Origin of the sequence: Marinobacter sp. R17 (genome assembly GCF_003789045.1) — a bacterium.
GTDB lineage: Bacteria > Pseudomonadota > Gammaproteobacteria > Pseudomonadales > Oleiphilaceae > Marinobacter_A > Marinobacter_A mangrovi.
Genome location: NZ_RHGZ01000025.1, coordinates 1 through 56561, shown reverse-complemented (window position 1 = coordinate 56561; position 56561 = coordinate 1). Strand labels below are relative to the sequence as shown.

The window sequence follows — 56561 nt, the reverse complement described above, 5'->3', positions numbered from 1 at the left end:
GCTCGGGGTTGCTCAGGTCCTGTTGCACGTCCAGGTTGGAGAAGTTGAACTCGCCGGTCACCGGATGGAAGTTGTAGCCGCCTTCGGTCACCGTCAGCGACACGATGCGGATGGCGGGATCGGCCATGCGCTCGATCACCGCATCCGGGTCGTCCGGGGCGAACAGGTAATCCACCAGGCTGCCGATGACCCGCGCGTCGTAGTGGCCGTCCGCATGCTTGACCACCAGGGTGTACAGATAGTCCTGGCTGGCAAGGGCCTCCTGCATTCGCCGGTCGCCGGGCATAACGCCGACACCGACGATGCCCCAGTCCAGCGCCTTGCCATCATTCATGAGCTGGTCCAGGTACATGGCCTGGTGGGCGCGGTGAAAGCCACCCACACCGAAATGCACGATGCCCGCCGTAACGGATTGTCGGTCATACCCGGGTACGGCGACCTGGGTATCGAGACGGCTGAGCTGTTTGCGGGAGAGACGGGTCATCGTTACCTCCTGTCGGAGCAAGGGTTGGTTTTCCGTTACGTGGGTATTCGCTCGTGATCGGCGGCCCAGCGGATGTCGGGTTCAATGGACGCCTGTTTCACCAGGCGACTGTTCAGCATGTCTTTGTCGTAGGTCTTGGCCCGGGCGCCGGCTGCGTCCTGGCCCATGTCCTGCCAGCGGCGGAGCAGGCGCGCGGCCAGCAAGTCGTCCGGCACCTCCAGGAACAACTTGAGATCGAACAGGTCGTGCAGCGCCCGCCAGGGATCCCGGTCGAGCAGCAGGTAGTTGCCCTCGACGATGACGATGCGATGCGCCGGCGTAACGATCCGCCCTCCGGCGCGGGCCAGGTCGAGCGGCCGGTCGAACACCGGCACCGCGACGTTGCCCGAGTTGTTGCGAATTCGCTGCAGATCCCACAGCAGGCCCTCGGGATTGAACGTTTCCGGTGCGCCCTTGATCGGTACCTGTCCGCGCGGTTCCAGCACGGCGTTGTCGTAGTGGTAACCGTCCATCGGGACCACCACGGTGCTGCCGGGCACCTCGCGGTTCAGCAACTCGGCCAGGCGTTCCGACAGGGTCGACTTGCCGGCGGCCGGCGGCCCGGCGAGGGCAACGATCAGCCGCTGGCGCTGCCCGGCGGCGGCCAGGATGTGATCGGTGACGTCTTGAATACTGGGTGTCATGGTTCCTTCTCCGACAGCGTGATGGCGGCAGCCACTCGATGGCCGACCGCCCGCCGCCGTCAGCTCATCCAGTTGCCACCATCCACATTCAATGTTTGTGCAACCACATAGTCGGCGTCCTCGCTGGCCAGGAACACCGCCGCCCCGGCATGATCCTCCGGGCGGCCCATCCGGCCATAAGGCACCGCTTCGCCCACCAGGCGCTTCTTCTCGCCGAGCGGGCGGTTCTCGTACCGCGCGAACAGGGCGTCGACCTCCTCCCACATGGGGGTGTCGACCACACCGGGCGCGATACCATTCACGTTAATACCGTATTTGATCAGGTCCAGGCCACAGGATTGTGTGAGGCTGATAACGGCGGCCTTGGACGCGCAGTAGGTGCTGACCAGCGCTTCACCGCGCCGGCCGGCCTGACTCGACATGTTGATGATCTTGCCACCGCGCCCGCGATCCACCATCGATTGGGCCACCGCCTGCAGGGTGAAGAACATCCCCTTCACATTGACGTTGAACTGGCGGTCGTAGCTCTCTTCGGTGACGTCCAGGACCGGTGCCATATCAAAGACCGCGGCGTTGTTGACCAGGATGTCGATGCCGCCCCAGCGGTCGGTGACCGTTCGGATCAGGGCGTCGATGGAGGCTCGGTCGCACACGTTCAGCGAGTCACCCATGAGCCGGTCCGGGTCGGTCAGCGTACTGCGGATCTCGTCCACCGAAGTGTGGATGGCGGCCCGGTCGATGTCGGCCACGACCACCCGGGCGCCTTCGACCAGGTAGCGTTCGGCAATGGCCCGGCCAATACCTCGGGCGCCACCGGTGATCACGGCTACTTTATCCTGTAATTTCACAGTGGATCTCCTTTGCGTCAGCCTGCGCTGCGGTGTTGGCGCCATTCATCGATCAGGGTCTCCAGTCCGGTCATGTGGCGCAGGATGCGCCAGGCGCCGGCGTCTTTCAGGTGTTCGGCGTGGTCCGGCGGGATGTGACTGGCGCCGGTAAAGCCGATGACGGTCATGCCCGCGGCTTTGGCCGCAGTCACGCCTGAGACGCTGTCTTCCACCACCAGACAGTCCTTCGGGGAGCAGCCCAGCTCCCGCGTGGCCAGCAGGTAAACGCCGGGATCCGGTTTGGGCAGGGCGACCTGTTCAGCGGTGAACAGCGGAACCGTGCCCAGCTGGGCATCGAGGCCGGTCGTGGCCAGGGAGTTGCACACCCGGAAACGGCTGGAGTTGGAGACGATCGCCAGGGGCAGCTCAAGCCGGTCCAGTGTTTCGGCGACGCCGTCGATAGGCTGCAGTGCTTTCGCCAGCCGGGCCTCGATGGCCTCGTCGATGCGCGGCAGGGCGTCCGCCGGCAGCGTGTGGCTGCTGAGGGCTTCCAGGTGCAGCAGGATGTTCTCGGTGGTCATGCCCAGGGCATGGTGCAGTACCGTGTCTGTCTGCAGGTCCGGCAGCCAATCGCGCAACTGTTCCACCAGCGTGGCTTCGGCGATGACTTCGCTGTCCACCAGCACGCCGTCGCAATCGAAAATCAGCGTCTCCATGGGTGCCCTCACTGATCGTCGCCGGAATCCGCCGGGGCCCGGTTGGCCTGGCGGTTAATGGCGGTGAGCGGGTGGCGTTGCAGGCTCTCCAGGGCCAGGCCGTCCTCGCGGAACAGGTGGCCGCGGAAGGGCTCGAAGCCGAAGCGGATGGTGTCGCCCACCTTATGCTCGATGTCGCCGTCGGCGACCACGGTGATCATGCCGTGGTCCATTTGCACGTAGAGGGAGGTCGCGCCGCCCAGGCGTTCGATCACCTGGATCTTGCCGCTCATCGGGCCGTTGTCGTCCAGGTTCAGGTGCTCCGGGCGGATGCCCAGTTCCAGCGAGGCGCCCGCGGCCAGCTCTTCGCCGTTGACCGGGACCCGGCAACCCTGGCCGCCGGGCAGGGTGACCTGCACACCGTCGGCGTTGGCGTCCTGGAAGTCCACCGGCAGGAAGTTCATCGTGGGGGAACCGATGAACCCGGCCACGAACCGGTTGCGCGGATGGTGGTAGAGCTCCATGGGTGAGCCCACCTGTTCCACCTCGCCGCCCTGCAGCACCACGATCTTGTCGGCCATGGTCATGGCTTCGATCTGGTCGTGGGTCACGTAGATCATGGTGGCGTCGAGTTCTTCGTGCAGTCGGGCCAGTTCCACCCGCATCTGCACCCGCAGCGCGGCGTCGAGGTTCGACAGAGGCTCGTCGAACAGGAAGATGCTGGGGTTGCGCACGATGGCGCGGCCGATGGCCACCCGCTGGCGCTGCCCGCCGGACAGGGCCTTGGGCTTGCGGTCCAGCAGGTTTTCCAGCTGCAGGATGCGAGCGGCATCGAGCACCTTGTCCTTGCGCTCGGACTTGGACACACCCGCCAGGCGCAGGCTGAAGCCCATGTTGTCCTCGACTGTCATGTGGGGGTAGAGCGCGTAGCTCTGGAACACCATCGCCAGTCCCCGTTCGGCCGGGCCGATGTCGTTCATGCGTTTGCCATCAATGACGATATCGCCGTCGGTCGCGCTTTCCAGGCCGGCGATCATGCGCAGGAGCGTGGATTTACCGCAGCCCGATGGGCCAACGAAGACGACGAACTCCCGGTCCTTCACTTCCAGGTCCACGCCCTTGATCACGTGGGTGTCGCCGAATTCCTTGATGACGTTTTTCAGTTGAAGCGTTGCCATGTTGAAACCTTTCTATGTGAAGACGGCTACTTGACGGCGCCGAAGGTCAGGCCCCGGACCATCTGTTTCTGGGTGAGCCAGCCAAAGACCAGGATGGGCGCGATGGCCATCGTGGAAGCGGCGGACAGTTTCGCCCAGAACAGTCCCTCGGGACTGGAGAAAGAGGCGATGTACGCCGTCAGCGGCGCGGCCTGCGAGGTGGTCAGGTTGAGGCTCCAGAAGGCCTCGTTCCAGCTCAGGATGACCGACAACAGACCGGTGGAGGCGATCCCCGGCAGGGTCAGCGGCATCAGCAGGTAGAGCACCTCCTGCAAGGTGCTGGCGCCGTCCATACGGCCGGCTTCCAGAATGTCCTTGGGCAGGTCCTTGAAGAAGGTGTAGAGCATCCACACCACGATCGGCAGGTTCATCAGGGTGTAGACGATGACCAGCCCGGTGCAGGTATCCAGCAGCCCGGTGTCCCGGAACAGCAGGTAGATCGGCACCAGCACGCCCACCGGCGGCAGCATCTTGGTGGACAGCATCCACAGCAGCGTGCCCTTGGTGCGCTTGGTGGGCAGGAACGCCATGGAATAGGCCGACGGAATGGCGATGATCAGCGCCAGGAGGGTGGAACCGAACGAGACAATCACGCTGTTCCAGGCAAACTTGAAGTAGTCCGCCCGCTGCTGGACTTCGGCGTAGCTGTCCAGGGTCGGCGTGAAGATCAGGCTGGGGTCGGACACGGCCTCGACCTCGGTCTTGAAGCCGGTCAGCACCATCCAGAAGATCGGGAAGAAAATGATAAACGCGATCACCCAGGCCAGCAGGCCGATGGCAAAGCGCTTGAGCGTTGATGGATTCATGGGAGCCTCCGCCTCAGTCTTCCAGGTTCTTGGCCACGAGCCGCACCAGGAAGATCGCGACAATGTTGGCCAGGATGATGGCGACGACGCCGCCGGCGGATGCCATGCCCACATCGAAGTCGAGCAGGGCGCGGATGTAGATCAGGTAGGCCAGGTTGGTGGTGGCCAGGCCCGGTCCGCCCGAGGTGGTGACGAAGATCTCCGCGAACACGGTCAGCAGGAAGATCATCTCGATCATGATCACCACGCTGATCGCCCGCCGCAGGTGAGGCAGGGTGATGAAAAAGAAAATCGAAATGGGCCCGGCGCCGTCCATGCGGGCGGCCTCCACCTGGTCCTCATCCAGTGACTGGATGGCGGTGAGCAGGATCAGCAGCGCAAACGGCAGCCACTGCCAGGCGACGATCATGACGATGGAGGTCAGCGGCAGCGATGAGAACCAGTCCACCGGCTGGGCACCGAACAGTTCGGCGATCCAGGCGAAGATGCCGTTGGCCGGATGCATCATCAGGTTCTTCCAGACCAGCGCACTGACCGTCGGCATGACGAAGAACGGGGAGATCACCAGCACCCGGGCGATGCCGCGACCGAAGAACTCCTGCTGGAACAGCACGGCCAGCAGGGTGCCGCCGACGACGGTGATGACGAGCACCCAACCCACCAGCAACAGGGTGTTGAGCATCGACTTCCACAGGGCCGGGTCGGTAAACAGGTATTCGTAGTTCTCCAGACCGGCAAACCCGGTCATGGTGGGCATCAGCAGATTGTAGCGCTGCAGCGAGAACCAGACGGTCATCGCCAGCGGCACGATCATCCACAGGAACAACAGGGTGACAGCGGGGGCCTGCAGCGCCAGGGGACGAAGTCCGCCGACGGTGCGCCCGGCAGCTCGGGGTTTGTTCATGGTCGTATCCGGGGTTGGGTGGGGTGCCGGGACGGCCGCAGCCGTCCCGTCGAAGACCCGATTACTTGATGTAGCCCGCGCGCTCCATGGTGCGCTGGGTGGCGCGCTGGGCGCTGCTCAGGGCCTGGTCGACCGACATTTCACCGGTCAGGGCGGCGGCGATCATCTGACCCACCTGGGTACCGATGGCCTGGAACTCAGGAATGCCCACGATCTGGACCCCGGTGTAAGGCACCGGCTTGAGGGTCGCATCGGTGGGATCGGCCTCGCGAATCGCGTCGAGCACGAAGTCGGCGAAAGGCGCGGCTTCCTGGTACTTCTCGTTGGCGTAGGTGGACTCGCGGGTGCCCGGCGGCACGCTGGTCCAGCCTTCCTTCTCACCGACCATCTTGATGTAGTCCTGCGAGGTGGCCCAGGTGATGAACTCACGCGCCGCATCCTTGGCATCCGATGAAGACGGAATGGCCAGGGCCCAGGACCACAGCCAATGGGAACCTTTCGGCGTCGCCGCGACCGGTGCGGGGGCGAAGCCCAGCTTGTCAGCGACCTTGGACTCTTTCGGGTTGTAGAGCTTGCCGGCGGCGGAGGTGGCGTCGACCCACATCGCGCAGTTGCCGCGTGAGAACAGTGCCAGATTCTCGTTGAAGCCGTTGGAGCTGGCGCCGGCCGGGCCGTAGTTTTTCAGCAGGTCGACGTAGAAGTTGATGGCTTCATGCCACGCCTTGGAATCGATTTCCGGTTTCCAGTCCATGTCGAACCAGCGGCCGCCGTAGGTGTTCACCAGGGTGGTTACGAAGGCCATGTTCTCGCCCCAGCCCGGCTTGCCGCGCAGGCAGATACCGGCCACATCGTGGTCCGGGTCGTTGAGCTTGGCCGCCCAGTCGTGGACCTCGTCCCAGGTGGGCTGCTCGGTCATCTCGATGCCGGCTTTGTCGAACAGGTCCTTGCGGTAATACATCATCGAGCTTTCGGCATAGAAGGGCAGCGCGTAGGGCTTGTCCTCGTAGCTCAGGCCGTCGATGACCGGTTTGAGCAGGTCGTCCGGCTTGTAATCTGCCGGCAGGTCGGTGAGCGGTGTCAGCCAGCCGCGCTCAGCCCAGATGGGGGCTTCATAGGTGCCGATGGTCATGACGTCGAACTGGCCGCCATGGGTGGCAATGTCGGTCGTGAGGCGCTGGCGCAGTACGTTCTCCTCCAGGACGACCCATTCCAGATTGATGTCCGGATGGGATTTTTCGAAGGCGTCGGAGAGGCGCTGCATGATGACCATGTCGTTGTTGTTGACCGTGGCCACGGTGACGGTTTCGGCATGGGCCGCAAAACTGCTGACGGCCATCATGCCCGCGAGGGGCAGTGCATAAGAGAGCTTCATGGCTTGCTCCTGTTGTGGGAGGTCTTGGTGTTGTTTTATTAAGCCGGACTGCTTGGTTGTTTTGATCAATTGAATCTACGCCCGAACAATTGATCAGTCAAGGGCAAAAAATTTTGCGCCGGTCAGGGCGGTCCGGATCAGCGCCGGACCGCGTTGTCGAGCACGTAGCGGGCCGCCGCCTCGTCCGTAATCAGCCCCTTCAGCCAGCCACCGCGCAGGGCGGAGAGAATAGCCGGGCCCTTGTCGGTACCGCCGGCCAGCGCCACCAGGCGCTGGGGTGCCAGACTTTCCAGCGCCGGGCTGGTAACCCGCCGGGTGACGGAGCAGTCGATGATGCGGCCCTGAGCATCCAGCGGCCAGCCGAGAAGTTCACCCACCGCGCGGCAGTTCAGCAGTTCGTCGAGTTCCGATTCGTTGATGAAGTCGTCCTGGAACAGGGTGGCCTGGCGGTTGATCGGCCCCACGCCGATAAAGCCGACTTCCGCATCGGCGGCGACGCTGGCGATGGCCCGGAACAGGCGCTGGTTCAGCAGGGCCTCGCGTTCCTCGACGGAACCGGCCACCACCGGGGCGGGCAGCAGGAAGCGGCCGCTGGCGGTCTTGTCCGCCAGGGCGGTGACGCCGTCATAGCGGTTGGAAGAGCCGTCCCGGGCGACGTTGCCCACCAGGGACACGAAACGGTGTTGGGGCCGGTCCATGCGGCTGACCGCTTCCACCGTAGCGCGCACGGTCCGGCCGGAGCCGAGGGACAGGGTCAGCGGATCGGTGCGTTCCAGATAGCGGGTCAGGCGATCGCAGCCAGCCACGGCCACGTAATGGGCGCTGTTGTGTTCGGCGTCCGGGTCGACCGGCACCACGTCGCAGAACTCCAGGTCGAACTGGTCGCGCAGCGCCTGACCCAGCGTCATGCAGTTGGAAATGGGGTGATCGATGTGAACCTTGATCAGCCCTTCCTGACGGGCCAGGGCCAGCAGGCGCTGGACGCCGGGGCGGGAGACGCCCAGCTGCGCAGCGATTTCGTCCTGGGTGCGTCCACCCACATAGGAGAGCCAGGCGGCCCGGGCGGCCTGGTCGAGTTTGACTTCAAATTTATCCATGGTGCTGCGGACATCCTCGGCGGCAAAGTGCCCTGATCATCGCAAGCAGGCCGTCAATTCACAACAATTGTTGTGGTTGTGCGGTGTTCTGGAGGCCCGTGTCAGAGCGTGCCGCCGGTCTCGATCCGGTAACCCAGGTCGATCACGCGCTGGCTGACGTCGGCGCCCTGGAGTCGTTCCAGCAACACTTCCGCCGCCCGGCGACCGATGGCTTCCCGGGGCGTGACGACACTGGCCAGCCGGGGCGTCATCACCTGACCCACGTCATGGCCGTGGAAACCGACAATGGCCATTTTCTCCGGCACGGGAATGTCGCGGCGCTGGCACTCGAAGAAGGCCCCGATGGCCACGTCGTCGTTGGTGCAGAAGATGCCGTCGGCTTCCGGGTGCTCTTCCAGGATGCGGGCCATCAGCGTGGCGCCGACGGAATAGGACGACCGCTGTTCGAAGCGCAGGATGATCGGCTCCAGACCGTGTTCTTCCATGGCGCGCATGTAGCCGTCCTGACGCTGGATGGTCCGCGTATCCAGCCGCACGCCGAGATAGACCACGTGCTTGCGCCCACGACGAATCATCTCGCTGACCATGTCGTAGGAGGCCTGCACGTTGTCGAACCCGACCGCCTGCTCGAACGGCGGCAGGTGCGTGTCCATCAGTTCGATGGTGGGCACGCCGGCGGTTTCCAGCATGCGCCGGCTGCGCTGGGTGTGCTGGCTTTCCGACAGGATCAGGGCGTCGACGTTGTAGGACAGCAGGGCGGACAGGCTGCGTTCCTCCACCTCCGGGCTGTAGCCGTAGTGGGCCATCATCAGGTGGTAGCCGGCGGGTTCGGTGACGCTTTCGATGCCTTTCACTACGTCGGCGAAGACCTGGTTGGTCAATGACGGCAGCAGCACGCCGATGGCGCGGCTGGTGGCCTTGGACAGGATGTCCGGCGCCCGGTTGGGGATATAGCCGATCTCCTCCGCCACGGCGAAGATCCGCTCGCGCATTTTCTCCGACACGTTGTCGGCACCGCGCAGACAGCGGCTGACGGTCATCTTCGTGGCACCGACCCGGTCGGCGATGTCCTGCAATGTGGGGCGTCGTTTCTTGGCCATGGTTGTTGTTCGGTCCTCTCTAAAGCGGCGCCTATGATACGTCATGACTCGGGGGCTGAAAGCGGTCGGTTGATCCCGCCCGGGGCGCGCTGTACATACATCCCTGTACGCTCACCGGCAGCATCCCTGCTGCCGGAGTCCCCGGGCGGGATCAACCGCCCGCTTTCGAATCCCTCAGGTGCTGGCTTCCAGGCGGGTCAGACACTGTTGCAGGACCTGCTCCGGTGTCTGTGCAATATCGACGATGATCGCCTCCTCCGGCCCCGGTTCTTCCAGGGACTGGAACTGGCTCTCCAGCATCGACTGCCCATTGAAGTAGTGGTCCCTGCGCTGGGCGTGGCGCGACCAGATGGTGTCGAATGAGCCTTTCAGGTAGACGAACTGCAGCTCTGGATCGCCGGTGCGCAGCTGGTCCCGGTAGACCTGCTTCAGCGCGGAGCAGGCCAGCACCAGGCCGTCCTGCTGGCGAATCAGGTCCGCCAGGTCGGCCAGCCAGCCCTCCCGGTCGGCATCCGTCAGCGGGATGCCGTTAGCCATTTTCTCCACGTTGGCGCGACTGTGGTAATCGTCCGCATCGAAGAACGGCACCCCCAGTTGCTCGCCCAGCCGCTGACCAACCAGGCTCTTGCCACTGCCCGAGACGCCCATGACGACGATCTTGGGATGTTTCATATCACTGCCACCATAACGCCAGTTGCGGGAATGCGATCACCAGGCCCAGTGCCAGGATCTGCAGCACGATGAAGGGCACCAGGGAGCGGAAGATCTCGCCCAGGGAAATGTCCGGCGGAGTCACGGTCTTCAGGTAGAAGGCGGCCGGGCCGAACGGCGGTGACAGGAACGACACCTGCATGTTCATGCAGAACACCACGCCGAACCAGATCGGGCTGTAGCCCAGCTCGTTCACGATCGGCACGAAGATCGGCATGGTCAGCAGGGCCACACCCACCCAGTCCAGGAACATGCCCAGCACCAGCAGGATCAGCATCATGAACAGGATGGTCAGCAGGCCGTTGCCGCCGCTGACGGTGAAGACCATGTCGCGGACGAAGTCGATGCCGCCCATCAGGTTGTAGACCCCCACCAGCGCGGTGGCGCCAATGCCGATCCAGATGATCATGCCGCACACCCGCAGGGTGCTGATGGTGGACTTTCGGATCATGGCCAGGTTCAGCTCGCCACGGATGGCGGTGGAGATGGCGATGCCCAGCACACCCAGGGCCGACGCTTCGGTCACCGACGCCACGCCGCCGTAGATGCTGCCCAGCACCACGACCACAGACAGGATCGGGAAGAACAGCGCCTTGAAGAAGTTCGGCGCCGGGGTTTCCGGCTCATCCGTATCGGAAGGCAGGGGCGCGATTTCCGGCTTCAGCCAGACGCGGACCAGGACATAGGCCACATAGAACAGCGCCAGGATCAGGGCCGGCAGGAAGGCGCCCTTGAACAGTTCGCCGATGGAGACGTTGGCGGTCAGGCCGTAGATGATCAGGACGATGCTCGGCGGCAGCATGGTGCCCAGCGCTCCGCCGGCACAGGTGGTGCCGATGGCCAGGCGCCGGTCGTAACCCAGGCGCAGCATCTGCGGCAGGGCCAGGATGCCCAGCAGCACGGTTTCACCGCCGATGACGCCGGACATGGACGCCAGGATGATGGCCACGATCAGGGTCTGGATAGCGACACCGCCGCGCAGCTTGCGGCCGATGCGGGCCATGGCGTCGAACAGGTCCTTGGCGATCCCCGAGTGATCCAGTAACGAGGCCATCAACACGAACATGGGCACGGCCAGGAAGACGTAGCTGCCGATAAAGCTGTAGAGCCGGCTGCTCACGATGGGCAGCGCATCCACGCCGAACCAGCCGAGCGCGAAGAGCAGGGCGACCAGACCGGTCGCAAAGGCCAGCTGCATGCCGGTCAGCAGGAGCAGGACCAGCAGCACCAGCATCAGCAGGCTGCCGTAGCCGATCCCGAGGGAAGCGAGTTCAAACATCAGGCATCACCTCCTTTGAGGGCACGGCGCAGGTCGCGAATCAGGTGCAGGATGAACTGGAGCATCAGGACCGACATCGCGACGAGGATGATGACTTTCAGGAAGGCCGGGAACGGCGGGTTCCAGGCGGAGCCGGAGGTTTCCAGACGCCAGGCTCCCCAGGGCGCGCGGACGGCGTCCTTGGCCATGAACCAGCTGCCGTAAACCATCATGCTGCAGAAGGCGAGACCGAACAGCTGGTGCAGGACATCCAGCCAGCGGCGCACGCGCGGCGAAACCGCATCGTAGATCAGCACCACACGCACGTGACGGTTGGTGGCGAAGGCGTAGAGACCGCCGAGGACAAACAGCGTCGCACCGGCAAAGGTCACCGTTTCGTGTACCCACAGGGTGGGGGAGTCGAAGATGTAGCGACGGGCGATCTCGTAAGCGGAGACAATCACAATCAGGGCGAAGACCAGGCTCAGCTTCTTGCCCAGCCAGACGATGCCCCGGTCGAGCCGGGTGGCGCCGACGTCCTCGTCGTTGGTATCCGGCAGCAGGTCCGTCTGGCCGTCTTGGGGCGCGTGATCAGACATAGGGAGACTCCTGACCGGCGCATGGGTTTGGGCCCGATGCGCCGGTTGATGTCAGATTTCAGGAAGGTGGAAAGGGGTTCGGAGCGGGCTTAGAGCAGGCCCTGGGATTCCAGGTAGCTCGTCACCGACTTGTAGACTTTTTCCGCGTTGGGAGACTGCTCCGCGTACTTCTTCCACTGGTCGCGGGCGATGTTACGGAACTTGCGACGTTCTTCGGCAGACCAGTCGTGGATCGTGATGTTCGGATCCTTGCGGGCCTTCTGGACGGCCTTCTTGTCGGCCATCGCCAGCTGGGTGCTAATGTCATGCGCGAAGTCGCGGGCGGACACGGTCATGATCGCCTGGATGTCCTTCGGCAGTTCGTTCCACTCCTTCAGGTTCATGGCGATTTCCAGCAGCGGCAGAGAGTGGAAACCGGGGTAGACCGGGTTCGGGGCGATGTCGTTCAGGCCCGCTTCCTGGTTGGTGGAGAACACGGTGTAGTCGGCGGCGTCGATCACGCCCTTGCTCAGCGCGGTATAGACCTCCGAGCCTGGCAGGTTGACCGGCGCGGCGCCGGCGGCGGCGAAGACGGACTGCACAAGGCCTTCCGGCGCGCGCATCTTCAGGCCTTTCAGGTCATCCACGCCATCCAGCGGCTTCTTGGAAACGAACGATTCCAGACCGGTCGCGGCACCACCAACGAACTTCACGCCGTAGGGCTTGTAGAGCTCGTTCATCAGCTCGTAGCCGCCGCCGTAGTAGATGTAGTCGATCAGCTGATCCGGACTGGACCAGGCGCCCACGGTGTTGCCGATCAGACCGAACGCGGGGTCCTGGCCGGAGAAGTAACCGGTGACGGAAATGTGCCCGTCGAGCACGCCCATCTTCATGGCGCTCAGGGTTTCCGAGTGGCTGACGACGCTGCCGACCGGCAGCAGTTCGATGTGGACGCGGCCATCGGTCATGGTCTCGACACGGTCAGCCCATTCCTGCTGGATCTTGTAGTTCTTGACGCCGGTGGGGTCAGACGACTGGAACTTGAAGTTGAAGTCGGCGGCAAAGGTGTTCAGGGCGAAAGTGGCGGCGAAGACACCGGCCACGAGCTTGAGCGGGGACATAGTGTTTTACTCCTGGGCTTCTTGTTTTGTCGGTAAATGTTACCGGTAACATTTGCGAAGTCTATTGCATGATTTTTGGGCACGCAAGGGTGTTTTTTGATCTGGATGTTTTCCGGTGGTGCAGGATGTTGGCGCGGACGGGATTCAACTGATTGAAATCAGGGCGTGTATCCGGAGGCCTGGAAGCCTCCAGATACGAGTATTCAAGACGCCGTCGCCAGAGCCCGACGGTTGTAGTGAGTCACCAGCAACACATCCAGGATGAGGAAGGCGGCCAGGCTCACGCCCATCACCGGCAGGGCCCAACCGAGAGCGGCCGCAATGGCCACGATGGCCAGGCGGGCCGGAACGGGCGCCCGCAGCCAGTGGGTGGTGAGCCGGGTGGCGCCGGCGGCTGACGCGGCTCTTGGCAGTGGCCGGCGTACCCACCACATCCGGTAGCCCCAGGCGATCAGCGTACACAGGCCCAGCGCCAGGGCCAGCATAACCAGTTGGTTGGCGAGACCGAACAGCGTGCCCATATGGGCGTCGATGCCCCAGCGGGTCAGTTTGGCCGCCATGGGAAAGTCCGCGAAGTTCGCCTGGTCGGTCACCCGGAAGGTGTGCGGGTCTACTGCGACGGAATCCACCTGGGTGGGCCAGCTTCGGTCGATTTCCTGAACTTTCCAGGCACGATCGGGACCGCTTCCTGGACGAATTTCCAGCTTTCCGGCGTCGATGCCGGCTTCCCGGGCGGCCTCCAGGACCGGGTCAAACAGGGCATCGGGCACCGCAGGTAGGGCCTGGCTTCCCTCGGACAGCTGGGTGTTAACGCTGGGCGTGCCCCAATCCAATGCGGCCCGCAATTCGGCGATACGGCCACCAGCCCATTTCGACCAGGTCAGCCCGGTCACCGACAGGAACAGAAAGCCGATCAAAAGGATCAGGCCCAAAGTGGCGTGGTGATGGCGGCGTCGGCCGCTCTCGGTCTGGTCGGTGGCGCGCAGCGCCGCGGACTGCCGACGTTTGCGTCGTCCGATAGACCACAGCGTCAGCCCGCCGAGCCCGGCGATCCACAGCCAGGAGGCGGCCAGCTCACTGTAGATCCGTCCCGGCTCGCCCAGCAACAGATTGCGGTGCAGGTAATCGAGCTGTATCCGGAACGGCAGCGCACCGCTGGTGCCGTAGACCGTGAGATCGCCTTTGACGGCCAGCGAAACCGGATCGACGAAGATCGCGCGGTTTTCATACCGATTGAGGCTGGGATCATCGAACATCACCCGCGTTGTCTGACCGGGCGCCGGCGCGGGACGCACGGCTGCCAGGTGCAGGTCAGGGACGGCCTTTCGGGCGGCTTTGATCTGGTCGGCCAGGGAGTGGGGCGCTCCGCTCGCGTCTCCGGTGAGCGCGTTGGCGTAGACTATGTTCTCGATCTGCGGCGAAATCACGTAAAGCCCGCCGGAAAAGGCGGCGATAAAGATAAACGGTCCGACCAGCAGGCCGATATAGAAATGCAGCCGTCGCAGTAAGGGATAGAACCAGCTGGCGGTCTTGTGGCCGTCAGAGGGGGCCCGGGTTTCCGGGGCATGGGTTTGAGTCATGGGTCACCTGATAACGTGAATCAGCGAACAGCACCAGGCCACCACGCCGGTCACGGACACAGGAAGGCTGTGCCGCCGTCCGGCAGCGGTTGCATGGGCCTGTAAAAGGGGCGGGTTATCCGGTGAAGGTGGGTGGCGCGCGCACTTCGGCAAGGGCGTAACGGAGTTGCCGGGTGGCGACGGTGCGCACCGGCCAGCGATCGGCCGTCAGGGACCAGCGAACCGGTGCGGCAATGGTCAGCGGCGGGGGCGACATCGGCGTGACGTGCGCCAGCAGCACACAATAGCCGCACTCCGGGTGATCGAAGGTGATCGGCCCGTCCATGGCATGAGGTGCCATCGGCATGTCGGCCATGGCGTGATGGTCCGCGTGACCGGCCCTGTCCGGGCTCATGCCGTCGTGGTGCATCAGCGCCATGGATTTCGACCACAGCGGTGCGGCAAAAATCAGCACCATCGCCCATAAGGCCAAGCCGGCGCCCAGGCGCTGACGCCAGTCCTGGAAGCTCATGACCGAGGCGAATGATGCCGGTGGGTTCATGCTCAGCGGTTCGGCGCGGCCGAGGCCTGGGTATGGGCCTGCAGGGCCTCCGCTTCCACGAAGATCCGTTTGGCCTGGGGATAGGCTTCCTTGATGCGGTGGTCGAGGTCGGCGATGACGGCTTCCAGATCCGCAACGGATTGCTGGGGCCGGAACTTGACGCTCAGGTTAACCAGCACAAAGTCCGGGCCCATGTGCATGGTCAGCAGTTCGTTCACCTTGTCGATCTCCGGCATGTCGACGGCCAGCTTGCGGATGCCGGCGATCACCGTCTGGTTGGCGGATTCACCGATCAGCAGACCCTTGGTTTCATAGGCCAGCCAGATGGCCGTGCCGCCCAGGATCAGGCCGATGATCACCGAGGCGACGCCGTCCATCCACAGCAGGCCGGTGTTGTCCGCCAGGTAGATGCCGACTATGGCAACCACCAGGCCAACGATGGCCGCCGAGTCCTCGAACAGCACCACAAAGTTGGTCGGATCCTTGCCCCGCTGGACCGCCTCGATGTAACCCCATTTGCCTTTGGAGCGGGAGAATTCGGTCAGTGCAAAATACCAGGCGGCGCCTTCGAACAGGATGCCCAGGCCCAGCACGATGTAGTTGACGATGGGGTTTTCGATGGGAGAGGGATCGAGGATGCGATGAACGCCTTCGTAGATCGAAATGCCCGAACCCACCGCGAAGATCAGGATGGCGACCACGAAGCTCCAGAAGTACACCTCCTTGCCGTGACCAAACGGAAACTTCTCGTCGGCGGGCCGGGCGGAACGCTTGAGGCCGTAGAGCAACAGGATCTGGTTGCCGGTATCCACGAGCGAGTGGACGCCTTCGGAGAACATGGCCGAACTGCCGGTGACCACAGCGGCCACGAACTTGGTGATGGCGATGAGCAGGTTGCCCCCGAGGGCGGCGAAAATCACTTTCTTGCTGGAACCGGCCATGGTGCGAACGTCGTCCTGTCAAAAATGGGTGGGCGCAAGGTTAGCATAGCTGGCCATCAGGCCGATGATGCGTTTTCCGGTTCCCGGAATTGCAGTTCGGCCAGACGGGCGTACAGCGGGTCGCTGTGGATCAGTTCCTGGTGCGAGCCAACGCCATGCAGCCGGCCGTGATCCAGCACCGCAATGCGGTCGGCGTGCTTGACCGTGGCCAGACGGTGGGCAATCACCAGCGTCGTGCGGCCGGCCATCAGCTCCGGCAGGGCCTGCTGGATCAGGTGCTCGCTCTGGGCATCCAGGGCGCTGGTGGCTTCGTCCAGCAGCAGGATGGGCGCGTCCATGATCAGCGCCCGGGCGATGGCAATGCGCTGGCGCTGACCGCCGGACAGGCCCAGGCCGGCATCGCCCAGTCGAGTGTCGTAGCCGTCGGGCAGATCGGTGATGAACTCGTGGGCGTGGGCGATGCGGGCAGCGGCTTCGATGTCGGCCTGGGAGGCTTCGGGCCGACCGTAGCGGATGTTGTCGGCGATGCTGCCGAAGAAAAGCGCCGGCGTCTGGGAGACCAGGGCAAAGCAGCGGCGCAACTCCGCCGGGTCCAGTTCCCGGATGTCCACGCCGTCGATGCGGATGCCGCCGCTGCGGGGATCGAAGAAACGCAGGAGCAGATCGAACAACGTCGACTTGCCGGCGCCGGACGGGCCCACCAGGGCCAGTGTTTCACCGGCGGTGACGGTCAGGTCGATGCCGTCGATCACGTCCACGTTGGGGCGTCCGGGATAGGCAAAACGCAGGGCCTCGAATGCGATCTCACCCCGCACCGGGACGGGTAGCGAGCGGGGATGTTCCGGCGGCGTGATCTCACTGCCGGTCTGCAGCAGTTCCACGATCCGCGCGGCGGCACCGGCGGCCCGCTGCAATTCGCCGATGACTTCGCTCAGCGAACCCACGGATGAGCCCACGATCAGACTGTAGAACACGAACGCGGCCAGTTCGCCGCCGGTGATCTCGCCGGCAATCACGTCCTGCCCGCCGACCCAGAGCATGATGCCCACCGCGCCGAGAATCAGCAGGATCACGATGGCAATCAGCCACGCCCGCTGACGGATGCGCTGGCGGGCCACGGCGAAAGCGTTCTCCACCACCTCACTGAAGCGGTCCTGATCCTGGGGCTGGTGGTTGTAGGCCTGCACGATCTTGATCTGCCCCAGGATCTCACCCACGTAGCTGCCCACATCCGCCACCCGGTCCTGGCTCTGGCGAGACAGGCGCCGCACGCGCCGGCCGAAAATCAGGATCGGGGCCACCACGAGCGGCACCGCCAGCATCACGATGCTGGTCAGCTTCACGTTGGTGACGAACAACAGGATGATCCCGCCAATCATCATGAAGAAGTTGCGCAGGGCCATGGATATGGTGGAGCCGATGACCGATTGCAGTACGGTGGTGTCGGTGGTCAGGCGGGACTGAATCTCCAGGCCGCGATTGGTTTCGAAAAAGCCGGGGTGCAGATCGATCAGGTGGTTAAATACCTGCTTCCGGATATCCGCAACCACCCGCTCGCCGATCCAGGAGACCAGATAGAAACGCACGAACGTGCCGACCGCCAGACAGCCGATGAGTATGAAGAACAACAGGACGGAGCGGTTGAGCAGTTCCGGTGAGCCGGTGACGAATCCCTGGTCCACCAGCAGCCGGATGCCCTGGCCCAGCGACAGCGTGATGCCCGCGGTGAACACCAGTGCGGCAAAGGCACCGGCCAGCGCCTTGCGGTAGGGCATGATGAAGTCGGTGGCGAGTTTCAGGGCCTTGCGGCGATCCGAGGTCATGGGCGTCCCGTTCATTGATCTTGTCGGGGAAGTATAAGAGTTGTGGGCCGTTCCGGTTCACCTTTATGCGCCGGACCGGCGAATCAGTCCGCTGGTTTCGCTTTTTTGGGAGAACGGAATAGCAGCAACAGCGGGATGGACGCCAAAGCCACCCAGGCCATCAGGCGGAAGTCGTTGAGGTAGCCGATGGCGGCCGCCTGTTGGGTCGCCATGCTGTTGAGGTAGGCCAGGCCCGTGGTGCTGGACGGATCGATGCCACCGGGCAGGGTCATCGCCTGGAACGCCGGCCGGAACGGGTTGAGGTATTCCCCCAGGCTGGCGTGATTGATCTGGGTGTTTCGGGCCACCAGCGTCACCATCACCGAGATGCCGATGGAGCTGCCGATGTTGCGCATCAGGCTGAACATGGCGGTGGCTTCGGTGCGGTAGCGCGAGGCCAGGGTGGCAAAACTGATGGTGCTCAGCGGCACGAACACCATGCCCAGCCCCATGCCCTGGACCACACCCGTCAGCGCCACCCGCAAGGACGACACTTCGGTATTGAAATTGGCCATCTCGAAGAGGCTGGCGGTCATCAGGATCAGGCCGGTCAGGATCAGCAGGCGGATGTCCACTTTATTCACCAGCCGGCCCACCAGCATCATCGAGAACATGCTGCCCAGCCCGCGTGGGGCCAAGACCAACCCGGTGGTGATCACCGGATAGTCCATCAGGTTCTGCAGGAACGGTGGCAGCAAAGCCAGCGTGGCCAGCAGGATCACCCCGATCATGAAGATGAAGATCAGGCCGATGGCCAGGTTGCGGTCTTTGAAAAGCCCGGGTTCCACGAACGGTTCCCGATAAGTGAACATGTGGACGAGGAACATCATCAGGGCACAGGCGGCGACCGTGGCTTCCAGCATAACTTCGCCGGATGAGAACCAGTCGAGGCTCTGGCCGCGGTCCAGCATCAGCTGCAACGCGCCGATTGAAAGCCCGAGCAGGGCGAAGCCGAAAACATCGAAGCGGCGTTTGACCTGCTCCGTCTCCGGCACAAAGAACAGGATGCCCAGCAGCGAAAGAATCCCGAAAGGCAGGTTGATAAAGAAGACCCAGCGCCAGTTCAGCACTTCGGTCAGGTAACCGCCGAGGGTGGGGCCGAGAATCGGGCCAACCATAACGCCCACGCCCCACATGGCCATGGCGGAGCCGTGTTGCTCACGGGGATAGGTGTCCAGCAGAACCGCCTGGGACAACGGGACCAGCCCGGCGCCGAAGATGCCCTGCAGCAGCCGGAACAGCACCATCTCTTCCAGGTTGCCGGCAATGCCGCACAGCACGGAGGCGATGGTGAAACCGGTAACCGACAACAGGAACAGGCGCTTGCGACCCAGCCGGCCGGCCAGGAAACCGGTCAGCGGCGTGGCAATGGCGGCGGCGACGATGTAGGAGGTCAGCACCCAGGAAATCTGTTCCTCGGTGGCCGACATGCTGCCTTTCATGTTGGGCAGCGCCACGTTGGCGATGGTGGTGTCCAGCGCCTGCATGATGGTGGCCAGCATGATGGAGAGGGTGATCCATCCCCGCTTCAGGCCACCCTGTTCACCGGCCGTGGTGGTTGCGGCTGTCATTCAGCAGGGGTTTCTTCGGCATGGGCTTTCGAGACCAAACCGCGCAGCCAGCCGACGAGTGGCACATCCGCGTCCGGATACCCGGTGTCGATTTCGACAATGGTGCTCATGCCGGCGCGCAGGCCGATGTCCGCCGGCAGGTCGTCAAAGCGGATGCGCACCGGGATGCGCTGGACCACCTTCACCCAGTTGCCGGTGGCGTTCTGTGCCGGCAGCACAGAGAACTCGGCGCCGGTGGCCTGGGCGATGCTGGCCACGTGGCCGTGGAATTCCCGATCCGGGTAGGTGTCCACTTCGATCGAGACGGCCTGGCCGGGTTTGACGCGGGTCAGGTCGGTTTCCTTGAAGTTGGCGTCGATCCACAGGTTGCGGTTGCCGACCAGGCCCATCACGGAGGCGCTGGCCCGGGCGTAGGCGCCGGGATCGGGTGTCTTGGCGGCAATGCCGTCAAACGGTGCGCGAATATGGGTGTGCTCCAGGTCCAGTTCCGCCTGCTCCAGGTTGGCCTTGGCCACCTGGTAATCCGGATGCTGCTCTACCGGCAGGTCCACCTTGCCACCCAGGCTGGTGGCAATACGCTTCAGGTCGCGCTCGATCGCCGCCTGTTCGCGACGGGCGGTGGTGTAATCGTGGCGGTATTTCTCCAACTCCGATTCCGAGGTGAGCTGGCGTTTGGCCAGCGCCTGCTGGCGGGCCAGTTCGCGCTTGGCAAAGGCGACGTTCTCTTCCGCCAGGGACAGGTCTTCCTGCCGGGTGGCGTAGCTCGCCTCCAGCGTACGGATGTCATTGGCGGCCTTTGCCAGTTCCGCTTTGGCATGATCGACGGCAATGCGATACGGCGCCGGGTCGATCTGCAGCATCAGATCGCCCTTACGGACCGGCTGGTTCTCTTCCACCCGCACCTCGCTGATCTGGCCACTCACTTCCGGTGCGATATTGATCAGGGGCGCACCGACGTAGGCGTTCTCGGTGGACACGTAGCGGCCGCCAAAAATCGACATCAGACCCGCAACCACCACGACCACCAGCGGGATACCCACCAGCAGCGTACGGCGAATCAGTCGGGTCCGGCGCGGCAGCGGCGCCGGTTTGGTGTTCGGGTCGGATGTGCTCATTGTTGTTGCTCCGATAACGCCAGCCACGCTCCGGCGGAGCGGCAGGCCGTGTTGAATCTGTCAGATACGGCAGCTGTGGCGGGCGAGTGCCGACGCTCCGGCCGGGCCGGTGAACGGCGACAGCTGATGCCACGGATATCCCTGAATCGTTGACCTTGTCAGGGATACCCGGGAAATGGAATATGTGTAGTTTACTAATTAAAGCCTGCTAAGGAAACGGTGGAGCATAAGGGACATCCCCTATGCCGTCTCAGCTCTGGTTGTGACTTTCCAGGAAGGCGTGCAGTGCGGAGAAATCGTCGCGGCCGTGGCCAGCGGCGTCAGCACTGGCGTAGAGCGCCTTGGCGACGCTGCTCATGAACAGCGGCTGCCGGTGCTCGTAGGCGGTCTTTTCCAGAAGATGCAGATCCTTGAGCATCAGCTCCAGGGGAAATTGCGGCTCGAACTGGCCGTGACGAATCAGCTCCGCCTTGCCGGTCAGGAACGGCGCGCTGACCGGCAGGTTGGGCAGGGTATCCATCAGCATCTCGCGGGAGAATCCCAGCTTTTCACCGAGCAGCGTGGTCTCGGCGAATACGGCCATGGACTGGGCCAGTTGCGCGTTGATCAACATCTTGAAGGCACTGCCCTGGCCGTGGTTGCCGGTGTGCACGATTTTGCTGCCCATCTGCTCGAGCAGGGGGCGTGCCTGGTTCAGGTCGGCTTCGGCGCCGCCGACGAGAAAGGTCAGGGTGCCGTCTTCAGCGGGCTTGCGGGTACCGGCCACTGGTGCATCCAGGAAACGAATGCCTGAAGCCTTGGCCACTTGTGCCGCCTCGCGGGAGAACGACGGGTTCACGGTGGAGCAGTCCACCCACAGGCTGTCGTTGGGCATCGCCTGCAGAAATCCTTCTTCGCCGAACGCCTGGGCGGCCACCACCTCGGGTTTGGCCAGCATGGTAAAGACGACGTCCGCATCCGCAACGGCGTCAGTGAGAGAGGTTGCGGCGGTTGCGCCGTCCGCGGCCAGCGCTTCCACCGGCTGCGGTGAGCGGTTGAATACGGTGAGTGTGCAGTGCGGTAGCAGGTTGCGGGCCATGTTCTGGCCCATGATGCCGAGACCGATAAAAGTGACGTTCATGGTGTCCTCCTGTTTCGCGGGCGGGCGCGCTGGGACGCAGCCCGTGATTCCGGTGACTCTGGAACATCATGATACGCGTGACATTGGTGTCGGATCGATGCCTTGCCGACGGGAGTTGAGTTGGATCAACGACCGCCGAAGAAGCGATGCAGTTCGCCGATGATGCCACGCCGGAACACCAGTACACAGACCACGAAGATGGCCCCCAGGATCACCTGCACCCAGGAGCCAAACGCGCTGAGTTCGTGGCTGAGCGATCCCACCGTGATCGCGCCGATCACCGGCCCGAATACCGTGCCCAGGCCGCCCACCAGAGTCATCAGGATGACTTCGCCGGAGGTCTGCCAGTGGGCCGTGGTCAGCGCGGCGAACTGGAACACCACGGCTTTGGTGGCTCCGGCCAGACCCGCTAGTGTGGCGGAGATTACGAACGCCTGCAGCTTGAACTTGTCCACGTCATAGCCGAGGGACAGTGCCCGCGATTCATTCTCGCGAATGGCCTGCAACACCTCGCCGAAGGGCGAATTGATGGTGCGGTAGATGACGCAGAAACCGAACAGGAACACGGCGAACACGAAGTAGTACATGGCCAGCGGTTGGTTCAGATCGATGAAGCCCAACAGCTTGCCCCGGGGGATGCCCTGCAGACCGTTCTCCCCGCCGGTGAAGGGCAGCTGCAGGATCATGAAGTAGATGATCTGGGCCAGGGCCAGGGTAATCATCGCGAAGTAGATGCCCTGGCGCCGAATGGCCAGGAAGCCGAAAACCGCGCCCAATACCATGGCGAACAACGCCCCGGCGGCAATGCCCAGCAACGGCGGGAAGCCCCAGGCCTTGATCACGTAGCCGGTGATATAGGCGGCCCCGCCAAAGAAGGCCGCGTGACCGAAAGAGAGCAGTCCCACGTAGCCCAGCAGCAAATTGAACGCGCAGGCGAACAGGGCGAAACACAGCAGGTCCATCACGAAGACCGGATAGGCGTAGAAGGGCGCCGTCAGTCCGACGACCAGCATGATGACCCAAAGCACGCGATTAACCATGATGGATCACCTCTCCTTACCAAACAGACCGGCGGGGCGGAACAGCAGCACCAGCACCATGAGGAAGAAAATCACGGTACTGGCCGCCGGTGGATAGACCACTTTGGTGATCCCTTCCACCAGCCCCAGGGCGAGGCCGGTGAGGATGGCGCCCATGATCGACCCCATACCGCCGATCACCACCACCGCAAACACGACGATGATCAGGTCGGCCCCCATCAGTGGACTGACCGAATAGATCGGCGCGGCCAGCACCCCGGCCAGGCCCGCCAGGGCGCAGCCGAAGCCAAAGGTCAGGGTGATCATCAGCGGCACGTTGAGGCCGAAGGCCTGGGTCAGGGTGGGGTTTTCCACGCCGGCCCGCAGCCGTGAGCCCAGCCGGGTGTGTTCGATCACGAACCAGGTGGCGAAGCACACCACGATCGAGAAGACGATGGCGAACAGCCGGTAGGTCGGGAAATACATGAAGCCGAGGTTGACCACGCCGCTCAGGGATTCCGGCTGGCCCGGGTAAGGTGTGCCGGAAATGTTGAAATAGTTGGAGAACAGGCCCTGCAGGATCAGGGTAATGCCGAAGGTCAGCAGCAGGCCGTAAATGTGGTCCAGTTCGTAGAGCCGCTTGAGCATGGTGCGTTCTATGATCATGCCGAGGATGCCCACGAACAGTGGCGCAACGATCAGCGAGGCCCAGAAGCCGATCTGCAGGCTGATGCCGAACCAGTCGTCCAGCAGGCTGTAGCCGATCAGGGCAACAAAGGCGCCCAGCATATACATCGCCCCATGGGCGAAGTTGATGATGTTGAGCAGCCCGAATATGACCGCCAGACCAAGGCTCAACATGGCGTAGAACACGCCCACGTTCAGCCCCAGCAGCGCCTGGGCCAGGATCACCTGCATCGACACGTTGGCAACTCCTCAAAAGCCGGACCGGGCAGCAGCACGCCGCCCGGCCACAGCGATTACTTCAGCAGCGGACACTTGCTTTCGGACAGCGGGATGTAAGCCTGCTCAGCCGGGATCTTCGAGATGACCTTGAGCAGATCCCAGTCTTCCTTGGATTCGTCCGGCTTCTTGGCTTCCACCAGGTACATGTCATGCAGCATCAGGCCGTTGGGGAGGATCTTGCCGCCTTTCACGAACATGTCGTTGAGTTCCATCTCACCCAGCTGCTTGCGCACGGCATCGGGATCGTCGGAGCCCACGGCGTCGATCGCCTTGAGGTAGTTGGTCACAGCGGAGTAAACCCCGGCCTGCACCATGGTCGGCATTGCGCCCTGCTTTTCATAGTAGCGGCGGGACCATGTCTCGGCCTCGTCATCCTGGTTCCACACGAAGGCGGTGGTGAACTGGAGACCCTGGGCGATGTCCAGGCCCATGCTCTGGATGTCGGTGATGAACACCAACATGCCCGCCAGCTTCTGCCCACTCTGCACGATGCGGAACTGGTTGGCCTGCTTGATGGCGTTGACCGTATCCTGACCGGCGTTGGCCAGGCCGATCACATCCGCGCCGGAGGACTGGGCCTGCAGCAGGTAAGACGAGAAATCGGTGGTGCCCAGCGGGGCGTTCACGTTGCCGACCACTTCACCGCCCAGGCTCTTGACCACTGCAGAGGTGTTTTCCTGCAAGGAATGACCGAAGGCGTAATCGGCGGTAATGAAGAACCACTTCTTGCCGCCGTTCTTGACCATGGCCGTGGCGGTGCCCACTGGCAGGGCGTGGGTGTCATAGACGTAGTGGATGCCATAGGGCGTGCACTGGTCCTCGGTCAGGGCCGTGGTGCCGGCGCCGGTGTCCATGGTGATAATTTTCTTCTCGGAGGCCAGACCCTGAACGGCGAGGGCGACCGACGAGTTATCCAGCGCCGTGATCATGTCCACCTGTTTGGCGTCGATCCATTCCCGCGCGGTGCTGGCGCCGATGTCCGGCTTGTTCTGGTGATCGGCGGAGACAATTTCGATGGGCTTGTCCAGCACCTTGCCGCCGAAATCCTCCACCGCCATCTTGGCGGCGACAACGGCCCCGGGGCCTTCCAGCGATTTGTAGACGCCGGACATATCACTCAACACGCCGATCTTGACCTTGCCATCGGACAGGCCTTCGGCGGCGCTCAGCGGGCCGGCGGCGACCATCAGGCCCAGGCCGGCAACAATGCCATGTAGCAGTTTGCGTTGGTTGAACATAATCCTTGCCCTCACTTTCGCTCTTGTTGTTGGTTACCCCGGTGTGGCGGGGTCATTGCCGGGCCAGTCACGACGTCAACGTGGTGGCTACCAAGCGTCAGACACTCAGGTGTCGGTTCAACTGCTCCTGTTTTTCCTCCAGCTCGTCCGCGGCGATCTGCTCCACCACGTGGCCGTGTTCGATCACGTAATGGCGATCGGCCAGGGGCGCCGCGAAGCGGAAGTTCTGCTCCACCAGGACGATGGTAAAACCGCGCTCGCGCAGCTTGCGGATAACCTCATCGAGCGAGCGCAGAATGACCGGCGCCAACCCTTCAGTGATTTCATCGAGCAACAGCAGGGTAGCGCCGGTGCGCAGGATGCGGGCGATGGCCAGCATCTGCTGTTCCCCGCCGGAGAGCTTCGAGCCCTGGCTCTTGCGGCGCTCCTCCAGATTGGGAAACATGCGGTAGATCTCGTCGATGGACAGCCCGCCGTCCGCCAGTTTCGGCGGCAACGCCAGGTTTTCGTCCACGTTCAGACTGGCGTAGATGCCGCGCTCTTCCGGGCAGTAGCCCAGGCGGCCCACATGGGCGATGCGATGAGTGGGCAGGTGAATGGTTTCCTGCCCGTGCAGTTTGATCGAGCCGGTGCGCCGACCCACCAGCCCGAGAATCGACTTGAGCGTGGTGGTGCGCCCGGAGCCGTTACGCCCCAGCAGGGTAATCACCTCGCCCTCGTGGACGGTCAGGTTCATGCCGTGAAGGATGTGCGACTCACCGTACCAGGCGTGCAGGTCTTCGATGCGCAGCAGTTCGGCGTGACGGTCACTCGGCATCGCTGGCCCCCATGTAGGCTTCCATGACTTCGGGATTGCGGGAAACCTCGTCGTAGGGGCCTTCGGCCAGGATCTCGCCGCGGTTGAGTACCGTGATCCGGTCCGCCAGGGTCGAGACCACATTGAGGTTGTGCTCCACCATGATGATGGTGCGGCCCTTGACCACGCGGCCGATCAGGTCGGTGACCGCGCCCACGTCCTCGACACCCATGCCCTGCGTGGGCTCATCGAGCAGCATCAGGCGGGGTTCCAGGGCGATGGTGGTGGCAATTTCCAGTGCGCGTTTGCGGCCGTAGGGCATCTCCACGGCACGGGTTTCGGCGAAATCCTGCAGGCCCACCTGTTCCAGCAGGGCGACGGCTTGCTGGTTCAGCTGGTCGAGCGTGCGGATCGAGCGCCAGAAATGGTAAGACACGCCCAGCTTGCGCTGCAGCGCGATACGGACGTTATCCCGGGCCGTCAGGTGCGGAAACACGGCGGAAATCTGGAACGAGCGGATCACGCCCTGCTGGGCGATGGCGGCGGGCTTGCGACGGGTAATGTCGGCGCCGTCGAACACGATGCTGCCGGCGCTGGGCGTCAGGAATTTGGTCAGCAGATTGAAAAAGGTCGTCTTACCGGCGCCATTGGGGCCGATCAACGCATGAATGGTGCCTTCCCGCACCTTGAGGTTCACATCCTTGACGGCGGTAAAGCCCTTGAAGTCTTTGGTCAGACCTCGGGTTTCCAGAATACAACGACTGTCCTGGCCTGGCTCGCTCACTGGTTGTGGCCCCGCGTGGTATGCTCCGGATCAAGCCGATCAGGCTTTAATCCAGGCGTTTGTTATTATTGGAAAATCTGATGCTCCGGTGCGCCGGAGGATAACCGGTGCGCCTGCCGGAACATTGCAGCGATCGCGGCACGATTGAATTCGATCTGTTCGATTGAGTTAAGACGGTGGGAGGCTGAACTGTCAAGGCGGCCCCCTTAGACGTTGGCATCATGAAAAACGTCGCGCGCCGATGGCTCCGGCCTGACAGGCCGGGTATTGTCAAAGGTGGAGAGCGACCCGAATACCGAGGGAAAACCTATGACCACTGTGGTCGGAATATTCTTGTTTGATGACGTCGAGGTGCTGGATTTCGCCGGTCCCTACGAGGTGTTTACGACCGCTTCGCGGGTCTATCGCAAGGCGCATCCGGTGGGGCCGGAACCCTTTTCGGTGGTGACCATCGCCCAGCATGAGGATCTGGTCCACTCGCGGGCCGGCCTGAAGGTGTCCGCGGACTACACCATCGCCGATCATCCGTCGATTGACCTGCTGTTGGTGCCCGGTGGCGTGGTGACGGCGGAACTGGAGAAGGGCCCGGTGATTCGCTGGATCGAGAACACGGCCGAACAGGTACCGTTGACCGCTTCGGTGTGCACTGGCGCCTTCCTGCTGGCTGCCGCCGGCCTGCTCAACGGGCACACCGCCACCACACACTGGGAGGATATGGATGACCTGCGCCATGCGTTTCCTGCCGTGAAAGTGTTGCCGGGCCGTCGCTGGATCGATCAGGGTGATGTGGTGACTTCCGGTGGCATCTCCGCCGGTATCGACATGAGCCTGCACCTGGTGGAGCGGATTGCCGGTCGTGACCTGGCCCTCAAGACCGCACGTCAAATGGAATTCGACTGGACTGAAAATGGCTGACACCGACGCGCTGATTGCCGACACCCCCGAGCCGCCGTATTACGTGGTGATCTTCACGTCCCTGCGCACCGAAATCGACCAGGGCTACGACGCCATGGCCCGGAAGATGGTGGCGCTGGCCGCCGAGCAGCCCGGTTTCCTGGGCGTTGAATCCGCCCGGGAGGCGGTCGGCATTACCGTCTCCTATTGGCGCGACACCAACGCCATCCGAGACTGGAAAGCCCATGCCGAGCATCTGGTCGCACAGGAACTGGGGCGTGAGGCGTGGTACCAGCATTACGCGGTACGGGTGGCCCGGGTCGAACGGGCCTATTCATTCGGGGAGGCGTAACCATGGCTCACTGGCTGGTCAAGAGCGAACCGGACGAATGCGGCATCGATGATTTCGCCGCCAGGCCCGACGGCACGATTCCGTGGGACGGAGTCCGCAATTACCAGGCCCGTAACTTCCTGGCGAAGATGGCGCCGGGGGATGAGGTCTTCCTGTATCACAGCAGCTGCAAACGAATCGGTGTGGCCGGGATCATCCGCGTGATGCGGGCGGCCTATCCGGATCCCCTTCAGTTCGATCCCGAGTCTTCGTACTACGACCCCAAGAGCCCGCCGGATAAGCCCCGCTGGCAGGCGGTGGATATGCAGTTTGTCGAAAAGTTCGACGACGTCGTCCCGCTTCAAACCCTCAAGGCCCAGCCGGAGCTGTCGGATTTGCCCCTGGTTCGTCGAGGGGCCCGCCTGTCCGTCATGCCCGTGTCCGACGGGGAATGGCGCCACATCCTGTCACTGGTGAACGGCCGAAACATAGGCTGATCAAGCTATCCGGGGTTTGCAAACACTGACTCCGCCGTGTTAACTGTCGGACCTGATCAGCCAGGGAAGGGCTGTGTGTTGGCTTCAGAACGGCGCTGTCCAGGCATCCGCGAATCTCCGTACTTGGCGTCCGTAGTCATGCTGATAATGTGCATCCCCTAATAGATGCAGTCAGGGGCCGTTCCAGCCTCGTTGCCACCGACCCGCCGTTCTTCATTCAGAAGAGAGTCTCTGGCAAACCGTTTGACAGGCAATCCCTGTACCGGTGATGCCGTTTATGATGCGCCGTCTTGAGGTGTCGGGCGAGCGCACTTGACGACAACGATCCCTTCCGCTGTTTGCATGTTGCAGGGCCGCCTGGGTGACAATCACCCGGGGCCTCCGAAAAATCGGTGCAAACTTGACTGATGTCATTGTGTACACAAATGCGCCATGTTTCGATGGCATGGCAACATGGGGTTGTATGGACGTCCCAAAGATGAAAGAGAAAGACAATAAACTGGTCAACGCGCGCAAACCGACCCAGGAGCGCAGTCGTGAGCGGGTGGAACGCATGTTCCAGGCGGCTGAAAAACTGCTGCTCGAGCAGGGGCCGGAATCCCTGTCCATTCCCGAAGTCGCCAAGACGTCAGGCTTGCCGCGCTCGTCGGTCTATCAGTTTTTTCCCAGCAAATACGCCCTTCTGCTGGCCATTTCGGACCAGTACGAGCAGAAGCTGGTGGATCGGATAGCGGGCCTTGATGCGGTTCTGGGAAACCTGGCACTTGCCGACGTCATGGGCAGCCTGGCGCGGACTGCGGCGGATTTCTACAATGAACACCCGATTGCCTGCATCCTGATTCTGGGAGGACCCATGAGTCGGGATGGATTTCGCGCCGGGGAGGACAGCCGCATGGGGACCGTCAACAGCATCCGTTACCTGATCGAGAGACGGATGTCCGGTGTCGAGTTCCCGACAGAGCCGGATGTGATTGCGTTTGCCATCGAAATCGCCCGGGGGTGTTTCAAGTACGGCTATTTCCGGGAAAAGACCATCAGCGACCAGACGGTCGCTGAAACGCGCACAGCGACCTACGGCTATCTTAGTACACGCCTGCGCGTTTCAAAGCCAGCCACCATAGACTGAGCGTAGGCAGTCTACCAGCCAGGGCAGCAACGCCGAGGTGGCGAACGCCGACAGGGCCATCGCCAGTCCGGAGAATGCCCCCATCACCGGGCTGACGTGGAAGGCCCGGGCAGTCCCTATGCCGTGGGCGGCCACGCCCATGGCAATGCCTTTCACCCGGTCATCGCGAATGCGCAGCAGGGCGAACAGGCGGGTGCCCATCAGCGCGCCGAGAATCCCCGTGACCACCACCAGCACGGCCGTCAATGACGGAATCCCGCCAATTTGCTCGGAAATCCCCATCGCCACCGGAGCGGTCACGGATTTGGGCGCCAGCGACAGTTGGGTCTCGGGAGAGGCGCCAAACAGCCAGGCAATCGTGATCGAACTCACCGCCCCGACCACCACGCCGATCAGGAGCGCGACCACCACCGGTATCAACACCGCGCGCAACCGGGAGAACTGCTGATACAGCGGGACAGCCAGGGCCACGGTGGCCGGCCCCAGCAGGAAGTGGACGAACTGGCCGCCTGCAAAATAGTCCTCGTAGGAGGTGCCGGTCAGTTTGAGAAACGCGATCAGCATCAGGATGGCCGTAATCACCGGGTTGAGCAGTGGGTTCTGGTTGGCCAGCACGTAGAGTCGATGCGCGGCCAGATAGGCCACCAGGGTCACCGTCAGTCCCAGCAGAGGCGAGGCGGACAGGTAGACCCAGATTTTCGTGAGATCCGTCTCAACCATCGTGGCGTTGCCCTCGAGTCAGTAGCTTTTGGGTGGCCAGCATGGCGCCGGCGGTCACCATCATGGTGATGGCTGTGCCGAGTACCAGTGACAACGCAATGGGCAGCCATTCCTCAAGGATGCGACTGAAATACACCATCATGCCTACGCCGGCGGGCACGAACAGCAACGACAGGTGGCTGAGCAGGCCATTGGCGGCCGTATCCAGGGACTCACTGCTGCGTTTGCGGATGACCAGTGTCAGGAACAGCAGGAGCATACCCAGGACCGGGCCGGGAATGGGCAGACCGAACAGGCGCACGGTAACTTCGCCCACCAGTTGGTAAACCAGCAGGAGCGTTATGCCATTGAGGAATTGCATCGGGATCTCTTCCGGCAGACAGGCTGATATCGACCTATGAAACCATTGCTGCCGGGCGATGTCACCCCGCACTCTGGCGGGATGCCAGGGTGCGGGTCTTCAGGACGGATTAATCGTCGTCGTCCAGATGGTGCGGGGGAATATGGAATTCCTCCACTACGGTGCCGTCGTCGACACTTTCCAGGTGGACGTCGAAGCCCCACAAGCGGTGGACGTGACGGATCACTTCCACCGTGCTGTCGCCAAGCGGCACGCCATCGACCGGCACGTGGCGCAGGGTCAGCGAGCGGTCACCGCGCAGGTCCACGTTCCAGACCTGGATGTTGGGTTCCCGGTAACTGAGGTTGTATTGCCGGGCCAGCTTTTCCCGCAGGGCGCGGTAGCCCATTTCGTCGTGGATGGCGGTAATGCGGTAGACGTCTTCCTCTTCGTCGCTGGAGATCGCGAATAGCTTCAGGTCACGCATGACCTTGGGCGACAGGAACTGCTGGATGAAGCTCTCGTCCTTGAAGTTCTTCATCGCGAAATGCAGCGTTTCCACCCAGTCGGATCCGGCGATGTCCGGGAACCACTGGCGGTCTTCTTCGGTCGGCTCCTCGCAGATCCGCCGCAGGTCCGAGTAGATCGAGAAGCCCAGGGTGTAGGGGTTGATGCCGGAATACCAGGGGCTGTCGAACGGCGGTTGGTAAATGACGGCGGTGTGGCTTTGCAGGAATTCCAGCATGAAGCCGTCGGTGACCAGGCCTTTTTCATACATCCGGTGGAGCAGGGTGTAATGCCAGAAGCTGGCCCAGCCCTCGTTCATGACCTGGGTCTGGCGCTGGGGATAGAAGTACTGGCCGATCTTGCGCACGATGCGGATCAGCTCGCGCTGCCAGGTCTCCAGCAGCGGCGCATTCTTCTCGATGAAATAGAGCAGGTTTTCCTGGGGCTCCGACGGATAGCGCTTGCGCCGGCGTTCGTCGTCATCGCCGTCGCCGCCCATCCGGGGAATGGTCCGCCACAGGTCGTTGAGCTGGCGTTGCAGGTATTCCTCCCGCTCTTTCTGGCGACGCTGTTCCTCCGACGCCGAAATGGGGGCCGGGCGCTTGTAGCGATCGACGCCGTAGTTCATCAGCGCGTGGCAGGAGTCCAGAATCTGTTCCACCGCATCCACGCCGTGTCGTTCCTCGCACTCGGCCACGTAATTGCGGGCGAACACCAGGTAATCGATGATCGCGCTGGCGTCGGTCCACGTGCGGAACAGGTAGTTGCCCTTGAAGAAGGAGTTGTGGCCGTAGCAGGCGTGGGCGATCACCAGCGCCTGCATGGGCAGGGTGTTCTCCTCCATCAGGTAGGCGATGCAGGGATCGGAGTTGATCACGATCTCGTACGCCAGGCCCATCTGCCCCCGGGTATAGCCTTTCGACGTGTTCAGGAACTGCTTGCCGAACGACCAGTGATGGTAGCCCACCGGCATCCCCACGGAGCTGTAGGCATCCATCATCTGCTCGGCGCTGATCACTTCGATCTGGTTGGGGTAGGTGTCCAGACCGAACTCTTCGGCGCACTTGGCGATTTCCTCGTCGTATTGGCGAATGAGATCGAACGTCCACTCGGACGTGGTCGATATCGGCTTGTTACCAACGGGCGGCTTTTCAGCGGTACCGGTCATGCGGCTTTCCTCTCGAACAACTGGCGGAAGACCGGGTAAATGTCGCCCGGGTCCGCGATCTGCTGCATGGCAAAACTGTTCGGGTCCTGCTTCAGGATCTTCTCGTACTCGTACCACAGCATCTGGTGATCCTGCGGCGTGATCTCGACATAGGCGTAATACTGCACCAGCGGCAGGATCTGGTCGGCCAGGATCTTGCCGCAGATGGGGGAGTCGTCGTTCCAGTTGTCCCCATCCGACGCCTGGGCCGCGTAGATGTTCCACTCCGACGGTGAGTAACGCGCGTCCACGATCTGTTTCATCAGTTTCAGGGCGCTGGACACGATGGTCCCGCCGGTTTCCCGGGAGTAGAAGAACTCTTCCTCATCCACTTCCTTGGCACTGGTGTGATGGCGGATGAAGACCACTTCGATGCGCTTGTAGTTCTTCTTCAGGAACAGGTACAGCAGGATGAAGAAGCGCTTGGCGATGTCCTTGTGCACTTGCGTCATGGAGCCGGAGACGTCCATCAGGCAGAACATGACGGCGCTGGTGGCCGGCTTCGGCTTCTTGACGTGCTGGCGGTAGCGCAGGTCGATCTCGTCGATCCAGGGGATGCGGCGGAGGTTGCCTTTCAGGCGCTTGATTTCGGCTTCCAGCGCGTCGATCTGGTCCTGCGGGCTGAAGGCGGGATCCGGTTCCTCCGGATGGGCCTTGAGTTCGGCGAGTTGGGCTTCCAGTTCACGCAGCTTGCGCTTGCGGGCACCGCCCAGACCCAGCCGGCGAGCGTGCGCGCCGCGCAGGGAGCGAACCACATCCAGCTTCGCCGGGATGCCCTGGGAGGTAAAGCCGGCGCGTTCGTACTTGAATGCCTCGGTATCCTTCAGCTTCTTGCGGGCCAGATTCGGCAACTCGAGATCGTCGAACAGGAAGTCCAGGAACTCGTCCTGGGTGATCTGAAAGGCGAATTCGTCCATCCCCTCACCGTCGGGGCTGGCGCTGCCCTGACCCTGGCCGCCACCGCCGCCCTGGGGTTTCGGCACCGTGTCGCCGGCCACGAATTCCTTGTTACCCGGATGAACGACCTCACGATGGCCGCCCGGACCGTGGTGGAAAATCGGCTCGTCAATATCCTTGGTCGGGATGCTGACATGCTCACCCCGTTCGATATCGGTAATCGACCGACGTTGCACGGCATCCGCCACCGCTTTCTTGATGTGGTGGCGGTAACGGCGCAGGAAGCGTTCGCGGTTCACTGCGCTTTTGTTTTTGCCGTTCAGGCGGCGGTCGACGACATGAGTCATCCCCATAACCCATCTCCAGATGTTGGTGGAGGTCGTCCCTGAATGTGCGAATTGCCGCGTTACGCGGTGCTCACGCGCTCACCTACCGGGCAGGTATGCCTCGCGCGTTGCGCTCCGGGCGCCTTGCACTTCACACATTCATGAACGCCCCCAACCTCGAGTCTATTCACAAGGAGCTCCCATCGAGAGCTTCCCTGACGCCTACTCCTGTTCTGGTAAGAGGCCGCAGTCGCCTTCAGGCTGCCTGCGGCCACTCTGTTACTGGGACTTCCTGACCCGCAGGTACCATTCGGCGAGCAGGCGGACCTGCTTCTCGGTGTACCCGCGTTCGACCATCCTTTCGACGAACTGTTTGTGTTTCTTTTGATCTTCCTGCGAGGCCTTCGGGTTGAAGGAGATGACCGGAAGCAGGTCCTCCGTATTGGAGAACATTTTCTTCTCGATCACGGCGCGCAGCTTTTCGTAGCTGAGCCAGGATGGGTTCTGGCCCTGGTTGTTGGCGCGTGCCCGCAATACGAAGTTGACCACTTCGTTGCGGAAATCTTTGGGGTTGCTGATGCCGGCCGGCTTTTCGATTTTCTCCAGCTCGTCGTTGATGGCCGAGCGGTTGAGGATCTCGCCGGTTTCGGGATCCCGGTATTCCTGGTCCTGGATCCAGAAGTCAGCATAGGTCACATAGCGGTCGAACAGGTTCTGGCCGTACTCGCTGTAACTTTCCAGGTAGGCGGTCTGGATTTCCTTGCCGATGAACTCGACGTAGTGCGGCGCCAGGTATTCCTTGATGAAGCGCAGGTAGCGTTCCTGCACTTCGTTGGGGAACTGCTCCTGTTCGATCTGCTTCTCGAGCACATAAAGCAGGTGGACCGGGTTCGCCGCAATTTCGGTGGTGTCGAAGTTGAACACTTTGGACAAGATTTTGAAGGAGAAACGGGTCGACAGACCGTCCATGCCCTCGTTCACACCGGCGGAATCCCGGTACTCCTGGATCGACTTGGCCTTGGGATCCGTGTCCTTGATGTTCTGTCCATCGTAGACCCGCATCTTGGAGAAGATGCTGGAGTTCTCCGGCTCCTTCAGGCGGGACAGCACGGTGAACTGGGCCAGCATGTCCAGGGTGTCCGGCGCGCACGGGGCACCCTGCAGCGAGCTGTTACGCAACAGCTTGCGGTAGATGTCGATCTCTTCGGTGACCCGCACACAATAGGGCACCTTGACGATGTAGACCCGGTCGAGGAACGCCTCGTTGTGTTTGTTGTTACGGAAGGTCTGCCACTCGGACTCGTTGGAGTGGGCGAGGATGATGCCGTCGAACGGCACCGAACCCATGCCTTCGGTGGTGTTGTAGTTGCCTTCCTGGGTGGCGGTCAGCAGCGGGTGCAGTACCTTGATGGGCGCCTTGAACATCTCGACGAATTCCATCAGACCCTGGTTGGCCTTGCTCAGGCCGCCGGAGAAACTGTAGGCGTCCGGATCATCCTGGGAGAACTCTTCCAGCATGCGGATGTTGACCTTGCCCACCAGGGCAGAGATGTCCTGGTTGTTGTCGTCGCCAGGCTCGGTCTTGGAGATGCCGATCTGGTCCAGTACCGAGGGATAACGCTTGACCACTTTGAACTGACTGATGTCCCCGCCAAACTCATGCAGCCGCTTCACTGCCCAGGGCGACATGATGGGTTTGAGGTAGCGGGTGGGGATGCCGTATTCCTCTTCCAGGATGGCGCCATCTTCGTCCGGATCGAACAGTCCCAGCGGCGACTCGTTCACTGGGGAATCCTTGATGGCGTAGAACGGCACCTTCTGCATCAGCTGCTTGAGCTTTTCCGCCAGGGAGGATTTACCGCCGCCCACCGGGCCCAGCAGATAGAGGATCTGTTTCTTCTCTTCCAGGCCCTGGGCCGCGTGCTTGAAGAAGGAGACGATGTTCTCGACGGCATCTTCCATGCCGTAGAACTCGGAGAATTCCGGGTAGCTCTTGATGACCTTGTTGGAAAAAATGCGTGAAAGACGCGGATCACGGGAGGTGTCTATGTGTTCCGGTTTGCCGATTGCCATCAACATCCGCTCGGCTGCGGTGGCGTACGCCGACTTGTCGCGTTTGCAGATCTCCAGGTATTCCTCAAGAGTGAATTCCTCCTCCTGAGTTGATTCATACCGATCTTTGAAGTGCTGCAGAATGCTCATATAGGCCCCTCGCTCGCAATATGTTACGCACAACTACACGTGTCAGTTCCCCGATTCAGATCGTCAGGCTTGCCTTATTCCGGCGCCCGGTAGATGGATGGAAAGTTTGGAAATGGGAGTGTCGCAACCCGAATGCGCCGGTCGTCGGATTCCGGTTCGACTGCTTTCAGCTTAGTTCAGCTTCTGTACCTTGGACAGTTACGAAAGGTTTTTGTTTCAGGATTATTGCTGCACATTTTTGAAGCATTATGTAAGCCGTCTTGAGTCAAAACGAACACCACTCAAGTCATAGTAGTTCGGGATGACTCAAGGCAGGATAGAACCTCTCAATGGCTTTGATAAGGAATGCAGGATGGAGTTCAGAGAGGTCATGGCGCGCCGCCACAGCGTGCGCTCCTTTACCCCGGAACCGGTGCCGGACGCGGTATTGAAGGATCTGCTGGCGACAGCCGTGACAGCGCCCAGCTGGTCCAATACCCAGCCTTACCAGTTTGCGATTGCCCGGGGTGACGTGCTGGAATCCCTGCGCACTGAGTTGCCTCGGCGGTTTGACCGGGTGGCCGAGCTGCAGCGGGCTCCGATGCTCAAAAAGGCATTGGTCTGGGCCACGCGGGATGGCCTGCCGGATGGCGACTTCCAGCCGGTCCACCAGTATCCATCCGATCTTCAGCCCCGCCGGGCCGCTACCGGCTATGGCCTGTATGAAATGTTGGGCATTGATCGGAAAGACTTCAAAGCCCGGCACGAACAGATGGCGGAAAACTTCCGCTTCTTCGGCGCGCCGGTCACCCTGTTCCTGTTTGTCCACGAAGGCCTGGGCGTCTACAGCGTGCTGGACGCGGGCATTTTCCTGCAGAGCTTCATGCTGGCCGCCACAGACCGGGGGCTGGGTACCTGTGCTCAGGGCGCGCTGGCCCTGTGGCGATCGCCGCTGGAAAAACACTTCACGATTCCGGCGCGCTATAAACTGCTGTGCGGCATTTCAATCGGCTATCCATCCGATCACAGAATCAACGATTTCCAGCCCGAAAAGTTGGGCGTGGACGCGCTGACCATTCCCGAACGGTCATAAGCTGCTCATTTTCATCCTGATATGCCTTGCCTTCGTATATGGGTTGCTTAGACTTGAAACCAGACTGCCCTGAAAAAAATCAGCAAGGAGAGTGTCCGTGTCCCTCATTTCGCGTATTCGTCGCAGCCTGCCCGCGCTGCTGTTGCTCGTGGCCGGACCGGTGCTGGCTGCCGAACCGGTCGTGGTGTCCTCCAAAATCGACACCGAGGGCTCGGTGCTGGGGCAGATGATCCTGCAAAGCCTGCAGAGGGCCGATATCCTGGTGGAAAACCGGATTCAGCTCGGGGCCACCAATATTATTCGCAACGCCATCAAGGCTGGCGAAATCGACATCTATCCCGAATACACCGGCAACGCCGCCTTCTTTTACGACAAAACCGACAGCGGCGTCTGGAACAAGGCCGGCCCGGCCTATGAGATGGCCAAGAAGCTGGATTACGACGCCGAGAAAATCGTCTGGCTGACGCCGGCCGATGCCAACAACACCTGGGCCATGAGCGTGCGGGGCGATCTGGCTCGCAAGGAAAACCTGGAGACGCTCGACGATCTGGCGGCCTACATCAACAACGGCGGCGCGTTCCGGTTTGCGGCCAGTGCGGAATTCGTGGAATCCGCCAGTGCGCTGCCGGCGTTTCAGAAAGCCTATGGCTTCGAGCTGAAGTCGGACCAGTTGCTGATCCTGTCCGGCGGCAACACCGCCGCCACCATGCGCGCCGCGGCGCTCAACGACAACGACGTCAACGGCGCCATGACCTATGGCACGGACGGCGGCCTCAACGCCCTGGATCTGAAGGTGATGACCGACACCAAAGGCGTACAGCCGGTGTATCAGCCAACGCCGATCATTCGCGAGCCGGTGCTCAAGGCGTATCCGCAGATCCGCGACATCCTCAAGCCGGTGTTCGAGTCCCTTGACCTGGAAACCCTGCAGCGCCTGAATGGTGAAGTGGCCGTCAACGGCGCCCCGGCCGAGAAAGTGGCTCGGGACTACCTGGACTCCCTCAAACAGGATTGAGTTTGCCTTCCCTCGACGAACCGCCCAATCGGGTTATCACCGTACTGGGGCTGTTGGCCCTGGTGTTGGTGTGGGTATTGGACCTGGGAACGGTCCAGCCCAACCGAATCGTGCCCGGAACCGGATATGGTCTGTTTGCGGCGGCCGGTTGGCTTGGCGCCGTCACGGTTTCGGCCGGTTTGTGTGTGCTGATGGCGCTGGCGGTCCTGCCGCTGCGCCGGCGCTATACCCTGCTCGGCATCCTGCTGACCCTGGCACTGGCGGCATTGCCCGATCTGCTGGTTATTTTCACCTCCGCCCATCTTCCCAAGGATTCGCCCTATGCCCGCACGGCGGTCGGCGCCGGCTTCTGGTCATTGCTGTTCCTGCTGGTGTTGATGCTGATCGAGGTGGTGGGACGGCTGCGGATCGGGCGGCGCGGCCAACTGGGCATCCTGGTGGTGATCCTGGCAGGCTGGGCGCTGTTGATCCGTCAAGGCGGGCTCGACAGCCTCTCGCTGATGCGCGAATTCAGCAACCGGCCCGATCAATTCCTGCAGGCACTCTGGGCTCATCTGGCGCTGGCTTTGGGCGCGGTGGCGATCAGCTTCGTGCTGGCGTTTGCCCTGGTATTGAAAATGATGCGCTCGGAAGCCTGGCGCCGGCCGGTGTTTGGCGTCGTCAGCTTCCTGCAGACCATTCCCAGCCTGGCCTTGTTCGGTCTCCTGATTGCCCCGCTCAGCGCGCTGACAGCCGCGTTCCCGCTGCTGCAAAGCCTGGGTATCCGTGGCATTGGTTGGGCGCCGGCGCTGCTGGCGCTGATCGCCTACAGCCTGTTGCCGATGGTGCGTAATACGTTCGTGGCTTTGACGGAAGTCCCGGAAGCGGTGATCGATGCCGGGCGGGGCATGGGCATGACCGAGCGCCAATTGTTCCTGCAGGCCCGATTGCCGCTGGCGATCCCGGTCATCATCGAGGGCGTTCGCATTACCTCCATCCAGGCGATGGGGCTGACCGCGGTGGCAGCACTGATCGGCGCCGGGGGGTTCGGTACCTTTATTTTCCAGGGGCTGGGGCAGGCGGCCATGGACCTGGTCATGCTGGGCGCCTTGCCGACGATCGGACTGGCTCTCGCGGCCGACGTGGTGTTGTCCACTCTCGCCAATGCTCTGCAACCGCGGCCCGCAGCCGCACTCCCGCAATAAGAGGACATCCAGCGGATGATCGAACTGAAAAACGTCACCCGCCGGTTCGGCCAGACCGTGGCCGTGGATCACATCGACCTGACGGTGGAAACCGGCGAAGTCTGCGTACTGGTGGGCAGTTCGGGGTGTGGCAAGTCCACCACGCTGCGCATGATCAACCGACTCCTGCCGGCCAGCAGCGGCGAGATCCTGGTCGACGGTGAGGACGTCACCGGTATGGATCTGCAGCGTCTGCGTCTGAACATGGGCTACGCCATCCAGGGCACGGGCCTGTTCCCGCACTGGAGCGTGGCGCGCAACATCGCGCTGGTGCCCAGGCTCCTCAAGTGGTCGAAAGAACGCATCGACGCCCGCGTCACCGAATTGCTGCAAATGCTGGAAATGGACCCGGCCAGCTTCGCCGACAAGTATCCCCAGCAACTGTCCGGCGGCCAGGCCCAGCGGGTCGGTGTGGCGCGGGCGTTGGCGGCGGATCCCAACATCCTGCTGATGGACGAGCCGTTTGGTGCGCTCGATGCCATCACCCGGGAAAACCTGCAGCTGGAGATGCTGCGCCTGCAACGCCAGCTGAAGAAAACCACCGTCTTCGTCACCCACGACATCGACGAGGCCCTGCGCCTGGCGACGCGGATTGCCGTGATGGACCAGGGCCGCATCGTCCAGCACGACACGCCGGAGAACATCCTGCGCCGACCGGCGTCGGACTTTGTGGAAAACCTGGTAGGCAAGCAGGATCGTGGCCTCAAACTGATGGCCCTGCGACCCGTGCGCGACCTGATGACGCCTCACGACAAGCCGCGCCCCGCCGAACCGGGCGCTGATGGTTTGAAGGAAGACGACAGCCTGCGGCTGGCCCTGTCGGTCATGCTCTGGCAGGACCTCAGACAGGTGGCGGTGTTCGACCACCAGGGCAACGAAACCGGTGTCCTGCTGCGTGAGCGACTGATCGAGGGAGGCGTTTGATGCGCATCTGGCGGACGCCGATTCTATGGTTGGCCGTGTTGCTGGCGCTGACGCTGGGCATGGATGGGTTGGAACCCCTGTTCCGACTGATCCAGCCGGACACGCAAAGCGTGATTTACCAGCGGGAGACGTTCCTGTTCCTGCTGGGCAATCACGTGCTGTTGGTGCTGATTTCGGCGACGATCGGCACCTTTGCCGCCGTCGCTGGCGGCATTTTCGCAACGAGGCCGTCAGGCCGGGACTTCCTGCCGCTGGTCAGCCAGATCGCCTCCATTGGCCAGACGTTCCCGCCGGTGGCGGTCCTGGCCCTGGCGGTGCCGGTGCTGGGGTTCGGGGAAGGGCCGACGCTGGTGGCGCTGGTGCTGTATGGCCTGCTGCCGGTGCTGCGCAACACCCTGGCGGGACTGGACGGTATTGATCCTGCCGTCACCGAGGCGGCCCGGGGCATGGGCATGTCGGCCCGCCAGGTGTTGTTCCAGGTGGAAATCCCGTTGGCGGGTCGCGTGATCCTGGCGGGCATCCGCACGTCGGTCACCATCAACATCGCCACCGCGGCCATCGGCTCCACCATCGGCGCCCGCACCCTGGGGGACCCGGTGATCGCCGGATTGGTCAACGGCAATACCGCTTACGTGCTGCAAGGTGCGCTGCTGATCGGCCTGCTGGCGCTGATGACCGATAGCCTGTTTGAAGCCCTGGAAAAACTCTGGGCCCGGCGGGTGGCGCCTTCCCAGACTGTTGCTTGGTGATAGCTAGGATCGAGAGGCCGTCTGGCCTGCTCAACGAGCTGCAAATTCCAGTACTTTCTGCTGATCCGTATGCAACACGACCTGGATATCGGCATCCGCCAAAGCTTTCTGGGTTTCTCTAAAGGCTTCTGTTCGGATATTGGATGGCGCTGCATCCTCCGGACCCTGTACCGGAAATAACACCGGGCCGGCGAGCAGATTGCGGTTTCTCAACTGTTCCACTTTCAGTTTCCAGCGACCGCCGTGCTCGATAATGGCTGTAGAATCTGGCTGGCCAAGGAAAAGGGGTTTGATAATCCGAATGGCCTTGTCATCGCCCTGCTCGACAAACGGAAACGTCACCCCGTAAAGCTGATCCTCGATACGACGTTTGGTAAAGCGGCGTGCGAGATCACGCTGCTCAAGCAGCCTCCTGACCCCTTTCTCAAGAACAGTTTCCTGATACTCTTTGGTGACAAAGTTCCTGCCTACGTAATGATCGTACAGGTCCCGCAGGGTTTGCTCGGGATTTTCCGTCAACACGGCCCGCTGTTCGCTGAATCGAACAATGGTTTCGCGAGGGCGAATCAGTTCCTGGAACAGTCCCTTATGGAAACCGTATTCCCGGTTGTCAAATTGATATGTGGCGTCTCTGACCATGCTCTGGACACGATTCAACTCTGCATCCAAGTTGGCCATGGTTTTGAGGTAGACCCCCCGATCCATTTCTTCAAAGAACTGGGTAATACGGGCGTGCTTGCGACGTAACAGCTTAAAACCCAGGTAATGGGTTTTGGGCGCCCACAGCAATATACCAACGTTGGCGAACTCGCCCGTCTCAATGTATGGCATGAAACGCACAATGGCGTATTGGCACGCTAGCCGGGTCATTTCCAGTTCCAGAATGTGTTGCTGCTAAAGCGTTGCAAGTGTTTGAGCATCGACTCGGGGTGAAAATCCAATGGCATTGTCATTTCCGGGTCCCGGTACAGCCATTCCGCAGGGATAGATTCGACGATGCCATTCCAGTTTTTCAAGGCCTGCTCCATTTTCGAAGTATAGTGTTCTCGCTCGACTAAGTCATCGAACACGCCGGACATACTATCCCTGAACGCGTGGTAGCTGCAGAAATCATCGGCCTCGAATTCCGGGTCGAAGGATTGATTGTGATCGATGACGACCAGCTGCTGGGCCTGGGGCTCCCAAAACAGGTTTGGGTTTCCGCCGTTCTCCGTGAGTTGGCGATCACCATTCGATATCCACCAATCAAATATCAGCAAGGAACGGCGCAGCTCAACGGGAACCTCGGAGACCTGGGAATACGTCAGTTCGGTAATCCTTTGTTCTTTTGAACCGAAAGCTGGTCCTTGGCCTAAAGCGACTGCATCGTCCGGTGAGAGTACCTCCAGCAGATCCTCGGGAACCTGTACAAGTCTGAAGGGGGCGATGGGAATGCCGAAAGCAAGAGCAAGGTTTCCGGAAATCCACTCGTTAATCTGACTGACACGGCCAGCGCCAAACCCCTTTACGAAATAGACTTCATCGTCGCTTCCCCTACAGATGAAAGGCAAAGTCATGCCATGCTCGGATCGACGCAAAACCTCGACTATTTCGACAGCGGGCACATGATGGTTGGGCAAGGCTTCCGGGTTCCTTTCCGAGCAGTGAAAATCGACAAATCATTGTATTTTAAGGCTGGGCCATTCAATAACCGTAACTTATCTTGGCATCTCAGGGAAGCAGCTGCGGTATGTGTTGAATGCGTTCCAGCGCCGGCAATCAGCGCCTATGATGGCGGAGTGTTCAGCTGATAGGGAGACCACCATGAAATACATCTTCGAAGTCCGCATCAAGGAAGGGCACACCGCCGAGGAATACGCGGATGCCTGGGTGCGTGCCAGCGAGCTGATCCAGCAGGCGCCGGGGGCCCGGGGTACCGAGCTGCACCGGATGATTGGCGATCCCATGCGTTTGATCGCCATTGCCCAATGGGACAGTAAGGCCAGTCGGGACGCGATGGAGGGCGAGCCCAATGAAGAGATTCGGGCGATCATCCGCAGCGCGGCGCCGTTCGTGGAGATCCGCCGCATCGGTGAGTTCGAAGATCCGGAATGGGTGGTGATGCCGGACAAGTCGAAAAATTGAACAGCAGTTCACGGACATTCGGTAAATTGTGTGTACTATTGCGATAGTTTCCGATGGTACTGACGAGCCGCCCGCCGGGGTTGGCGATTTCACAGGGATGCGACATGTCCGTCAGCTTGCTGGTGAAGGCTGCTGAAATACTCACATTGATTTTGCTGGGCCTGTTGGGCGGGCAGATCTGCCGTCTTTGGCGCGCCGATCAGCGGCCGTCGGTTTCCAGCCAAGCGATGACGCAGTCACCTGCCGACCTTTCCGGTCAACCGGAGGTCATTCTGGCGGACTACATCGGTGAGCTGATGGCCGGCACGCAGGCGCCGCTGCCTGAACTCGCTCTGCCGGAACCTGTCCCGGTCGTACCCCCGCCGGCAGACATACAGCCGAAACCCGCGTCGAGTCAGCCCGAGGCAACCGCCCGACAGTCTGATTACCCGTCGGTCGCTGCGTTGCTGGCCCGCCGCTGCGACACGTCATCCGCCTGATTGATTGCCGTCACTGGCCGGAAGCTGCTGGTACCAAGCCGCGTAGGGCGTGTTCGCGACCAGGCAGCGGTTATAGTCCGGCGCCCCATCGGTCCACCAGACCTCACCGCGCTCGCCCAGTGCGCGTTTCGCCTCGTCCACCGATGCCCGTGCTGCTTTTAACGCCCTGCTGTCATCGGTCTGTTTCGCATCTCGGACCTCACGGCGGGCCGCCATCAACTGCTTCGTCCAGTACTCGCGGTCGCTGGCCGGCAGCTCTGGATTCGTGGCACGCCAGAGCCGGCCCCGTACGACGATGTAGCGATCATCCGTTGTTTTCAGCGTTGTCATCGTGGTTGTTCCTCGCGTCCATGACAGAATCGTCAGGAGAACCGTTCAGGTGTGCACCGGTTTGTGGGTTACACTGAGGGTCAGGTCGTCGGCCATCGGTTGAGGTGGCCGGCAAACGTCGCCGTCAGACTACGGAGGACGCCGAATGGAAATCAAGACGTTTGAGGACCTCATCGACTGGGCGCGTCAACTTCACGCGCACTTGGCCCGTTCTCTGAAAGAATCGGCCGAGGGTAACCAGAACGAGCGGGCCAGTGCTCTGCTCGGCTACCTGTCCGAACATGAGTCGGAGCTGGAACGCATCACTGCGGAATTCGAGAAGCAGGCGGATCCCAAGGCAATGAAGACCCGCCTGTACGATTTCTACAACCACAAACCGTTCGACGCCCACCGCAAGCCCGATCACTATTACGCCAAGCTCAGCTTTGACGAGATTGCCGACGAAATCTTCCATTTCCACGATGAGCTGATGGCGCTCTATCAGGCCTTGTTGCGCAAGGCCGAGCTGCGCGAAGTTGCCGACCTGGTTCAGGAGCTGCTGGACATGGAGCAGAACGAATCCATGCGCTTGGCCCGCCAGGTGCGCAGTATGGACGACGTCTGAACGCGTCCGACCGGATCAGGCCCGTCTTGCCCGGCCGGTGAGACGGGGCCGCCCATTCACTCCTGCACGCACCGTAAGGAGCGCGCATGGCCAGAGAAATCGCAGTCGCCGCCGACCATACGGCTGACATCGATTCATTGGTGACCGCCCTGGAGTCGGTCATCGACGGTGAAGTCCGTTTCGAAATGGGCAGTCGAGCCCTGTACGCCACCGACGCCTCCAATTACCGCCAGGTACCGACCGGCGTCGTCATTCCCCGTCACGAGCAGGACATCGAGCAGGCGGTGGCCGTGGCCCGCCGGTTCGACGCGCCCATCCTGATGCGTGGGGCAGGGACCAGCCTGGCCGGCCAGACCTGCAATGCCGCTGTGGTCCTGGATACCTCGAAATACATGAATCGTGTGCTGGCGGTGGAACCGGACGATCGGACCGCGGTCATCCAGCCCGGGGTTGTCTGTGACGTCCTCCGGGACGCCGCCGAGCAGCACGGCCTGACCTTCGGTCCGGATCCTTCGACCCATACCCAATGCACCCTGGGCGGCATGATCGGCAACAACAGCTGCGGCGCCCATTCCGTGATGGCCGGCAAGACCGACGACAACACCGAATCCCTGGAGATCCTGACCTACGACGGTGTGCGCATGACGGTCGGGCCCACGTCCGAGGACGAGTTGGCCGACATCATTGAGGCCGGTGGCCGCAAAGGTGAGATCTACCAAGCTCTGCGCGATCTGCGGGACCGCTACGCCGATCACATCCGCAGCGGTTTTCCCGACATCCGGCGGCGGGTGTCGGGCTACAACCTGGACGCGCTGTTGCCGGAAAACGGCTTCAACGTAGCCCGCGCGCTGGTTGGCAGCGAAGGCACCTGTGCGGTCACGCTGTCGGCCCGCATGCGACTGGTGGACAGTCCGCCGCACCGGGTGCTGGTGGTGCTCGGGTATGAGGACATCTGCCAGGCCGGGGACCAGGCACCGGCGATCCTGAAAACCGGGCCGCTCTCGGTGGAAGGCCTCGATGAGCGCATCGTCGGGGACATGCGCAAGAAAGGCTGGGGGCTGCACGCCATCGAGGGGCTGCCGGACGGCAATGGCTGGATCCTGTCGGAGTTTGGCGGGAATTCCATGGAAGAGGCGACCCGGGCTGCGCAGAAGGCCATCGACAGCCAGCAGGCTCACTGCGTCGACAGCAAACTCTACACGGACCCCGACGAGGCCAATCGGGTTTGGAATGTTCGCAAGAGCGGTTCGGCGGCCACCAATGCACTGCCGGGCGAGGACGAGAGCTATCCCGGCTGGGAAGATGCGGCGGTGGACCCCGAACGGGTCGGCGACTACCTGCGCGACTTCCGCAAACTACTGGACCGCTACGGCTATCGGTCCTCACTCTACGGGCATTTTGGCGACGGCTGCATCCACGGCCGCATGACGTTCGACCTGTCCAGCCACGAGGGCGTTGCCACATGGCGCCGTTTCCTTGATGAAGCCGCCGACCTGGTGGTGGCCTATGGCGGGTCGCTGTCCGGCGAGCACGGGGACGGGCAGGCACGGGCGGAGCTCTGGCCCAGGATGTTCAGCCCGGAATTGATGGATGCTTTCCGGGCATTCAAGACGATCTGGGACCCGCAGGGCCGTCTCAATCCCCACAAATTGATCGATCCGTACCGCATCGACGAGCACCTGCGAACCGGCCCGGACCATGACCCCGTCGAACCGGAACCGCTGTATTTCAGTTTTCACCGGGACGAGGGGCGCTTCTCCTCCGCGGCCCATCGCTGTGTGGGCGTGGGCAAGTGCCGCAGCTACGCCGGGGGCACCATGTGCCCGAGCTATCGGGGCACACAGGAAGAGAAGCATTCCACCCGGGGACGGGCGCGGCTGCTGTTCGAGATGCTCCACGGCGACACGCTGGAGGGTGTCTGGAGCAACGAGTCCGTGCATGAAGCCCTGGACCTCTGCCTCGCCTGCAAAGCCTGCCGGCAGGAGTGCCCGGTGCAGGTGGACATGGCCACCTACAAGGCCGAGTTCATGGCCCACTACTACGAACATCACCGGCGCCCGCGCCAGGCCTGGACGCTGGGGCTGATCCACGAATGGTCCCGGGTGGCCGGAAAGGCGCCGCGCCTCTTCAACGGGCTGACGCGGCTGCCCGGCGCCGCCGCCGTCGTTCGCCAATTGACCGGTATGACCGCTGAACGGGATCTGCCGTCATTTTCGCCCCATCCGTTCACCCGGGATTATCGATCGGTATCGATGCCGGAAGGGCGCCCGGCGGTGATGCTGTGGCCCGATACGTTCAACAACTTCCTGCAATCCGATTGTCTGCAGTCGGCATCTCGGGTGCTGGAGCGCCTGGGCTATGCCGTCCAGTTGCCGGGGCGACCGGTCTGCTGCGGCCGGCCGCTGTACGACCACGGCATGCTCGAGCGTGCCCGCTGGCGCCTGAGGCAGGTGCTGGAAACGCTGGCACCGGCGATCGAGGCCGGCATTCCGGTCGTGGGGCTGGAGCCCTCCTGTATGAGCACGTTCCGCGAGGAACTGCTGAACTTCTTCCCGGACGACCGGCGCGCCCAATGGCTGGCGGAGAACACCTGGTTGTTCCCGGACTTCCTGGCGCAGCAGACGGATCTGTCGCTGCCGAGTCTCGATGGGGACGCCTGGGTGCATGGTCACTGTCACCAGAAGGCTCTGGTTGGCATGGCAGGCACCCGCTCGCTGCTGGAAGGTCTGGGGCTCAAGGTGAGCCTGCCGGATAATGGTTGCTGTGGGATGGCGGGCGCGTTCGGCTTCGATGCCGACAAGTACCCGGTCTCCATGCGCATTGCCGAGTCGGCGATGCTGCCTTCACTGCGGGAGACGCCACAGGACACGTATCTGATTGCGGACGGCTTCAGTTGTCGCGAGCAGATCCGGCACGGCAGTGGTCGCACGGCGTTGCATACGGCCCAGTTGCTGGACCGGGCCATGCAGGGCAGGGAAGGCTAGCGTGCGGCTTTATGCGGCTGGCTTGACCGGCGTCATACCGGGAGCCCGGCCGCTGTGAGAGCATCAACCGATCAGCCCCTTGGCGATCTCGTCAGACTTCGATGGCGCGCGGGGCGCTACTACGGCGGGGATGCTTCTTATGGAAATCAGGACCTTTGAAGACCTCATCGACTGGGCGAGGCAACTCCACGGGCATCTGTCCCGCAGCCTGGACGAGTGCAGCGGCCGGAACGAAAACGAACGCGCTAGCGCCTTGCTCCACTATCTCTCTGAGCATGAGGCGGAGCTGGAACGCATCACCGCCGAGTTCGAGCGTCAGGCCGATCCCAAGGCGCTGAAGACGCGGTTATACGACTTCGTCCGCCATCACGCCTTCCAGACCGACCGCAAGACCGATGCCCACTACGCCACGCTGGGTTTCGACGACATTGCCCGGGAAATCTTCGCCTTCCACGATGAGTTGATCGCACTTTACGAGTCGCTCGTCCGCAAGGCTGAAATCCCCGAAGTCGCTGAGCTCATGACGTCGCTGTTGGCGATGGAAACCAATGAGTACATGCGTCTCGCCCGACAGGTGCTCAGCATGGATGATGTCTGATCCTGGCGGAGCGACAGCCAGGTGCTCCGCCAGGGCTGAGATTAATGGGTGTTCGTGATTCGGGTGACCACCGCGTCCACCACGTCGGGATGCCAGAGCAGGCGATGATGGCCCAGACCGCGAGTCTGAAGCACGTCGGCGACCGTCCAGCTGACCCGGACCCGTTCACTCTGGGACGGCGGAACATGCCGGTCATCGCTGTCGTACACCACCAACCCGTTGCCGGGCAGCCCCGACGCCAGATGCGGGAGTGACAGTTGGTTCCACAGGTCCTCCCCGAAACGGTCTTCCATCATTCGGCGGTGGTCGCGCAGGACGCTGGCGGGAACGCCCAGCGTAGCCCCCAGCCCATTGACCACCGATGATAAGTCGGACGGCGGCGCCAGCAGAACCAGATGCTTTGCGTTCAGGCCGTGCGTCAGTGCCCGGGCGGCGGCCAGTGAACCCAGCGAGTGGGCCAGGATGGCATGCACGGGCCCGGTGCTCTGGCCAACACGCCGAACCACCTCCGCCATTTCAAACAGATCGGTTTGTGAGCCCTGGGCCCGGCCATGGGCCGGCGCATCGAACAGCACCACCCGATAGCCGGCGGCCACAAGCGGTTTGACATAGGCACCGAACTGGATACCCGCACCGGACCAGCCATGCACGCCCAGCACCGTCGGCCCTTCACCCCAGCTGTAAATTGGGATGGTATTGCTGCCGTGGTGAAGCTGGGTGTGGCTGTCGGCTTCGTCCAGCAAGTACTCGTAGCGGGAGGGCATCGGCAGTCGCGAAGGACGGAAGAATTGCCGGTTCACCAGACTGGCGGCTCCGGTCGGCGAAACCCGGGCGTACAGCGAAAGGCCTAGTCGCCGCAATGAGCGGTTCAGTCCCGGTCGCGCGGATCGGGGCTTGTCAGGGAGACGGGTGACGGCCGGAAAGGCTTTGACGGGAACGTTCATGATCAGCACTCCTGGCAGGGATCCTCGGTGGATCCCGGTGGATGACAGGATCAGGTTACGGCTTGCCCCGATTCGCCAGGAGTGTCATATTTGACATTTAAAGTGCTGAATAGGTCATTGCGTCATGATCACGGTTGCCATCGTTGCCCAACCTTACTGCCATGCCAGCGGCGTCCATGGCGTGATGGATTTCTTCGCCACCGCGAACTACTGCGGCCGCAAGATGTCCGAACAGCCCCTGTTTGAGTGCCACATCGTGACGGCCGACAGCGAGCCGGTGCGAGGCTATAGCGGCGCGCTGGTCACGCCGACGGCGCGCCTTGACGATCTCAAGCCGGATCTGATTGTAGTGGGGTCGGCGCTGGAGGCCGTGGTGGTCGATACCTACGTCGAGCGCGCGCTGGACGCCGCCCGGCCGTTATTCGGCTGGCTGCGGTCGGCGGCGGATCGGGGCGCCCTGTTGGCGAGCGTCTGTACCGGCAGCTTCGTGCTGGCGGAAGCCGGGCTGCTGGACGGCATGGCTGCCACGACACACTGGCGTGCCGCGAACCTGTTTCAGCAACGCTATCCCGGCGTGCGGCTGGAGGTGGATCAACTCCTGGTGGATAACGGCCCGGTGATATGCGCCGGCGGGGCATCGGCGTTTTCCGACCTCTGCCTGTACCTGGTGGAACGGCTGGCTTCACCGGCGGTGGCGCTGGCGTGCAGCAAACTGCTCGTGTTGGACAACCGGCGCATGGAGCAGACGCCCTATATGCGATTCTATGGCCACAAGGCGCATCAGGACGCGTCCATCCTCAAGGCGCAGACCTGGCTGGAGACCCATTACGCCGAGCCGGTGGCCATCGATCAGGTGGCCGACATCGCCGCGCTGGGGCCGCGCACGTTCAAACGCCGTTTCAAGGATGCCACCGGGGAGACGCCCATTGGTTACCTGCAACAGCTGCGGATTGAAGCCGCCAAGCATTTCCTCGAATCGAGCCGCGACCAGACGGCACAGATCATCTGGCGGGTGGGTTACGAGGATGCGTCATCCTTCAGACGCCTGTTCAAGCGTTCCGTGGGCTGCACCATGGAGCAGTATCGCAAGCGGTTCAGCTACGTCGTGCCGCTGACGGCATAGCTGCCAAGGGCGCAGCGATTTGGATGTTTGAATGGGGTTGTGCTGACGACAGCGTCGGCCTAATCTTCCTGAACAGGCAGAGGGGAAGTTGCCTGCAGTCGCACCAACACTGTCACCATGTCACCGTACATCCTCCACGGAAAAGGAGTGGTTGCCATGTCCGATGTTCCCGTTACATCCATTCTGGTTATCGCCTCGACGTCCACCGTCGCCAATGCCGGGTCCAATATGTTCGTGGAGGTCCTGATCCCGCAGGTGGCGGCCTCTGAGGTATCTCTGCCCGGATCGCAGGGCTCGACGCAGGTCATTACCATGCCGGCTTCCGGCACCAAAACCATCAGTGAGATCACACCGGCCGATATCAACCTGAGTACCGAGCCGCCCAATGAGGGGGACGCCTGGCTGCCCTCGGCGTTTTATGTACTGGGTAAAGGGGATTCCGGCGATTATGAGGTCATCTGCGCGATTCCCGAGTGGCCCACCGACGTCTGGTTGAGTGAGGATCCCAATGATCCCAATGCCTATCCGGCGGTCACGCTGGCTCAGGTCTTGAGCCACGTCTGATCCAGCTTCAACCGTTCGTCAACACGTGCAGTGAGTGCAGGCCGGAGCGTGTATCCGGCCTGCCGTTCAGTTCTTGCGGCGCAGACGAAACACGCTTTCAGAGCCGTTGTTCAGGCCTTTGCGTTTGGCGAAGGGATGGTCCTTTTCCAGCGGGTTGGTCAGTATACGGTCGATCTCGAATTCATCGCCGAACAGGGCATGCACCTCGTCGTTACTCACGTTGAACGGCGGGCCTTTCATCTCGCCCGGATCGTAATCCAGAGTAATCAGCAGGATGGCCGCCTGATCCGGCAGGATGGCCTCCAGGTGATCGGCGTAATCCCGGCGCATCTCGGGCGGCAGGGCGATCAGCGCCGCCCGGTCATAGACCAGACGTACATGGCGGACATCGTCGGGCACCAGCTGAAAAAAGTCGCCGCACCAGAGTTCCAGCTCATCGTCGTGGATGTACCGGGTGAACGGCTGGCCGGGCAACACCCGGGCCTTGGCTTCGGCCTCCTCGAAGAAGTCCTTGCAGGCGATGGCGCTGAGTTCGATACCCATCACCGGATGGCCCCGGTCGTGCAGCCACCACAAATCTTTCGACTTGCCGCACAGGGGCACGAGAACCGTCTCGTTACCGTGGTGGACCATCTCGGGCCAGTGCTCGTGAAGATAGCGGTTGACCGTTCCCTCGTGGAAACCGATTTCCTGGTTTTTCCAGCGGGCGTGCCAGAATTCGTGCTCCATCGGCGAACCTCCTGCCTGTTATTTGCAAAACAGTATGGACCGGGATGGCGTCCGGTGTCAGTGGGTACCTGAACATACAGATCAACAGCATGGTCATACGTTCCTGTCACGGACTCGTCTGTCGTCTTTGTCATGATGGAGGACGTGAAGCCGGCCTGGCGAGCGTGTAATCTGTTGGCAACACTGACATTTACCGCCAAGGACACCTGCTTATGAAAGCCGTTTTCCTCGATGCCGCCACCCTGGGTCATGATGTCGATCTCGCCCCGATCCGCGAGGCCGTCGACGAGCTGGTCCAATACGAGCAGACCGCACCGGACCAGGTCGAAGAGCGGATCGCCGGTTTCGATACCGTGATCACCAACAAGGTGGTGCTGGGCGAAACCCATTTTGAAGCCCACCCGGACATCCGCCACATCGTGGTGACGGCCACCGGCACCAACAACATCGACCTGGAGGCGGCCAAAGCGCGCGGCATCAAAGTGGTGAATGCCATCCGCTACGGTCGCGCGTCCGTTGCCCAGCACACCATGACCCTGATCCTGGCCCTGGCCACCCGGCTGATCGACTACCACCAGGATGTAGGCGCCGGGTGCTGGGAGCAAAGCCGCCAGTTCTGCCTGATGGACCACCCCATCATGGAGCTGGAGGGCAAGACGCTGGGCATCGTTGGCTACGGCGATCTGGGCCAGGGCCTGGCCGAGCTGGCCAAGGCCTTCGGCATGAATATCCTGCTGGCCGCCCGGCCGGGGCAGGAGGCCGGCGAAGTGGACGGCATGCCGCGCATGCCTCTGGAAGAACTGCTGCCACGGGTGGACGTCCTGTCGCTGCATTGTCTGCTGACGGACGACACGCGCAACCTGATCGACGCCGATGCCCTGTCGAAAATGCAGAAGCACGCCTTGCTGATCAACACCAGCCGCGGCGGCCTGGTCGACGAAAAGGCACTGGCGGATGCCCTGCGCAAGGGCCGCATCGGTGGGGCCGGTTTTGACGTGCTCACCGAAGAGCCGCCCGCCAATGGCAACGTGTTGCTGTCACCGGATATTCCCAACCTGATCGTCACACCGCACTGTGCCTGGGCCAGCAAGGAAGCCCGGCAGCGGATGGTGCAGCTGACGGCGCAGAACCTGGAAGGGATCAGCAACGGCACCCAGTCTCGCTGGGTGGTGTGAAACGGATCGGGATGCGGCCCGTCAAAGTCCGCTGGGTGAATTTTGCGCAAAATTTGCATTCAAACGCTAGACTTGGCAACACAGGACAGTATCGTAACGGAATCCAAGACGGGTCATTCTTTCATTCCGGATTTGTTACGCTGCCCGTTGAATGATGCGGTCAGGCCTTCGGTGCTGACGGACCACCACAGGAGAAACGCGTGTGAAGCGGATGATTTGGCCATTACTGGGTTGCCTGGTCGCGCCCTTCGTCCAGGCTGCTGGCGATCAGGTCCAAATGCGGACGCAAGTGGATACGGACTACACGCTCAGCGAATTCACCGGGTCACGCAGTCACACTCTTTATTTGCCGCAGCAGTCCGGTGCCGATCTGGTCTGGCGGGAACGGAATACCAGCGGCGGTGTCTACATCGGGCCGCGGGTGGGCGCCTCGCACATGTCAGATCACGATGTCGACGATGCAACTCTCAGTTCGGCTCTCGGTGTCGAAGCGGGTTACCTGCAATCCCTGGCGCCTCTGGATCCACAGTAGAGAACGCTTCAGTTTGGCCTTTATTTTCGTCAGATCTACTCGAACCTCCACAATCAACGGTCCATCAGCGCCGGCTCGGTTGGTCAGGATGTCGATGGTGACGGTCAGTCCGAACTGGGCCTGCAATTTCTCTGGCAGCCTGAATAGGGCTGCCTCCAATCCTGGGTCATTGCCGCGTTGCTGGTGATGATCCGGGGTTGCGCCCCTGCGATGACACTCTACGCCGGTAACCTACCCCCCACTTTTATCCTCCCGGAATGACGCGGGTCTTGTGCGTCGCCCCATACACTGACTCCCTGGTGCACTCCGGGACCATAACGCCTGGCTTTGCGCCCCCATGACAATAACAAGACCGGTGTGTCCGGGCCTGCCCGCCACACCACGGCGACCGTTGTGCCGGGGATGGTGCAAGACCTCCACTTGAGCCGTTCCGCGTTCGCGCATCTGGATCGCCGGCTATCGGTGGAGTCGACCATGCGTATCGCAAGCATCCGTTTTACCTGTGTTCTGCTTTTTCTCTTCAGCGTGCTTACCCAGCCTGCATGGGCGGTGGAGCGTGGCACGTTGCACATCTGGATCAACAACGACAAGGGCTTCGACGGTCTGGCCGAGGTGGGCCGGCGGTTCGAGGCCGATACCGGCGTTCCCGTTGTCGTTGAGACCCCGGAAGACCTGACCAGCAAGTTCGATCACGCCGGCTACACCCGCGAGGCGCCGGACATCATCATCTGGCCCCACGACCGGTTCGGGGCCTGGATCAACGAAGGTCTGCTGGAGGCGGTCAAACCATCCGCGCCCGTAAAGGAGGCTCTGGCTCCGTTTGCCTGGCACGCGGTCACCGTGGGCGACAAGGTCTACGGCTACCCGATCGCGACGGAAGTGGTCAGCCTTATCTACAACAAGGCGCTGGTCAGCCAGCCGCCCCGGACGCTGGATGACGTGGCGGCGCTGGATAGCACGCTGCGTAAGAAGGGCAAGCGGGCCATCGCCTGGGATTACAAGAACGTCTATTTTTCCTGGCCGATCATCGCCGGTGCCGGCGGCTTCAGCTTTGGCAAGACCGACGGCAATTACGACCTGACCAAGGTGGGCGTGGACCAGCCGGGCGCCATAGCGGCGGTCGACAAGATCCGGGCACTGTTGCGCCAGGGCGTCATCCAGAAAGATGACGATTATGGTCGCATGATGAAGGGCTTCAAGGCCGGCGATACCGCCATGATCATTAACGGCCCCTGGGCCTGGGGCGAGCTGCGCGAAGCCGGCATCGACATTGGTATCGCCGATGTGCCGGGTATCGATGTCAAACATCCGGGCAAGCCCTTCGTGGGCGTGCTGGCCGCCGGCATCAGTGCCGCGTCGCCGAACGCGGAACTCGCCCAGCAATTCATCGAAAATTACCTGCTCACCATGGATGGGCTGACAGCCATCAATGACGACAAGCCCCTGGGCGCCGTCACGCACCTGGCCATGGAGCAGACCCTGGCTCAGGACCCGTTTATTCGCCACACCTTCGAGTCGGCCAGTACCGGCGAAATGATGCCCAACGTGCCGGAAATGAAGCGCTTCTGGGATCTGCTCACCCGTCGCTTTGCGGACATGATGGCCGGCGAGAAGCCGGTTCGTCCCACCCTTAACCACGCCGGTGACCTGCTGCGACGCCTGGATACGATGCGTGGCTGGAACCGTCGCCACTATCTGGTTCAGTCATCTGCTCGTGGTCACGAGAAGGAGTAATCGTCATGCGTCTGTCTGCCGCTTCGGCACCGCTCGGTCGCCGCACGCTGTCCATTCGGACCAAAGTGATTGTGTTATTTGCGCTGCTGACCGCCATCGCGGTGGGGGCGTCGGGTCTGGTAATCCAGCGTATTGAAACCATCGGCCAGAGTGTCGATCGGCAACAGGCCAGCATTGCCCGCCAACTGGAAGCTACTCGCCACCAGGGTGAATTGATCCGCCAGCAGCGGGAGCTGGCGCAACGGGCCCAGGGCGTCAACGAGGCCCAGCGTCAGCTGGAAGCGCTGCAATACTGGTACTCCCACGCCGCGCTGACCGCCGACCACGAATCCCTCGACAACGCCCACGCCGCGGACAAGGCGTTTGTGACGGCGCTGGATGGTCTGGTGGCGGACAACCCGGATCTAGGTCAAACCGTCGAGTCCATGAAAAAGACCCTCAAGGAATACCGCATGCTCGGCGAGAAGATGTTCAACTTCTTCGAGAAGTCGATGATGCTGATGGGGCGATCGATGGGGGAAGCGGCCCGGGAGCGGGCGGTCACCCTGACCAAGCAATTGGATGGCATCCGCGAGGATTACCGGCAAAAGGAACAGGCGCTGGGCGATGGCGTGCTGGCCGCCGGCGATGACGTAGAAGCCGCCGGCGGCGCGGTGGCGGATTCGGTAACGGCCATCCGCGGCGACATCGACCAGGCCACCACGGTCAGTCTCGCCATGATGGTCGCGATGGCGGGTTTTGCCGTGCTGTTCGGTGGCATCTTCCTGCGCTCGGTCCTGAAACCGATCCGCGCCCTTGGCCGGCGCATCGACCAGATCCAGACCCACAACGACCTGACGGCCAGTCTCGATTATCGTCGCAATGACGAGTTGCAGGTGATCAGTCAGGCCTTTGATGGCATGCTGGCCCGCTTCCGCGAGTTGATCCGCCAGTTGGGACTGTCCACCTCCGAACTGGGCGAGGTCGCGACGACGGGACGTGAGGGCAGTCAGGCCCTGGCTACTCAGGTCGATCAACAATTGCAGGAAACCAGCCTGGTGGCCACCGCCACCAACCAGATGACGGCAGCGGCCGAAGGCATTCAGACCAGCACCGGCGATGCGGCGCGCCTGGCCGAAGCGGTAAGTGAACTGACCCGACAGGGCGGTGCGGCGGCCGAAGAGTCCGTGCGAGCGATGGAGTCGTTGACCGGCCGTATTGACGCCGCCAGCGGCGTGATCCACCAGTTGGCGGAGCGCAGTGAATCCATCGGCACCGTGCTGGATGTGATCCGGGGCATCGCCGAGCAGACCAACCTGTTGGCCCTGAATGCCGCCATAGAGGCGGCCCGCGCCGGGGAGTCCGGCCGGGGCTTTGCGGTGGTGGCCGATGAAGTGCGCGGGCTGGCCAGTCGCACGGGGGATTCCACCGTGGAAATCCAGAGCCTGGTGGAAAACCTCCAGGCCGACGCCCAGCGCGCCGTGGCGGAAATCCGGGAAAGCCTCGAAGAGAGTCGGGTCACCGTGGACCGCATCCGGCACTGCCGCAGTAGCCTGACCGACATCGAATCCAAGGCCGGTCAGATGCAGGACCTGAACCAGCAGGTGGCCCAGGCCACCGCCGAACAGAGCGACGCCATCCAGAGCATCGACCGCAACCTCACCAACCTGGCGCGCCAGATTGAAGCGATTAACGGACATGCCTCGGAGACCGGTTCAAGGACCGACAGGCTGGCGTCGATGGGGGATGAGTTGCAGGCGGCAGTGTCGCAATTCAGGTATTGAGGGTTTGGCGTGAGTCGCTATGCAGCTGACTTGAGCCAGGTAGGTTGGGCTGACGCAGGAAGCCCAACAATGAGCGGGCAACGGACATTTCCTTCATCGCGAGACGCGCTTGATTCAATGACTCTCCAGCACCGGCTTGGCGCCCATTGGATGGGGGCGTTTTGCCGCAAACCTGGGTTGTTGGGCTTCCTGTGTCAGCCCAACCTACGCCGCTGGCGTCAATGGGGGGTGAGTTGCAGGCAGCAGTGTCGCAGTTCAGGTATTGAAAATATGGAGTAGGTCGACTCCCCCTCTCCCGCGGGGGCGAGGGGAGCTTATGCGCCTAACTCGGGGATTGTTCAACCGGAGCATGGGTAACACTTTGAACCGGCAACATGGGTTACACCTCTTCCCCCGCGTGCCACCGGCATGCGGGCTCCAGTCGCGCGGTTTTAAGGTTGATGTGGCCCAGCAGATGGGTGC

At 62.2% G+C, this 56561-nt stretch carries 56 protein-coding genes (1 of these 56 running past the window's edge); 20 read left to right on the top strand and 36 right to left on the bottom strand.

The window, feature by feature from the left end:
* The 26 genes from EB809_RS16370 to EB809_RS16245 form a co-directional block, all read right to left on the bottom strand.
* Positions 1–484 carry the 5' end (the start) of a mannitol dehydrogenase family protein gene (locus tag EB809_RS16370; protein ID WP_123635913.1) on the bottom strand. The gene continues 998 nt to the left of window position 1, outside the view, so 484 of the gene's 1482 nt are visible here — the first part of the coding sequence; its start codon is at positions 482–484; its stop codon lies beyond the left edge, outside the window.
* A gap of 35 nt (positions 485–519) precedes the next feature.
* Positions 520–1167: a nucleoside triphosphate hydrolase gene (locus tag EB809_RS16365; protein WP_123635912.1), complete on the bottom strand. Its 648-nt coding sequence runs from the start codon at positions 1165–1167 to the stop codon at positions 520–522.
* 59 nt (positions 1168–1226) lie between these two features.
* On the bottom strand, positions 1227–2060 hold the full coding sequence (locus EB809_RS16360; protein ID WP_263317003.1) for an L-iditol 2-dehydrogenase: 834 nt from the start codon (positions 2058–2060) through the stop codon (positions 1227–1229).
* Positions 2033–2710: an HAD family hydrolase gene (locus tag EB809_RS16355; RefSeq protein ID WP_123635910.1), complete on the bottom strand. Its 678-nt coding sequence runs from the start codon at positions 2708–2710 to the stop codon at positions 2033–2035. The genes EB809_RS16360 and EB809_RS16355 overlap by 28 nt, the downstream gene beginning before the upstream one ends.
* An 8-nt stretch (positions 2711–2718) precedes the next feature.
* The gene (locus EB809_RS16350) at positions 2719–3867 is read right to left on the bottom strand and encodes an ABC transporter ATP-binding protein (RefSeq protein ID WP_123635909.1); all 1149 of its coding nucleotides are present in this window, start codon (positions 3865–3867) and stop codon (positions 2719–2721) included.
* Between the two features lie 26 nt (positions 3868–3893).
* Entirely contained in the window at positions 3894–4712 is an 819-nt protein-coding gene (locus EB809_RS16345) for a carbohydrate ABC transporter permease (RefSeq protein WP_123635908.1), read from the bottom strand.
* 13 nt (positions 4713–4725) lie between these two features.
* Positions 4726–5616, bottom strand: coding sequence for a carbohydrate ABC transporter permease (locus tag EB809_RS16340; RefSeq protein ID WP_123635907.1), 891 nt, complete (start codon positions 5614–5616; stop codon positions 4726–4728).
* A 61-nt stretch (positions 5617–5677) separates the two neighbouring features.
* Positions 5678–6988: an ABC transporter substrate-binding protein gene (locus tag EB809_RS16335; RefSeq protein ID WP_123635906.1), complete on the bottom strand. Its 1311-nt coding sequence runs from the start codon at positions 6986–6988 to the stop codon at positions 5678–5680.
* Positions 6989–7125: 137 nt separating this feature from the next.
* Positions 7126–8085, bottom strand: a complete 960-nt coding sequence (locus EB809_RS16330) for a sugar-binding transcriptional regulator (protein ID WP_123635905.1) — start codon at positions 8083–8085, stop codon at positions 7126–7128.
* Positions 8086–8186: 101 nt separating this feature from the next.
* A complete protein-coding gene (gntR, locus tag EB809_RS16325; RefSeq protein WP_123635904.1) occupies positions 8187–9185 on the bottom strand; it encodes a gluconate operon transcriptional repressor GntR in 999 nt (332 codons plus the stop codon).
* A gap of 174 nt (positions 9186–9359) precedes the next feature.
* Positions 9360–9857 carry a gluconokinase gene (locus EB809_RS16320; RefSeq protein WP_123635903.1) on the bottom strand — a complete coding sequence of 166 codons (498 nt, stop codon included), beginning with the start codon at positions 9855–9857 and terminating at the stop codon, positions 9360–9362.
* A 1-nt stretch (position 9858) separates the two neighbouring features.
* Positions 9859–11175, bottom strand: a complete 1317-nt coding sequence (locus EB809_RS16315; RefSeq protein WP_123635902.1) for a TRAP transporter large permease subunit — start codon at positions 11173–11175, stop codon at positions 9859–9861.
* Entirely contained in the window at positions 11175–11753 is a 579-nt protein-coding gene (locus tag EB809_RS16310; RefSeq protein ID WP_123635901.1) for a TRAP transporter small permease subunit, read from the bottom strand. The genes EB809_RS16315 and EB809_RS16310 overlap by 1 nt, the downstream gene beginning before the upstream one ends.
* Before the next feature lie 89 nt (positions 11754–11842).
* Entirely contained in the window at positions 11843–12853 is a 1011-nt protein-coding gene (locus EB809_RS16305; protein ID WP_123635900.1) for a TRAP transporter substrate-binding protein, read from the bottom strand.
* A gap of 203 nt (positions 12854–13056) precedes the next feature.
* On the bottom strand, positions 13057–14433 hold the full coding sequence (locus tag EB809_RS16300; RefSeq protein ID WP_123635899.1) for a PepSY-associated TM helix domain-containing protein: 1377 nt from the start codon (positions 14431–14433) through the stop codon (positions 13057–13059).
* Positions 14434–14548: 115 nt separating this feature from the next.
* Positions 14549–14974, bottom strand: coding sequence for a DUF2946 domain-containing protein (locus EB809_RS16295; protein ID WP_123635898.1), 426 nt, complete (start codon positions 14972–14974; stop codon positions 14549–14551).
* Between the two features lie 2 nt (positions 14975–14976).
* Complete coding sequence (locus EB809_RS16290) at positions 14977–15915, bottom strand: cation diffusion facilitator family transporter (RefSeq protein ID WP_123635897.1); 939 nt, start codon at positions 15913–15915, stop codon at positions 14977–14979.
* Positions 15916–15971: 56 nt separating this feature from the next.
* Positions 15972–17738: an ABC transporter transmembrane domain-containing protein gene (locus EB809_RS16285; protein WP_123635896.1), complete on the bottom strand. Its 1767-nt coding sequence runs from the start codon at positions 17736–17738 to the stop codon at positions 15972–15974.
* Positions 17739–17821: 83 nt separating this feature from the next.
* Positions 17822–19348: a DHA2 family efflux MFS transporter permease subunit gene (locus EB809_RS16280; protein WP_123635895.1), complete on the bottom strand. Its 1527-nt coding sequence runs from the start codon at positions 19346–19348 to the stop codon at positions 17822–17824.
* Positions 19345–20463 carry an HlyD family secretion protein gene (locus EB809_RS16275; protein ID WP_123635894.1) on the bottom strand — a complete coding sequence of 373 codons (1119 nt, stop codon included), beginning with the start codon at positions 20461–20463 and terminating at the stop codon, positions 19345–19347. The genes EB809_RS16280 and EB809_RS16275 overlap by 4 nt, the downstream gene beginning before the upstream one ends.
* A gap of 250 nt (positions 20464–20713) precedes the next feature.
* Entirely contained in the window at positions 20714–21583 is an 870-nt protein-coding gene (locus tag EB809_RS16270) for an NAD(P)-dependent oxidoreductase (RefSeq protein ID WP_123635893.1), read from the bottom strand.
* A 125-nt stretch (positions 21584–21708) separates the two neighbouring features.
* Complete coding sequence (locus EB809_RS16265; RefSeq protein ID WP_123635892.1) at positions 21709–22623, bottom strand: branched-chain amino acid ABC transporter permease; 915 nt, start codon at positions 22621–22623, stop codon at positions 21709–21711.
* A gap of 6 nt (positions 22624–22629) precedes the next feature.
* The gene (locus tag EB809_RS16260; protein ID WP_190294937.1) at positions 22630–23520 is read right to left on the bottom strand and encodes a branched-chain amino acid ABC transporter permease; all 891 of its coding nucleotides are present in this window, start codon (positions 23518–23520) and stop codon (positions 22630–22632) included.
* Positions 23521–23582: 62 nt separating this feature from the next.
* On the bottom strand, positions 23583–24806 hold the full coding sequence (locus EB809_RS16255) for an ABC transporter substrate-binding protein (protein ID WP_123635890.1): 1224 nt from the start codon (positions 24804–24806) through the stop codon (positions 23583–23585).
* 97 nt (positions 24807–24903) lie between these two features.
* The gene (locus tag EB809_RS16250) at positions 24904–25623 is read right to left on the bottom strand and encodes an ABC transporter ATP-binding protein (protein ID WP_123635889.1); all 720 of its coding nucleotides are present in this window, start codon (positions 25621–25623) and stop codon (positions 24904–24906) included.
* Positions 25613–26386, bottom strand: a complete 774-nt coding sequence (locus tag EB809_RS16245) for an ABC transporter ATP-binding protein (protein WP_123635888.1) — start codon at positions 26384–26386, stop codon at positions 25613–25615. Before EB809_RS16245 ends, EB809_RS16250 begins: the two co-directional genes overlap by 11 nt.
* 309 nt (positions 26387–26695) lie before the next feature.
* Here EB809_RS16245 and EB809_RS16240 point away from each other — a divergent pair, with 309 nt between their 5' ends.
* The 4 genes from EB809_RS16240 (at position 26696) to EB809_RS16225 (ending at position 29234) form a co-directional block, all read left to right on the top strand.
* Positions 26696–27301 carry a DJ-1/PfpI family protein gene (locus tag EB809_RS16240; protein ID WP_123635887.1) on the top strand — a complete coding sequence of 202 codons (606 nt, stop codon included), beginning with the start codon at positions 26696–26698 and terminating at the stop codon, positions 27299–27301.
* Entirely contained in the window at positions 27294–27632 is a 339-nt protein-coding gene (locus EB809_RS16235) for an antibiotic biosynthesis monooxygenase family protein (protein WP_123635886.1), read from the top strand. The genes EB809_RS16240 and EB809_RS16235 overlap by 8 nt, the downstream gene beginning before the upstream one ends.
* 2 nt (positions 27633–27634) lie before the next feature.
* Positions 27635–28108, top strand: coding sequence for an EVE domain-containing protein (locus EB809_RS16230; protein WP_123635885.1), 474 nt, complete (start codon positions 27635–27637; stop codon positions 28106–28108).
* A gap of 478 nt (positions 28109–28586) precedes the next feature.
* Positions 28587–29234 (top strand): TetR/AcrR family transcriptional regulator, encoded by a 648-nt coding sequence (locus EB809_RS16225; RefSeq protein ID WP_190294936.1) that lies wholly within the window; start codon positions 28587–28589, stop codon positions 29232–29234.
* Here EB809_RS16225 and EB809_RS16220 read toward each other — a convergent pair.
* From EB809_RS16220 to EB809_RS16200, 5 genes are all read right to left on the bottom strand, one after another.
* On the bottom strand, positions 29211–29954 hold the full coding sequence (locus EB809_RS16220) for an LrgB family protein (protein WP_123635883.1): 744 nt from the start codon (positions 29952–29954) through the stop codon (positions 29211–29213). The two genes, EB809_RS16225 and EB809_RS16220, sit on opposite strands and share 24 nt — an antisense overlap.
* A complete protein-coding gene (locus EB809_RS16215) occupies positions 29947–30315 on the bottom strand; it encodes a CidA/LrgA family protein (RefSeq protein ID WP_123635882.1) in 369 nt (122 codons plus the stop codon). The genes EB809_RS16220 and EB809_RS16215 overlap by 8 nt, the downstream gene beginning before the upstream one ends.
* Positions 30316–30424: 109 nt before the next feature.
* Complete coding sequence (locus EB809_RS16210) at positions 30425–31969, bottom strand: SpoVR family protein (RefSeq protein WP_123635881.1); 1545 nt, start codon at positions 31967–31969, stop codon at positions 30425–30427.
* A complete protein-coding gene (locus tag EB809_RS16205) occupies positions 31966–33258 on the bottom strand; it encodes a YeaH/YhbH family protein (RefSeq protein WP_123635880.1) in 1293 nt (430 codons plus the stop codon). The genes EB809_RS16210 and EB809_RS16205 overlap by 4 nt, the downstream gene beginning before the upstream one ends.
* A 252-nt stretch (positions 33259–33510) precedes the next feature.
* Positions 33511–35433, bottom strand: coding sequence for a PrkA family serine protein kinase (locus tag EB809_RS16200; protein WP_123635879.1), 1923 nt, complete (start codon positions 35431–35433; stop codon positions 33511–33513).
* Between the two features lie 352 nt (positions 35434–35785).
* On the opposite strand from EB809_RS16200, the gene EB809_RS16195 reads away from it, so the two are divergent.
* From EB809_RS16195 to EB809_RS16175, 5 genes are all read left to right on the top strand, one after another.
* Entirely contained in the window at positions 35786–36505 is a 720-nt protein-coding gene (locus EB809_RS16195) for a nitroreductase (protein WP_123635878.1), read from the top strand.
* Positions 36506–36602: 97 nt separating this feature from the next.
* A complete protein-coding gene (locus EB809_RS16190) occupies positions 36603–37520 on the top strand; it encodes an ABC transporter substrate-binding protein (protein WP_223808003.1) in 918 nt (305 codons plus the stop codon).
* Positions 37521–37522: 2 nt separating this feature from the next.
* The gene (locus tag EB809_RS16185) at positions 37523–38704 is read left to right on the top strand and encodes an ABC transporter permease (RefSeq protein ID WP_190294935.1); all 1182 of its coding nucleotides are present in this window, start codon (positions 37523–37525) and stop codon (positions 38702–38704) included.
* 15 nt (positions 38705–38719) lie between these two features.
* On the top strand, positions 38720–39667 hold the full coding sequence (locus tag EB809_RS16180; RefSeq protein ID WP_123635876.1) for an ABC transporter ATP-binding protein: 948 nt from the start codon (positions 38720–38722) through the stop codon (positions 39665–39667).
* Entirely contained in the window at positions 39667–40416 is a 750-nt protein-coding gene (locus EB809_RS16175) for an ABC transporter permease (RefSeq protein WP_123635875.1), read from the top strand. Before EB809_RS16180 ends, EB809_RS16175 begins: the two co-directional genes overlap by 1 nt.
* Before the next feature lie 30 nt (positions 40417–40446).
* On the opposite strand, the gene EB809_RS16170 is transcribed toward EB809_RS16175, so the two are convergent.
* On the bottom strand, positions 40447–41286 hold the full coding sequence (locus EB809_RS16170; RefSeq protein ID WP_223808002.1) for a DUF3037 domain-containing protein: 840 nt from the start codon (positions 41284–41286) through the stop codon (positions 40447–40449).
* Entirely contained in the window at positions 41283–42035 is a 753-nt protein-coding gene (locus tag EB809_RS16165; protein WP_123635874.1) for a HipA family kinase, read from the bottom strand. Before EB809_RS16165 ends, EB809_RS16170 begins: the two co-directional genes overlap by 4 nt.
* Before the next feature lie 184 nt (positions 42036–42219).
* On the opposite strand from EB809_RS16165, the gene EB809_RS16160 reads away from it, so the two are divergent.
* Together EB809_RS16160 and EB809_RS16155 are read left to right on the top strand one after the other, a co-directional pair.
* Positions 42220–42540, top strand: a complete 321-nt coding sequence (locus EB809_RS16160; protein ID WP_123635873.1) for an antibiotic biosynthesis monooxygenase family protein — start codon at positions 42220–42222, stop codon at positions 42538–42540.
* Positions 42541–42644: 104 nt separating this feature from the next.
* A complete protein-coding gene (locus tag EB809_RS16155) occupies positions 42645–43019 on the top strand; it encodes a hypothetical protein (RefSeq protein WP_123635872.1) in 375 nt (124 codons plus the stop codon).
* Here the strand turns inward: EB809_RS16155 and EB809_RS16150 are convergent.
* Positions 43008–43349, bottom strand: coding sequence for a hypothetical protein (locus tag EB809_RS16150; protein WP_123635871.1), 342 nt, complete (start codon positions 43347–43349; stop codon positions 43008–43010). The two genes, EB809_RS16155 and EB809_RS16150, sit on opposite strands and share 12 nt — an antisense overlap.
* A 145-nt stretch (positions 43350–43494) precedes the next feature.
* On the opposite strand from EB809_RS16150, the gene EB809_RS16145 reads away from it, so the two are divergent.
* The 3 genes from EB809_RS16145 (at position 43495) to EB809_RS16135 (ending at position 47535) form a co-directional block, all read left to right on the top strand.
* Positions 43495–43953 carry an ATPase gene (locus EB809_RS16145; protein ID WP_123635870.1) on the top strand — a complete coding sequence of 153 codons (459 nt, stop codon included), beginning with the start codon at positions 43495–43497 and terminating at the stop codon, positions 43951–43953.
* 86 nt (positions 43954–44039) lie between these two features.
* Positions 44040–46937: an FAD-binding and (Fe-S)-binding domain-containing protein gene (locus EB809_RS16140; protein ID WP_123635869.1), complete on the top strand. Its 2898-nt coding sequence runs from the start codon at positions 44040–44042 to the stop codon at positions 46935–46937.
* A 139-nt stretch (positions 46938–47076) separates the two neighbouring features.
* Entirely contained in the window at positions 47077–47535 is a 459-nt protein-coding gene (locus EB809_RS16135; RefSeq protein WP_123635868.1) for an ATPase, read from the top strand.
* 41 nt (positions 47536–47576) lie between these two features.
* Here the strand turns inward: EB809_RS16135 and EB809_RS16130 are convergent, their stop codons facing one another.
* Positions 47577–48479, bottom strand: coding sequence for an alpha/beta hydrolase (locus tag EB809_RS16130; RefSeq protein ID WP_123635867.1), 903 nt, complete (start codon positions 48477–48479; stop codon positions 47577–47579).
* Positions 48480–48603: 124 nt separating this feature from the next.
* On the opposite strand from EB809_RS16130, the gene EB809_RS16125 reads away from it, so the two are divergent.
* Together EB809_RS16125 and EB809_RS16120 are read left to right on the top strand one after the other, a co-directional pair.
* The gene (locus tag EB809_RS16125; protein ID WP_123635866.1) at positions 48604–49602 is read left to right on the top strand and encodes a GlxA family transcriptional regulator; all 999 of its coding nucleotides are present in this window, start codon (positions 48604–48606) and stop codon (positions 49600–49602) included.
* Positions 49603–49758: 156 nt separating this feature from the next.
* The gene (locus tag EB809_RS16120) at positions 49759–50166 is read left to right on the top strand and encodes a hypothetical protein (RefSeq protein WP_123635865.1); all 408 of its coding nucleotides are present in this window, start codon (positions 49759–49761) and stop codon (positions 50164–50166) included.
* Between the two features lie 66 nt (positions 50167–50232).
* Here the strand turns inward: EB809_RS16120 and tmpT are convergent, their stop codons facing one another.
* A complete protein-coding gene (gene tmpT, locus EB809_RS16115; RefSeq protein ID WP_123635864.1) occupies positions 50233–50895 on the bottom strand; it encodes a thiopurine S-methyltransferase in 663 nt (220 codons plus the stop codon).
* Positions 50896–51107: 212 nt separating this feature from the next.
* On the opposite strand from tmpT, the gene EB809_RS16110 reads away from it, so the two are divergent.
* From EB809_RS16110 to EB809_RS16095, 4 genes are all read left to right on the top strand, one after another.
* Positions 51108–52070 (top strand): D-2-hydroxyacid dehydrogenase, encoded by a 963-nt coding sequence (locus EB809_RS16110; protein ID WP_123635863.1) that lies wholly within the window; start codon positions 51108–51110, stop codon positions 52068–52070.
* Between the two features lie 202 nt (positions 52071–52272).
* Positions 52273–52602, top strand: a complete 330-nt coding sequence (locus EB809_RS16105) for a hypothetical protein (RefSeq protein ID WP_123635862.1) — start codon at positions 52273–52275, stop codon at positions 52600–52602.
* Positions 52603–53076: 474 nt separating this feature from the next.
* Positions 53077–54336, top strand: a complete 1260-nt coding sequence (gene malE / locus EB809_RS16100; protein ID WP_123635861.1) for a maltose/maltodextrin ABC transporter substrate-binding protein MalE — start codon at positions 53077–53079, stop codon at positions 54334–54336.
* Positions 54337–54341: 5 nt separating this feature from the next.
* Positions 54342–56099 (top strand): methyl-accepting chemotaxis protein, encoded by a 1758-nt coding sequence (locus EB809_RS16095; RefSeq protein ID WP_123635860.1) that lies wholly within the window; start codon positions 54342–54344, stop codon positions 56097–56099.
* The last annotated feature ends 462 nt before the right edge of the window (positions 56100–56561 follow it).

Coding starts and splice junctions, on each gene's coding strand:
- EB809_RS16365 (WP_123635912.1), bottom strand. CDS start 1,167: ATGACACCCAGTATTCAAGACGTCACCGATCACATCCTGGCCGCCGCC.
- EB809_RS16360 (WP_263317003.1), bottom strand. CDS start 2,060: ATGGCGCCAACACCGCAGCGCAGGCTGACGCAAAGGAGATCCACTGTG.
- EB809_RS16355 (WP_123635910.1), bottom strand. CDS start 2,710: ATGGAGACGCTGATTTTCGATTGCGACGGCGTGCTGGTGGACAGCGAA.
- EB809_RS16350 (WP_123635909.1), bottom strand. CDS start 3,867: ATGGCAACGCTTCAACTGAAAAACGTCATCAAGGAATTCGGCGACACC.
- EB809_RS16345 (WP_123635908.1), bottom strand. CDS start 4,712: ATGAATCCATCAACGCTCAAGCGCTTTGCCATCGGCCTGCTGGCCTGG.
- EB809_RS16340 (WP_123635907.1), bottom strand. CDS start 5,616: ATGAACAAACCCCGAGCTGCCGGGCGCACCGTCGGCGGACTTCGTCCC.
- EB809_RS16335 (WP_123635906.1), bottom strand. CDS start 6,988: ATGAAGCTCTCTTATGCACTGCCCCTCGCGGGCATGATGGCCGTCAGC.
- EB809_RS16330 (WP_123635905.1), bottom strand. CDS start 8,085: ATGGATAAATTTGAAGTCAAACTCGACCAGGCCGCCCGGGCCGCCTGG.
- gntR (WP_123635904.1), bottom strand. CDS start 9,185: ATGGCCAAGAAACGACGCCCCACATTGCAGGACATCGCCGACCGGGTC.
- EB809_RS16320 (WP_123635903.1), bottom strand. CDS start 9,857: ATGAAACATCCCAAGATCGTCGTCATGGGCGTCTCGGGCAGTGGCAAG.
- EB809_RS16315 (WP_123635902.1), bottom strand. CDS start 11,175: ATGTTTGAACTCGCTTCCCTCGGGATCGGCTACGGCAGCCTGCTGATG.
- EB809_RS16310 (WP_123635901.1), bottom strand. CDS start 11,753: ATGTCTGATCACGCGCCCCAAGACGGCCAGACGGACCTGCTGCCGGAT.
- EB809_RS16305 (WP_123635900.1), bottom strand. CDS start 12,853: ATGTCCCCGCTCAAGCTCGTGGCCGGTGTCTTCGCCGCCACTTTCGCC.
- EB809_RS16300 (WP_123635899.1), bottom strand. CDS start 14,433: ATGACTCAAACCCATGCCCCGGAAACCCGGGCCCCCTCTGACGGCCAC.
- EB809_RS16295 (WP_123635898.1), bottom strand. CDS start 14,974: ATGAACCCACCGGCATCATTCGCCTCGGTCATGAGCTTCCAGGACTGG.
- EB809_RS16290 (WP_123635897.1), bottom strand. CDS start 15,915: ATGGCCGGTTCCAGCAAGAAAGTGATTTTCGCCGCCCTCGGGGGCAAC.
- EB809_RS16285 (WP_123635896.1), bottom strand. CDS start 17,738: ATGACCTCGGATCGCCGCAAGGCCCTGAAACTCGCCACCGACTTCATC.
- EB809_RS16280 (WP_123635895.1), bottom strand. CDS start 19,348: ATGACAGCCGCAACCACCACGGCCGGTGAACAGGGTGGCCTGAAGCGG.
- EB809_RS16275 (WP_123635894.1), bottom strand. CDS start 20,463: ATGAGCACATCCGACCCGAACACCAAACCGGCGCCGCTGCCGCGCCGG.
- EB809_RS16270 (WP_123635893.1), bottom strand. CDS start 21,583: ATGAACGTCACTTTTATCGGTCTCGGCATCATGGGCCAGAACATGGCC.
- EB809_RS16265 (WP_123635892.1), bottom strand. CDS start 22,623: ATGGTTAATCGCGTGCTTTGGGTCATCATGCTGGTCGTCGGACTGACG.
- EB809_RS16260 (WP_190294937.1), bottom strand. CDS start 23,520: ATGCAGGTGATCCTGGCCCAGGCGCTGCTGGGGCTGAACGTGGGCGTG.
- EB809_RS16255 (WP_123635890.1), bottom strand. CDS start 24,806: ATGTTCAACCAACGCAAACTGCTACATGGCATTGTTGCCGGCCTGGGC.
- EB809_RS16250 (WP_123635889.1), bottom strand. CDS start 25,623: ATGCCGAGTGACCGTCACGCCGAACTGCTGCGCATCGAAGACCTGCAC.
- EB809_RS16240 (WP_123635887.1), top strand. CDS start 26,696: ATGACCACTGTGGTCGGAATATTCTTGTTTGATGACGTCGAGGTGCTG.
- EB809_RS16235 (WP_123635886.1), top strand. CDS start 27,294: ATGGCTGACACCGACGCGCTGATTGCCGACACCCCCGAGCCGCCGTAT.
- EB809_RS16230 (WP_123635885.1), top strand. CDS start 27,635: ATGGCTCACTGGCTGGTCAAGAGCGAACCGGACGAATGCGGCATCGAT.
- EB809_RS16225 (WP_190294936.1), top strand. CDS start 28,587: ATGAAAGAGAAAGACAATAAACTGGTCAACGCGCGCAAACCGACCCAG.
- EB809_RS16220 (WP_123635883.1), bottom strand. CDS start 29,954: ATGGTTGAGACGGATCTCACGAAAATCTGGGTCTACCTGTCCGCCTCG.
- EB809_RS16215 (WP_123635882.1), bottom strand. CDS start 30,315: ATGCAATTCCTCAATGGCATAACGCTCCTGCTGGTTTACCAACTGGTG.
- EB809_RS16210 (WP_123635881.1), bottom strand. CDS start 31,969: ATGACCGGTACCGCTGAAAAGCCGCCCGTTGGTAACAAGCCGATATCG.
- EB809_RS16205 (WP_123635880.1), bottom strand. CDS start 33,258: ATGGGGATGACTCATGTCGTCGACCGCCGCCTGAACGGCAAAAACAAA.
- EB809_RS16200 (WP_123635879.1), bottom strand. CDS start 35,433: ATGAGCATTCTGCAGCACTTCAAAGATCGGTATGAATCAACTCAGGAG.
- EB809_RS16195 (WP_123635878.1), top strand. CDS start 35,786: ATGGAGTTCAGAGAGGTCATGGCGCGCCGCCACAGCGTGCGCTCCTTT.
- EB809_RS16180 (WP_123635876.1), top strand. CDS start 38,720: ATGATCGAACTGAAAAACGTCACCCGCCGGTTCGGCCAGACCGTGGCC.
- EB809_RS16175 (WP_123635875.1), top strand. CDS start 39,667: ATGCGCATCTGGCGGACGCCGATTCTATGGTTGGCCGTGTTGCTGGCG.
- EB809_RS16170 (WP_223808002.1), bottom strand. CDS start 41,286: ATGACCCGGCTAGCGTGCCAATACGCCATTGTGCGTTTCATGCCATAC.
- EB809_RS16160 (WP_123635873.1), top strand. CDS start 42,220: ATGAAATACATCTTCGAAGTCCGCATCAAGGAAGGGCACACCGCCGAG.
- EB809_RS16155 (WP_123635872.1), top strand. CDS start 42,645: ATGTCCGTCAGCTTGCTGGTGAAGGCTGCTGAAATACTCACATTGATT.
- EB809_RS16150 (WP_123635871.1), bottom strand. CDS start 43,349: ATGACAACGCTGAAAACAACGGATGATCGCTACATCGTCGTACGGGGC.
- EB809_RS16145 (WP_123635870.1), top strand. CDS start 43,495: ATGGAAATCAAGACGTTTGAGGACCTCATCGACTGGGCGCGTCAACTT.
- EB809_RS16140 (WP_123635869.1), top strand. CDS start 44,040: ATGGCCAGAGAAATCGCAGTCGCCGCCGACCATACGGCTGACATCGAT.
- EB809_RS16135 (WP_123635868.1), top strand. CDS start 47,077: ATGGAAATCAGGACCTTTGAAGACCTCATCGACTGGGCGAGGCAACTC.
- EB809_RS16130 (WP_123635867.1), bottom strand. CDS start 48,479: ATGAACGTTCCCGTCAAAGCCTTTCCGGCCGTCACCCGTCTCCCTGAC.
- EB809_RS16125 (WP_123635866.1), top strand. CDS start 48,604: ATGATCACGGTTGCCATCGTTGCCCAACCTTACTGCCATGCCAGCGGC.
- EB809_RS16120 (WP_123635865.1), top strand. CDS start 49,759: ATGTCCGATGTTCCCGTTACATCCATTCTGGTTATCGCCTCGACGTCC.
- tmpT (WP_123635864.1), bottom strand. CDS start 50,895: ATGGAGCACGAATTCTGGCACGCCCGCTGGAAAAACCAGGAAATCGGT.
- EB809_RS16110 (WP_123635863.1), top strand. CDS start 51,108: ATGAAAGCCGTTTTCCTCGATGCCGCCACCCTGGGTCATGATGTCGAT.
- malE (WP_123635861.1), top strand. CDS start 53,077: ATGCGTATCGCAAGCATCCGTTTTACCTGTGTTCTGCTTTTTCTCTTC.
- EB809_RS16095 (WP_123635860.1), top strand. CDS start 54,342: ATGCGTCTGTCTGCCGCTTCGGCACCGCTCGGTCGCCGCACGCTGTCC.